Origin of the sequence: Shewanella cyperi (genome assembly GCF_017354985.1) — a bacterium.
Taxonomy (GTDB): domain Bacteria; phylum Pseudomonadota; class Gammaproteobacteria; order Enterobacterales; family Shewanellaceae; genus Shewanella; species Shewanella cyperi.
On sequence record NZ_CP071501.1, the window covers coordinates 2,340,014 to 2,397,684 of the forward strand.

Consider the following 57,671-nt stretch of genomic DNA (forward strand, 5'->3'; position numbering starts at 1 on the left):
ACCGTATTGGAGCCGGTTTTATTCGGCCTTGGCAAAGGTTTCCAGCAACCAGTTTGCTATATCTGTCAACTGGTTGGGCAGTACGCTGTGCGGCATGGTGTAGGTCTGCCACTGCAACGGATAACCGGCTTTTTTCAGGGCCGATGCCGCCATTTCACCGGCAAACAAGGGCACCACATCGTCCTCGGTTCCATGTTGTTGCAATATTCGGGTGCCCGCATTGGCCGCACTCAATTGCTCCGGCAAAGCATCACCCTGGGGCAAATAGCAGGACAGCGCCATAATACCCGCCAGACGCTCTGGAAAGCGCAATCCGGTAAACAGGCTCATGACCCCACCCTGGCTGAATCCCGCCAGAACAATGCGCCCGGCCGGAATGCCCTTGGCGATTTCGGCCTCAAGCAGCGCCTTTACCAGGGATTCGGAGGCCAACACCCCTTCCATGTCCGCCCTGTCGTGCAAATCCATGCTCTTGATGTCATACCAGGAGCGCATGACATAGCCACCGTTGATGGTGACCGGCTGCTCCGGCGCGTGGGGAAAGATGAAACGAATGGCGTGATCTGCAGGTAACCCCAGTGCAGGAACCACAGGGGCAAAACCGGCACCTGAGTCGCCCAGGCCATGGAGCCAGATCACCGAGTAACGGGCTTCGACCTTGGGTTCGATAACGATGGCATTATTCAGCAGGGAATAGCTGTTGGCTGACATAGAAAACTTCCATTATTGAGATTCTTTGCGGCGGCCATGATAGCAGCCATGGTGACAAGTTGCAGGCCAATTCACCGAACCGTTACAGGCCCTGCCCTTAAGCGACAGCTCCTAAGCGACTGCCTCTAAGCGACAGCCCCTAAGCCACAGCCCTTTCAGGACGGCAAGGTGCCTGACGCTCATTCGGTCTCGGGCAAGCCGAGAAATTCGCGGATCTCCTGAAGCTGCTCCGCACTCAACTTCAGTTGCCAGCGCACGGCGCCGGCATCGGCGATGATCAAACCGGCCTTGTCCAGCAAGCGCACATCTTCCACCAGGGCCGACAGGGCAACGGCACCCTCTGCCAGGCGGGCCTGCACTTCATGGGGCGTTATGATTAGCTTTCCACCCGGGACTGGGATTACCATAGCTCACTACTTCACTCTAATTTCGAAAACGCTATTGTATCAGCTATCTGCAACGCTTGGCGCCTGGGTTGAAGCCCAAATCGGTGCCCCGATAACCGAAACCCGGATCAATGACAGCGGTTGGAGCAATCTGGTCATCGAGATTAACCGCGCCTGGGTGCTGCGCCTGCCCAAGGCCCTATCGGACAGGCACTCGGAAACACCCTGGCTGGCGGAAAGCGCTCTTGAACTGGGAATACTCCAGGCACTGGGACCAAGGTTGGCGGGTGTTGCGCTGCCACAGCCGCTGGCCAATTCTCTGGCCATGCCCGTGGCCCCGGATAAAGCATCTGCGCCGTCACCCCAGCCCGGACTCCTGTACCCGCGCCTGCCCGGCATGGGAATGAGCCCGGCTCAGCTGACCGATGACAACCTTGAGCTTGCCCGGGATCTGGGCCGGGTACTTGCCGCCATTCACGGCACCCGGCCCCAATTTCAGGGACTTGAGGCCTATCCCTACGGCGATGGGGATTTTTGGACCAGCCTCTGGCCCATGGCAATCCGGCAGCTATCACAGGAGGCGCTCAAGCTTGCCGAGCACTATTTCCGCGATGCCCATGAGCGCGGGCTCGACGGCCGTCAGCTCAAGCCGGTGCTCTGTCATGGCGACTTCGGTCCGGCCAACTTGCTGCTGAAAGAGGCCTGTTCGCAAAGCCCCCCACGGCTTGGGGCTGTGCTGGATTTCAGTGATTGCTGTCTGCAGGATCCGGCGCTGGATTTTGCGCCCCTGCTGCGCCGTGCCGGCAAGGTCTTTGGTCAGCAGCTGTTGGCCAGTTACCGGCAACATCTCGGCGAGACAGCTTGGCAGGCTTTGGAGCCCGCCAGCCTGTTTGATCGCTGCGAGTTCCAAGCACGGCGCAAGGCGCTGTTCGTGCTCTGGTATGGCGACAAATATGGCTTTCACAGTCAGGGTAGCCAGGACTTTTTCAGGAGCAGCTTTAGCAGAGGCTGAACAAAATTCAGCATCGCCCTGTGTCTGAGTTCTGCCCCGCACCGGCCCCAGAGGGTATAATGCCGCGCCATAGACGATTGCAGGTTTGCCGGTCCGGGGCCGCGTGCAATCCTGGGCTAAGTTCAGCAAATAGCGTCCATTTAAAAAGTGATTTCACGACCAAAAGAATAATATGAATAATTTCAAAACCATCACCGGCTGCCTGGCAGCACTGCTGGCCCTGTCCCTGCCCTTATCGGTCAGTGCCACTCCCGCCCTGCCCTCGGCTACGCCGACAGCCTCTGAATCCCAGGCCTCAGCGCCTGCCTCAACCTCAATATCAGCCAATGACAGGCTCACCTTTGCCAACTACCACGAGGTGAGTGTCAGCCATATCGACATGGATCTCAGCCTCGATTTTGAACAGCAGCGCATCGAAGGCCAGGTGGAACTGAGCCTTGATTGGCACAGCGACAGTCGGCATCTGCTGCTCGACAGCCGTGGCCTAGACATCCACTCGGTGCAGGCACTGAACAGCGATGGCCAATGGCATCAGGCTCAATTCAGTCTCGGCGCCCACCATGGGGTCATGGGCGAGCCAGTGGAAATCCGGCTCAACGCCCGGGAGACCAAGGTACGGATCAACTACCGCTCCGCCGAGGTGGCCTCGGGGCTGCAGTGGCTGAGCGCAGCCCAGACCCAGGGTAAAAGCCAACCCTTTATGTTCAGCCAGAATCAGGCCATCCATGCGCGTAGCTGGCTGCCACTGCAGGACACCCCAGCGGTGCGCAGCACCTTCAGCGCCCGTATCAGCGCCCCCGAAGGCATTACCGTGGTCATGGGCGCCGAGCGCACCGAGGCTGTGGATGGCGTAACTGTGTTTAACATGCCCCAGGCCATTCCCTCTTACCTTATTGCCCTGGCCGCCGGCGATCTGCACTATGCGGCATTTGATGAGCGCAGTGGTGTTTGGGCCGAGCCCGCCATGCTGGCCAAAGCCAAGGCGGAATTTGAGCAGACCCCGGAGATGATTACTATCGCTTCCAAGCGCTATGGCGACTACCGCTGGGGTCGATACGACTTGTTAATCCTGCCCCCCAGCTTCCCCTTTGGCGGCATGGAAAACCCCAGGCTGTCTTTTATCACCCCGACGGTTATCGCCGGCGACAAAAGCCTGGTGAGCCTGATTGCCCATGAGCTGGCCCACTCCTGGTCAGGCAATCTGGTCACCAACGCCAGTTGGGATGACCTCTGGCTCAACGAGGGCTTCACCAGTTATGTGGAAAACCGCATCATGGAAGATCTCTACGGCAGGGAGCGGGCGCTGATGGAGCAAAGCATCGCCGTGGGTGAATTGCGCGACGAGGTCAGCAGCCTAGATGGCGCCGATACCCGGCTGGAGATAGATCTGGGGCAGCGGGATCCGGACGATGCCTTCAGCAGCGTGCCCTACACCAAGGGGCAACAGTTCCTGGTATTTCTGGAGCAGACCTTTGGCCGCGAGCCATTCGATACTTTTCTCAAAGGCTATTTCGAGCACCATGCCTTTGCAAGCATCGACAGGCGGGAATTCCGCCGCTATCTGAACGCTGAACTGTTGTCACGCTTTCCGGGCCGGGTAACAGCATCCGAAATCGAAACCTGGCTCCAGGGCGAAGGCCCGGGACCCGTCTTGCCCAACCCCGGCAGCCATGCCTTCGATAGGGTCGATAGGGATGCCAAGCTATGGCAAAACGGCAAGCTCAAGGCCAGTGACATAGATACCGCGGGCTGGACAGTGCACCACTGGCTGCACCTGCTGAATAACCTGCCGCGGGATCTCAGCCATCCGCAGCTGGCGGAGCTGGACACTCACTTCGGGCTCAGCCAACAGGGCAACAGTGAAATCGCCTTTTCCTGGTTCAAGCTGGCACTTGCCTGCGGCTATTATGAGGTCAAACCCGAGCTGGGTGCCTATCTGGAGCACATAGGACGGCGCCGCCTGGTGGTGCCACTGTACGAAGCGCTGGCGGCGTCCAGCGAAAAGGCCTGGGCCCGGGACATCTTCGCCAAAGCCAAGCCCGGTTATCACCCGGTGACAGTGGCAAGCATAGAGAAGCTGCTGCGTTAATCACAACAGCTCGAATACAAAACACAAAAAGCCCGGCAATGCCGGGCTTTTTTACTGAAATGACACCAAAGATCAGTGGTGATGACCACCCACGCCATGGGCGTGACCATGGGCGATTTCCTCGGCAGTGGCGTCGCGGGCATCGCTGATGTGCAGATCAAAGGTCAACTCGCGACCGGCCAGTGGGTGGTTGATGTCCACTGTGGCCATGAACTTGCCGACCTTGAGTACTGTTACCTGGCGCTGGCCCTGATCCGTGTGCACCACGGCGCGCATGCCCGGTTTCCAGTTGTTGGCACCCAGCAGGTGTTTCACGGAAACGCGTTGCTCGGCGCCTTCAATGCGCTCACCGTAGGTTTCGCTGGCAGGCAGGGTCACGCTGAACTTGTCACCCACGGCCTTGCCTTCAATGGCCTTTTCCACGCCGGGCATCATGTTGTGATGGCCGTGCAGGTAAGCCACGGGCTCATGGCCCTCGTTGCTTTCCAGTACCTCACCTTTTTCGTCGCGCAGGGTATAGAAAAACTGCACTACCATATCGTCTTTAATGCTCATGGGATTCTTCCTGTTGGAGCCTGAAAGGGCGGCAGCTTAGCAAATCTGCGGCCGCGCCTCCAGCGCTATCGGGGCTCAGGCTTTTACCTGGGCGCCCGGCACTATGGTCAGATGTTCAATATCGGTCAAGACTTCCGGGTTGGCCAGCGCCAGTTGGCAGACACCGGAGCGGATCTGCTGTTTCGGACTGCAATCCACACTCCACTGGCGCAGCAAGTAACCCGCCAGGGCCGCCCGGCAGGGGATCTCAAGTTTGCCCTTCACCATGTTGAAATCCAGGGCTATGGCCTCCGGGTGTGCCAGCGATGGATGCGGCACCAGCACCAGGGTCACCAGTCGCTGCCAATAATCATCGGCCGCGGCGAGCTCATGCTGCTCGGGTTCCGGCCCCTGGCCGCTGATCCCCTTGATGCGGGTCACCACGAAATCACTGAACTTGCCGCCCAAGCGGTCATAACCGCGCACATGCCAGCGCTGGCCATTGTTGACCAGGGCATGGGGCACGATTTCCCGCTGGCGCTCGCCGGACGAGGTGGACACATAGTGGAGTTTCAGCGAAGCGCCAGCCTGAATGGCACGCATCAGGGCGGCAATGATTTCCGGTGAGGGATGAATAAGGGACACGGCATCAAGGCACACGGCGCTCGGACGCACAGGGTGTGACAGGCCATCACCGAAGCCCCTTGCCAGGCCGTGCAATATGCTTTCGGGATCGTGTGGAAACAGGGCCTTGAAGCCGGGTAAACGATGGTAACTTTTGGTCTGGTGTACCAGCTGCATATTGGCCGGTGCCAGCTCGCGATAGCAGGCCAGATCCCGGGTGGCCGCCGCCAGGCCGGTGGCAAACTTGGCGATAAGATCCTGGCGACTCACTTCGCCGAAGTATTGCAAACTGAAATCGATAAAGGCCAGACGTTGTTTCTGGCCGTGATTGAGTTCATCCAGTGACATGGGGCACATCCGTTCACGCTTGGGTTAATAACGCATGGCCCGAAGTTACAAGCTCTTTTGGCAACAGGCAATCAATTTGAGTGCATCCGTTAAAAATCGAGCAAGTTACGGAAAAACTTCACTATTCGAAAAGCACCTCTTCGGTATGCACCTATTCTGTATGCACCTATTCGGTATGCAAGAGCCCCAAGGCTTCAAAGGTCGCATCATCGGCAAAACCGTCGGCGATAAGCCCCTTGCTTTGCTGGAAGGCGCGGATCGCGGCCAAGGACTTGGCCCCCAAGACCCCGTCTGCCTTGCCGGCATCAAAACCCAGGGTATTGAGCTTATCCTGCAGGGCTTTGAGGCTGGCGCGGCTGCGTACCGGCTGCACCGGCGGTGCCACCGTCAGTGCCACTGCGCCATTGATCCTGTCAGCCAAATGACCCACGGCAATGGCATAAAATTCTGAACGGTTCCAGCGCATGATCACATCAAAATTGCTGTAACCGATAAAGGCCGGCCCCTTGTGTCCTGCCGGTAGATAGAGCGCCGCCTTCATGTCCGCCACGGGTAATGGCTTACCCGAGGGCAGGGTCACGCCCTTGGCCGCCCAGTCGGCGAGAGGCAGTTTATGGTCCCGCCCCACCTGGCTGAAATCGAATTTTTTCGGCAGGGCCACTTCCCTGCCCCAGCGTTCGTTGCGCTGCCAACCCAGGTGCATCAGAAAGTTGGCCGCCGAGGTCAGGGCGTCGGGCACGCTGCCAATAAGATCGGCCCGGCCGTCACCATCTCCGTCCTTGGCATACTTGCTGTAAGCCGAGGGCATAAACTGGGTGTGTCCCATGGCGCCGGCCCAGGAGCCAATCAAGGCATCGGGTTGCAACTTGTTGCGCTCCGCCAGCGCCAGGGCCGTCAGCAATTCACTGGTAAAGTACTCACTGCGGCGGGCATCACAGGCCAGGGTCGCCAGTGAATCCAGCACCGGCATCTTGCCCTTATAGGCGCCGAAGTTGGTTTCCAGGCCCCAGAACGCCAACAGATACTGGGGCGGAATGCCGTATTCCCTCTGCAATTTTTTCAGCAGCGGGCCCTGTTCCTTGAACATTTTACGGCCCTGCTGCACCCGCCAGTCGTTGATGCGTTTGCTGAAATAGCCTTCGAAGGTCTGGGTGAATTCCGGCTGGTTGCGGTCCAGCTCAATCACCCTGGGGACGTAGCTGAGTTTGTCGATGGCGGCCAGACTCTGGTCACCAAGTCCCTGCTGCTGCGCCTTGGTGTGCAAGGCCTGCAAACAGGCGGCAAAAGCCTGTGGATCATGGGGTGGGATATCACCGGCCTGGGTGTTGGCCAGTGTCTGGGCGCTCGTCGCCACTAAAAAGAGCGCGGAAAAAATACGGCTGAATTTCACTCGGGACTCCTTGCTTGCTCCTGCCAGGCTGCGAACGGGAAAATGAAGGTTCGCTACGCCAAAAGGCGGTGAGACTTGTGTTTGAGCCCCATCCTGCAATAGCGGGGCTGCAAAGGCAATGCTTGGCAGGCAAATTAAGGCGGTAAAATTCCTTGGTGTTGCTTGTTTTTGCCGTATAATCAACAGCAATTTTCGGAATGAGAGAGTCCAAGATGAGCGAAATGAACACCGAGCTGGGCCAGTTTGTCAGCAATGTACAAGAAAGCCAGTTGCTTTGGGGACTGCAGGATGCGGGCGGTGAAGGCTGGGTTGTGTGTGATTCAAGCGAATACGAAGACACCGACGTCATGCCACTGTGGTCCAGCGAAGCGCTGGCCAAGAGCCACTGCACCGAGGAGTGGGCCAATTACCTGGTGGCCTCCATCAGCCTGGTAGAATTCCTCGAATACTGGGTGGAAGATCTGAACAATGACGGCGTGCTGATCGGTGTTGACTGGAAAGCCAACGAAGATTGTCTGGAGCTGGATCCGGTTGATGTCGCCAAGGCGCTGGCCGAGGTTGAAGCCGAATAAGCCCATGGCGAGTCCCGCGGTCGATATCCCTTTTGACAAGCGGTACAAGTGCTGGTTTTGTGAAGAGCCCTGTCGTGGGCTCTTCGACTATCCGGCCCCGCCGTTTTGCCCCCATCCCTCCCTTGCCGTGCCCGCCTGTGACGAGTGCCTGAAGTTGGCCCGTCAGCAACCTTTAACCTCGATTTACGAGTGCCGCCTGGCGGTCAAGGATGCACTGATGGCCCGCTATGCAAAACATCTGGCCATCGGCAGCAACTGGACCAGGGAAGAGCTGGAGCAGTCGGAATTTGAGTGCAAGATCTTTGGCGGCTTTAAAAAAAGCGCCTGGTTCATGTTTGAGGTGGCCAGGGACAGGGTCAACGCCCGCGGTTGGCCGCTGGCGCTCAATGGCATCCCCCTGGATGAGTCGGGAGCCGACACCCGCTTCTGTTTTGATGGGCTGGAATTTGCTTCGGTACTGGCAGCGGTGCGCCATTACGTGGGGATTTGGAGCCTGGATAAGCAGTTACTGGAAACCTTGCTCGGCCTGGTGGGGCATGAACGCTTCGGCTATGCCCTGCGGCTGTGCCGCTTGCATCTGGGGTCGACTCCGGCCATGAAGCAGATGCTTATCCGCGATGTGCGCGCCGAGTTGGGGCAGGCATAATTCCCACCCCATAAGCCCTGAGAGACCTCAGCCGAGTAAGTCCCTCAACCTGTCCTGCACCACTTCCACCAGCCTGTCGGGCTGGAACTTGGAAATAAACTTATCGCAACCTACTTTTTCCACCATGGCATTGTTGAAGCTGCCACTGAGTGAGGTGTTAAGGGTAATGTAGAGATCGCGCATTCTGGGATCGCTGCGCACCTCGTGGGTCAATTTATAGCCGTCCATTTCCGGCATTTCGGCATCTGTGATCATCATCAGCAGCGCATCGGCCACATTGATGCCTTCATCACACCAGGATTGGAGCAACTGCAAGGCCTGCAAACCATCGTTGACTTCGATAATTTCCAACCCCAGTTGCGCCAGGGTATCACGCACCTGACGCCTGGCCGTGGCCGAGTCGTCCACTATCAGCACCTGCCTGCCGGGCATGGCCTGCAGCAGGGATTGATCCAATACCCCGTCACTTATACGCACGTTGTAATGAATGATCTCCGCCAGCACCTTCTCCACATCTATGATGGACACCAGCTGCGACATGCCCTGGTAATCCAGACGGGTAATGGCCGTCAGGTAGTTGTTGCGCCCCGCTGACTTGGGTGGCGGCAATATGTCACCCCAAGTCATGTTGACAATATGCTCCACCTTGCCCACCAGAAAGCCCTGCACGCTGCGGTTGTATTCGGTGATGATAAGGTTGGCGTCGCCCCCTGCCGGTGACGGGCTGAAACCTATGGCCCGCCGCAAATCGATGACAGGAATCGAGGTACCGCGGATATTGGCAACGCCTTTCACATGGGGGTGACTGCCGGGCATGGCGCTGAGCGCCGGCAGCTTGACCACTTCCTTGACCTTGAACACATTGATTGCGAACAGTTGGGTACTGCTGAGCCGAAACAGCAGCAGTTCAAGTCGGTTCTCACCTACCAGCTGAGTGCGTGAGTCCACTGAATCAAGAATTTTCGCCATAACCCTGTCTCTTTTCCCGGTACATAAGCCCGGGCTAAAAAATTGAACTGCAATGGATTATAGCGGCAAAGCCCGGGGCATTATATGGCCGTTACCCGGGTTTGGGCGCTGTCAGTGTGGTGCAGATCCCATTTTCAAATACTGTCTGCCCCTGCCAACGGCAAGCCTGGATATCCCCCATTCCAGAGCATCGCTGGACCTTACGGGCGAACCTGAGTCACAACCTTTTGCAGCAGCATTTGTCCCGCGAGGTTACAGAAATTACGCTGCCCCACCGGCTCAAAGCCACAGCGTCTGGCCTCGGCCAAAAATTGCTTGTGGTCGAAACGGTTTTGCTGCGGATGGTCAAACAGCCGCCTGGCGATGGGATTGCAGATGGCACTGCGATAGAGATCCGTCAGCAGAAAATAGCCACCGGGTGTCAGTACCCTATATACCTCGGCCACGGCACCCTGCCAGTTGGGAATGTGATGAAAAACGGCAAAGTTGCATACCAGATCAAATGAGCCATCGGCAAAGGGCAAGTCGGTGGCATCCGCAGTCATGGCATTAAACCAGGGCTCATGGGCATACCGGTCGCGGGTGCTTTGCACCATGGCCTGGTCCAAATCCACCGCTGTGACCCGCTCGGCCCCGAGCCGGCGGCGGATAAAGTCGACCCCGTTGCCAAAACCGCAGCCTATTTCCAGCGCCGCTGCGCAGGGCCCCGGGCCCTTGTCATACAGTGACAACAACAAGGGGGCCTCGACCCTGTCCTGCAAAATACGCCTGGCGCGGGAACGCACCACGGAACGTTCAAAATCATTTAATTTCATTCCGCTTGTACCACCCTGGGATTGGGCCATTCACGACCGGAACCCTTTTCATCTGCACCCATAACCATGGCCGCCGGCACAAGGGAGGAGCCATGGTGCTCTATGATGGTCATGATGCCCAAATGCAGCTCGTGGGCCAGTTGATGATAGGTGGCAACACTGGTGGTGGCGAGATACGCAAGCACCTTGAGCTCCAGACCAAATTGGCCAAAGCCTCCCAGGGTGACCTCAAGCGGTTGCTTTTCCACCATGGGGTGTCTCGCCAACAGGGCTTTGATGTCTGTGACTATGGCCTGGATTTGTTCACCGCCGGTGGAGTAATCGAGCCTGATGGCCGGATTGAAGCGGATCTTCTCCCGCTCCGACAGGTTTTCAATTTCCATTTCCGCCAGCTTGGCATTGGGTATATGCAGCACACTGCGGTCGAGGGTGCGAATACGGGTCAAACGCAGACCGATTTCCTCCACCCGCCCTTCCAACTCGCCCATTCTGCAGCGCTGTCCCACCTTCACCGGCGCCGAGGCATACAGGGTGACGGCTCCAATGAAATTTTCGATGGACTGTTTGGAGGCCAGGGCCACAGCAATACCGCCAATACCCATACCGGCCAATATCGCTCCGGCATTGAAGCCCATATGCTGCAACCACATCAGGGTCGCCAGTGCCAGCACAGTGGTACGGACAAGGTTACTCAGAGGCCGCAACAGGGCTGCAGCCTGTTTATTGCCGCGGGCCATCAAACGCTCACGCCAGTGGCTTTGAACCAGGCCGGTCAGGCTCCACAGCATCCACACCGAAGTCAGGGCGAGCAATAATCCGTTATCGGCAATGTCCCGGGTTGGCGCCGGCAAGGTGGTATTGCCAAGCGCCAGCTTGTACAGCAGCACAGCCAGCAAAAAACGCAGCGCACCACTGCTGAGACGGGCCAGCTCATAACGCAATGGCCAGCGGCTTCGCAGCAGCCATGCCCGCAGCAGCCAGGTCAGGGGAAGTACCACCACAAATGCACCGCCAAGCAGGCTGAGGATCAGCGCCCACTCCCACAGGTCGAGCATCAGCAGGCGCCCGGCGGGCGCATGCCTGATATACCACTCCACCAGCGGACTGTAGCCCAGGGTGCGATACAGTTCGGGCAATTGGGCGACCGTGGCACTGGAAACCTTCCACACCCATGATGACTTACTGCCGGGTACACGTTGCAGCAGCAGCTCAACCTCCCGGCCTGCCACGGTCAGGGACGCAAAACTGTCACGTTCCGCCGTCTGACCATCGTTGACCGCCCCTTCGGGACTGTCGCTGATCCGGGCCAGATCGACCCACAAATTCCTGTCGATAATGGCCAGCAGCATCATGGCGTATTCCGGTGCCTGCTGGATATTCATGCCGCGGGGCAGATAACGTAAGTCCAGGTATCTGGCCGCCCGGTTAAAATCTTCAGCGTCGGCCGCATGAAAAAAGCCCTGCAAGGCGCCCCTGGGTGTATCCCGATGCAAGGGATCGCGGTAATCGAAGTGGGCGTCGGCCCCCATGTCCCCGGCAATTTCCTGGTCGATTTGCTCTTCCTTTGCCACGGCTGTTATCAGGTCCGATTGGGCGGCATTGGCAGTGGCATTCGATGGCGATTCGGCCGCTGTTGCCGTCCCCATGGCCAGCAGCCACAGCAGCATCACTGCCCCAAGCGACTTTTGCATCTTGTGTCCTTATGTGTTTGCGCTTTTGGCCCAGTCTAGCACCGAAATGGCACCAATACAGCCAACACTGGTCCGGCAACTGACTGGAAATTAAAGAGGAATCCCCTTTCATTAATCTGTCATCTGTCTGTGGGACTCTGGTGCACAACCCCGACAAGGATGCCGGGCCAATGGCCTGAGCCCTGCGGAAAGTGCGATGCCAACCATCGCCAAGGCAACCCAATGTAAAAGGAGAGTGGCCATGTCATACAAGGCTGACGGTCATGATATTAAGGTGGCATTTCCGGTTGATGCGATTTCAGTAAACAAAAACTCCATCGCTTACACGGACGGCAAGGGCAAAAATCGTCAGACCTTTGCCCGGCGCAGTGAGGCGCAAAATTTTGTGAAGTGGCTGCTCAGCAGTAATCGCTGAATGGCCAAAGGCTTAGCGTTCAAGCGAAAGACCGGCGGCGTGCGCCAGTTCGGGGAATTTTCGCACATACCTGGGCAGCATGGATTCGTTGCCAAGCAATCCCCCCTGATGCAGGTATAGTACCCGGGCATCTGGGTGGGCATCCATGTAGTCAAGCAGCAGGATCCAGGCCAGCGGATCGTACAGCAGCTCAAACTGCGTGCCGGTCTTTTCCAATGCCGACCAGATCTCAAAAAACTCCCGATAACATTTGCCGAAATGGTATTTGCGTCCGGGAGAGAGAATGGTCGGAAAGTGCCTTTCCTGGGCACCGAGCCCGGCGAACTGCGCCTTTAGGTAGTTGTCATCCCCCACCAGGGCACAGGTCAGCACCTGGATATCCAGGCCCTGCTCCACAAAATACTTGCTCAGGAACAGCGCAGTGGTGCCGGTCCCGGAAGGCAGCATCAATTTAAGTTCGGCAATTCCATTGGTCGCGGCATACTCGGCAATTTCCCGTGCCAGGGCAGCAACCCCATACTCGGCGTAGCCACAGCGCCCCCCCTCGGGGACAAACAGGCAGTCTTGCTCCAGGGTTGAGACCAGGTGCTGCTGCAAATAGCTCTCAAGATTCATCCCTTCCCTGCGGGCCTGAGCCCCCACTTCAATCAGTTCGGCCCCCAGTGCCAGGGCCGCCTTGAAGTTACCGCAGGGATTGAGACGCAAATGCTCGCTGATATGGTCAACATAAAACTGCAAGTGCCAGCCCTTGAGCCTGGCCAGTGCCGCCATTGAGTAAAGGGAGTTGGCCTGGGCCGAACCGTGGCCGATAAGCCGTTTGACCCCGGGAAAGTCATGCTCCAGGAACCAGGCAAATTTGCGCGCCTTGTTGCCACTGAATTGGGGATGCAACAAGTCATCCCGTTTGACCAGCAGCCTGTGTCCGGCAAAGTTGAACTCCTCGACCGGTGACGGTGACAGTGGAAAAAGGCTCGACACATAGGGCTCCTGTACTGAATTGCCGGGCCATTGTACGTCAGTGGAGCCTTGGTGAAAATCACCGGCTTATGGTGAAACAGACCAACAGGCTTCCCCCCTTTGGCGGCAAAAATGCGTATAATACATTGTTATTAAATGACATTAGTAATTTGGCACAGTATTGGCTAGGACATTGGCAAATCACGCGGGACAGAAGTCCCGCCGTCAGCGAAATCAAGGAGAGCTATATGTCACTGCTGCGACTGCTGTTTAACATTGCCTGGTTTGTCCTCGGGGGATTTGTCATGGGGCTGGCATGGTGGCTGGCAGGATTACTGTGTTTTATCAGCATCATAGGCATCCCCTTTGGCCGAGCCTGTTTTGTCATAGGCGAACTGGCCTTTTGGCCCTTCGGTCAGGAACATGTTAACCGCCGGGTGCTCCACGGTCATGAAGATCTGGGCACAGGTCCACTGGGATTTGTCGGCAATCTGGTATGGTTCTTTCTGTTCGGGATCTGGCTCGCCATAGGCCATCTGGCCCATGCCCTGGGCTGCTTTATCACCATCATAGGTATCCCCTTCGGCATCCAGCACCTGAAGCTGGCACTGCTGAGCCTGACCCCCATAGGCCGTACCGTGGTGCCTGTGCGGGATTAACCACAGCACCAGAGCTAAGCTACAGAGCCTAAGCGCCGGGAAGGCCGGCGCTTTAGCGGCTATGCTTAGCATGTTCCGGCCAACAGGCCGGCCATGCAGGAGTCCCCGATGATACGCTGGCTGATGGGCCTGTTGTGTTTACAGCCCTTCCTCTTCGCTGCGGCCCAGGATGCCGCTACGCTGCGCATAGGCACCAATGAGGAGGTGATGTCCAAATTGCCCGGGGTGCAACAAAAAGTGCTGGAGGCATACGCCAATCTGGGTCTGGCAACGCAATTGGTGGATATGCCCGCAGCCCGCCTGCCCCTGGTGCTGCAACAGGGCCACCTCGACGGCATCATGGTGATGGAGCCGGAAGTGGTTTCCCAATGGCAACATATGCATCTGGTCAAACCGGCCATATTCAAAACCGAGTTGCGGTTATACGGCCACCGTTCGCTCAAGGTGGACTCCTTCGAAGATCTGCAACCCCTGACGCTTATCAGCGTACACGCCATCCGGGTGCTCGAATATCAGGCCAAGGCCCTGAAAATCAGCAATATCACCTACGCCAAATCCCTTCCCGGTGCGGTCGACATGCTGCGCAAGGGGCGCGGCGATATTATGTTGATGCTGCCCTCAGTAGTGGAAGAATTCGCTCGTCAGCAGGGCGTTGATGGCAAGGCTGTGGATGACAAGGCTATGGATGACAAGGCTATGGAAGACATAGTGCCGCTGCCGTTGCCGCCTCTGGTCAATTACTATTTCCATATGCTGGCAGACAGCCAAACCGAGCTGACTACTCAGCTGAGTCGGGAGCTTGAGCGTTTGAGGAGAGAATGCCCCGAGCCCAGCGACACTGTGGTGTGCCAGACCATACGTTGATCAGTCGGCTACCACGTCAGTCAGCAGCGCCAGCAACTGTGGCTGCACATCCAGGGCCAGATCATGGCCACCATTGGGCAAGTAATTCACCGATGCTCCGTAACGCCCCGCCAGCGACTCACTGCAACAGGGATGCACCAGGCGGTCGTTCCTGCCATGGATAAAGTAACTTGGGCAGTTTACCGGCGACGCCTCAAAGCGCCAGGCAGCCCAAAGCTGGCGCAGCATATTGCCAAGGCTGGTGCAGGCCACTTGATGCAGGCGGCTCCAGCGGGCTATCAGTTCCCAATCCTCACCTCTTTGATGGCTGACAAGTTTCACTATCGCAGTTTCAACCAGGCCAATTTCAGGTCGTGGGTCAGGAAGCACCCGCTGCCTGAGCACGGATGCGGCGGCAGATAGGCCAGCAAACACCACCGCCGGCAGCGAAAAGCGCCGGAACCAGGGCGAGTGCCGGTCGCTTGAGCCCAAAACCCACACGGCGCGCACCCGCTTGTCGCGGGCTGCCAGACTCAGCGCCACCATGCCGCCAAACGAAATCCCCAGCACAACACAGGCACCAACACCGAGAGTGTCGAGTCTGTGACTCAGCTCGTCGGCGTAGTCTTCCACCCGCAGGGGGCTTTTACGCTCCGCCAGGCTACCATTACCGGGCAAGTCCAGGCACAGTACCTTAGCGCCCAGTGCCCTCAGCTTATCGTCAAAGCCTTCCCAGTGGCGCCTGTCACGGCCAAGGCCCCGCAGCATGACAAGGGTTGTCATGGCAGCAACTCCGGGTACCAGAGTTTGACACCCTGCTCCCTGAAGCCCGTCAACTCGGCCGGCGACAGTTGCTCCAGCAGCCTGGAATGGGCCAGCTCCAGCATAAACTGCATCAAGATGGTATGGCGGCGCAAAATCCTATGGTGCCTGTGCTGTTTTTGCGGGTTGAACAGGCCGGCAAAGTTGAACAGTTGGCGGGGATTTTTTCTGACCCAGGCCCAGGAGCCCATTTCCAGGGTAAAGGGCAACAGGGGTACCGGACTGTCATCCTGACTGAGCCAATCCCAGATATCCCCATGGGTGCGGTACACGGCGCTCTGGGGGCCGCAGTGGTAATGGCAATGATGGGAATAGCTGTCCTCAAACAGCTGCCAGAAGCGAAAGATGCGGGCTATCTCCCTGCCGGGTCGGTGATGGCAGGCATAGGGAAACCAGAGGTGATCCTCAAGGCCAAAGCCGGAATGGGCATCGAGCACCAGCAGCAAACTCGATTTATTTCGCAGCTCACGGCAATAGTCGGTCAGCGCGCGGGTCTCAATTTCCAACTGGCCATGGCCACGAAACCAGGGCAGTCTGGCAGACAGGCGCTGGCCACCCACCCAGGGCGTCACCCTGTCACCTTCCAGCGGTGCATTGCGCATCAGATCTACCCCGTTGGCATTGGCGCGCCGTCCCATGGCCATCCCCTGCGGATTGACCAGGGGCACGAAGGCCAACCTGAGTCCGGATAGCATGGCCTGCAGGTGCGGATCCCAGCCAAGACGCTGCATCAGGGATCCCAAAAAGGTCAGTAAGATCTGGGTGCCGATGCGCTCAAGGCCGTGCACACCACCGACAAACAGCACAGTGGGCAGGCCCGGTTTATCCGTACCAAGCTCTATGGCGTGCAGCGGCAAAGGGCTTGCCGGACCCGGCAACTGCGCCAGGATCTGCGCGCGCAGGCGTTGGCCCTGGATCTGGATTAAGCGCTCCAGCTGCGCCAATTCATAACCGGCAGCAAACACCTTTCCTCTCCCCAACACAACCGTCAGCCATGACCCAGCAAACTAGCGCCAAGATGCGACAGGTTCATGACAGCCAATTCTTCCCGGGTAACGATAAGGCTCAGTATAGCAAGGAGATTTGACGGTCCTGTTTAACCTGCCTTTTTGGCCTGCTTGACGTGTTTGGTTACAAAGGGACACACCTGTGTCACCCGGTCGGCACTAGACTGGGGACACAGCTTATTGGCGTGGAGAAACCGATGAACAAAGGCATGCACAAGCCGGTGCGCAAAACATTGCTGACCCTGATAGGCGGTCTGCTGACCCTGACGGGCCTTATCCTGCTGCTGATGCCTGGTCCGGCCTGGCTGTTACTGCCACTGGGACTGACGCTGCTGGCCATGGAGTATCCCTGGGCCAGGCCTTACCTGGCACGCAGTCAAAAGGCCATGACCGCAGGCCTTAATTGGCTCGATAAACTCTGGCGCCGCATCAGTTTCTGATCCCGGCACTGGTTTTATCCGCTCTCGGCACTGGTTTTATGCGCTCACGGCATTGATGTCCCGCTGCAGCTCCTCATACATCAGCTCACGCATGCGAAACTTCTGGATCTTGCCCGTGACTGTCATGGGATAGTGCTCAACAAACTTGATGTATCTGGGCACCTTGAAATAGGCCACCTTCTCGGTCAGAAAGTGCCGCACCTCATCCTCGGTCAAGCCGCTGCCGGGACGCACCTTGATCCAGGCACAAACTTCCTCGCCGTACTTCTGGCTCTGCACCCCGAACACCGCCGCATCCTGAATTTCCGAGTGGGTATAGAGCTTCTCTTCTATCTCGCGGGGATAGATGTTCTCGCCGCCGCGGATGATCATGTCCTTGATCCGTCCCACTATCTGCACATAGCCGTCACTGTCCATCACCCCGAGATCGCCGGAATGCAGCCAGCCTTCGCTGTCTATGGTTGCCGCCGTTTTAGCCGGGTCGTTCCAGTAGCCCTGCATCACGCAATAGCCGCGGCTGCACACCTCGCCCGGTTGGCCTATGGCCTGTATTTCCCCGAATTCATTGATGATTTTCACTTCGGTGTGGGCCAGGGCCCGGCCAACCGTGGTGACCCGTTTTTCCAGGCTGGAACCGATTTCCGTCATATTGTTGATGGGACTGCACTCTGTCTGGCCGTAGCCAATCAGCACCTCTTCCATGTGCATCAGCTGCTGTACCCGCTTCATCACAGGCTCGGGACAGGTAGCGCCGGCCATCACCCCGGTGCGCAGACTGGAGAGGTCATAGTCGGCAAAATTGGCCAGCTCCAGCTCGGCGATAAACATGGTTGGCACCCCGTGCAGTGCGGTGCAACGCTCATCCTGCACCAGTTGCAACGTGGTGGCGGGATCGAAGGCATCCCCCGGAAACACAGCCGTGGCGCCCTTGGCCAGACACACCAGATTGCCGAGCACCATGCCAAAACAGTGATACAGGGGCACGGGGATGCACAGCTTGTCCCTGTGGCTGAAAGCCATGGCCTCGGCCACCAGCAAGCCATTGTTGAGAATATTGTGGTGAGTCAGGGTCGCGCCCTTGGGTTGGCCCGTGGTGCCGGAAGTGAACTGGATATTGATGGGGTCGTGGCATGACAGCCCGGTCCCGATTGTCTTGAGCTCACTATAGTGTTCATCGGCGCCAAGCGCACACACCTCGGGAAAATTGAACATCCCGGGGGTGGTTGCCGTGCCGGTACGGATCACCCATCGCAGCGCCGGCAAACGCTCGGCCTTGAGTTGCCCCGGCGGGCAGTGCGCCAGTTCGGGAGCCAGTTCGGCGAGCATGTCCAGGTATTGACTGTGTTTAAAGCTGTCGGCTGTGATAAGGGCCTTACAGCCGACGTTATTGAGGGCGTATTCCAGCTCCTCGGGACGATAGGCCGGGTTGATGCACACCATGATGGCGCCGATACGGGCGGTGGCAAACTGGGTCAGGCACCATTCGATGTTGTTGGGTGACCAGATCCCCACCCGGTCGCCGGGCCTGACGCCCAGCGCCAGCAAACCTGTGGCCAAACGGTCAATTTCAGCAAGGTAGCGGCGATAGTCCCAGCGGATCTGCTGATGATGCACGACCACCGCCGGATTGTCGCCAAAACGGTCACAGATATGCTCCAGGTATTGGCCTATGGTGAGCTCGGTGAGTTCAGTGTCGGTGCGGCCCTGGTACCGGCTCTGGCTCAAGGGAAAATATTGAATGGCAGACATAGCGCCTCCTTGCGAAAAATGCGATGGGGAATTCACCTGGGGCAAAGTATGCAGGAAAATGTGGCAGCCCCGGGTGAGTCAGAACTCGACTCTAGCCAAAGCGGCATTGGGGCCACAAGGGCAAAATCGCAAATCTAGACTAAAGGCTAATGACTAGAGGCTGACGGGATCGGGCGCTTCCACCGCCGGCGCAAGCTGGGGCATGGCCTCCAGTTGCCACAGGCGTTCCAACAGCGCCAGCAGCACACCGCGGCGACGCATGTGCGCCAACACACCGTGACTGAAACGCTCCAGCCTTGCCAGGGCACTGAGCAACTGGCGGCACTGCTGGGCATTGGCATCGGCAATGCGCTCCGGGCAATCCAACAGGTGCTGGTTGCGATACCAATCCTGCCAATCAAACTCCTCAATCAGGATCCCGGTGCGCTCAAGGAGTTCAACGACTTGCCGCAGCAGGCCGGGTTCACAGCCGTGCTCGCCTGCGGCCAACGCGTCCCGAATATGATTCTGACAGGATACTGATGCTTGCATACATACCTCCCGGGTGGTCACAGACCGTCCCCTGATGCATAATCGCCGCCACAGACCGACAATCTATTGACCGGCGCGGGCGCCACATTCTCACGAGGCATTTTTTATGCCAGCGCCTGGCTTTATATCTGCGTCTGAAACAGAGTCTGACGCCCGCAGGATGAACACAGGCTTAACGCGTTTCCGATAATAAAAACCGCGCGGCAATAGGTCCCTTAAGGAGAACCGGATGAATTATTGGCTGATGAAGTCTGAACCCGATGAGTTCAGCATCGACGATTTGGCGGCCAGACCCAACCAAACAGAGGGTTGGAACGGCATTCGTAATTACCAGGCCCGCAACTTTATGCGCGATGCCATGCAAATAGGTGATCGGGTGTTTTTTTATCACTCCAGCTGCAAGGTGCCCGCCGTGGTCGGGGTTGCCGAAGTGGTCAGTGGCATCTACCCCGATGAGTGTGCCTGGGATCCCGAATCCCCCTATTTCGATCCCAAGTCGACACCCGAAGCACCACGCTGGCTCAAGCTGGACATTCATTTTCTGAAAAAATTTGCCAGTGCCGTACCCCTTTGCGATATTAAGTCCCATCCCGGACTCGCTGACATGATGCTGGTGCAAAAAGGCTCGCGCCTGAGCATACAGCCGGTCACAGAAATCCAATGGCAACTGATCCATCAAATGGCGGGAGAAACCCCATGAAACACACAGGAATAATCCTTGTTCTCGGCGCTTGTCTGGCTCTGCCTGTCATGGCCAAACATGACAAGGACAACAAGGAACACCAGTCCCATAAGGCCAAGGCAGAGAAAAGCCACGGCGAAAAAGAACACAATGACAAGGCAGAGAAAAGCCATGGCGAGAATGAGCACCATGAAAAGGTGCAGCCTGCGGTAGTCGATGGCGGTTTGCCACCCGGACTGCAGAAAAAAGTCGCCCGTGGCGAGCCCCTGCCTCCCGGCTGGCAAAAGAAATACCACAGGGGCGATATCCTGGAGCAGGAAATCTACCAGCGGGGTGAAGTGGTGGTGCCCATTGGCCGCGATGGAGAAGTCACCATACGCGTAGATGACACCCTGTTCCGGGTCCACGAAAAAACCCGCCAGATCCTCGATATCCTGACCCATTGACGGTCGGTGCCGGATTAAAAAAGGAGCCATTAGGCTCCTTTTTCACATTTACGATCAGGCCTATCTGTCGCCGTCCAGCATACGGCCCAAGCCACCGAGCACCGAGCCTTCTCCGCGATCGCTGCCACCGGCCGAGGGGGCGTGCGCCAGGATCCTGTCCGCCATCCTCGAGAACGGCAGGCTTTGCAGCCAAACGGTACCGTGACCGGACAGGGTCGCCAGGAACAGACCTTCACCACCGAACACCATGGACTTGAGCGAACCGGCGCGCTGAATGTCGTAATCAATACCCGAGGTAAAGCCCACCAGACAACCTGTGTCTACTCTCAGGGTCTCGCCGCGCAGCTCTTTCTTTATCAGGGTGCCGCCCGCGTGGATAAAGGCCATGCCATCACCCTTGAGGCATTGCAGAATAAAGCCTTCGCCGCCGAAAAAACCGGCGCCGAGACGGCGGTTGAATTTCATGCTGACCTGGGTGCCGAGCGCCGCAGCGAGGAAACTGTCCTTTTGCAGGATAAGTTCGCCGCCCACCTCGTCCAAATCTATGGCCAGCAGGGTGCCGGGGTAAGGCGCCGAAAAGGCCACCCGGCGCTTGCCGTGGCCCTGGTTGCTGAAATGGGTCATAAACAGGCTTTCACCGGTCAACATGCGCTTGCCGGCACCCATCAGCTTGCCGAAAAAGCCCGACTCGGGTTCGGAGCCATCCCCCATGCGGGCCTCAAAGCTGATGCCCTCTTCCATATAGGTCATGGCACCGGCCTCGGCGATGACGGTTTCGCCCGGATCCAGCTCCACCTCCACCAGCTGCATGCTGCTGCCTTTAATCTCGTAGTCCACCTCGTGGCAACGTCTGGTCATGGTCTCCCTCCGTTATCTGACCTTAAATTGAATCGCTTCTTGATACTGGGTGTAATGTTTGCGTAACAGCTGTGGCTCAGCTTATGACATAAAATGTCATTGCGTCATGAACCCAAATGTAACTGTTTGTGTTGGCACATGATACCTGTGTCAGCCCAAACCGCCGGTGACGCCTTCGTTTCTGGCAAATTCTTCCAGAATGAGTTCGGTAAACAGCCTGCCGGCCCTCCCCAGGGGGCGCTCCAGGGTCGACACCAGTTGCGGAGTAAAGGTATAGCGGCTGCCGCCAACAAAGTCGATTTCCTTGAGGCTGCCGTCCTGGAGTTCCTGATGAATAAGGAAGTCCGGCATCCAGCCAAAGCCCAGCCCCTTGAGCAGGGCGTTCTTCTTCATGATAAAGCCCGACAGGTAAAACACCTTGTCGCCGCCAAATTGCAATTCGTCGCGGTAGGTTTTCACCGGGGATGAATCCTCAATGGTCAGCTCCACGTGCTGCTGCAGTTCGGTCAGGCTCAGTTTTTTGCCACCCGCCAGCGGATGATGGGCTGCGGTTACCAGCACGCTGGTGATGGCAGGCAGCGCCTGAGCCGAGTAATAGGGGCCGGTGCGATAGTCTTTCACCAGCATCAGATCGGCATTGTCGCGCTCGAACCTGTGCTGCACCCCGCCAAGGAACTCCATATTGAGCTGGATTTTGGTGGGGATCTGGTGCTCGGCCATGCGTTTCAGCGCGGTCATGATCGGCTCCATCGGCAGGGCGCCGTCGATCACCAGCTCCAGCTTGGGCTCCCAGCCCTCACTGAAACGGCTGGCCAGATGTTCAATGTTGGCCAGGTGCGCCAGCAGTCGCTGGCCTTCGGCCAGGATCACCCGTCCCTCGGGGGTCAATTCGGCGCGGTATTGATCACGGCTGAACAGGCTCACTCCCAGGTGTTGCTCCAGTTTTTTAACCTGGTAGCTCACCGCCGACTGGGCCTTGTGCAGCCGCTCTGCCGCCTTGGCAAAGCTGCCCTCTTCCACCAACACCTGCAACACCTTGAAGGCATCCACATCGATGCGCATCGCACCACTCCTGCCACCTTGGGCGGTCAATATTGTAAAGGGAAGATTACCATCTAATTTTTAGATGATGATGACGGATTTATTATTCTTTTTTTTGTTCATCCGCACAACTAAATTGATAGCCAGATCACATAGTTCACATACAGTTCACAGGCATTTAGCCCCGAGAGGATAGAAACCCATGCCCTTCTACGTGAAACAAGGCCAGGTACCCAACAAGCGCCATATCGCTTTTGCCAAGGAAAACGGCGAACTCTACCGTGAAGAGCTGTTCTCCACCCATGGCTTTTCCAACATTTATTCCAACAAGTACCACCACAATATGCCCACCAAGACCCTGGAAGTGTCGCCCATGACACTGAGCCACGGCGGCAACTGGGAAGATTCGCTGGTACAGAACTACAAGTTGGATACGCGCTTGGCGGACAACGAGGGCAACTTCTTCTCGGCCCGCAACAAGATGTTCTACAACAATGACCTGGCCCTGTACACCGCCAAGGTAACCCGTGACACGGACGAGTTCTACCGCAACGCCTATGCCGACGAAGTGATCTTCGTACACGAAGGTGAAGGCGTGTTGCTGTCCGAGTACGGCGAATTGGAAGTGCGCAAGTGGGATTACCTGGTGATCCCCCGCGGCACCACCTACCAGCTCAAGTTCAACAGCTTTGACAACGTGCGCCTGTTCGTTATCGAATCCTTCTCCATGGTGGAAGTGCCCAAGCATTTCCGTAACGAATACGGCCAGTTGCTGGAATCTGCCCCTTACTGCGAACGCGATATCCGCGTGCCCGAGCTGAAAGACGCCGTGGTTGAGCGCGGTAACTTCCCCATGGTGACCAAGTTCGGTGACAAGTATCAGCTGAATCAGCTGGAATGGCACCCCTTCGACCTGGTGGGTTGGGACGGCTGCGTCTATCCCTGGGCCTTCAACATCACAGAATACGCGCCCAAGGTTGGCAAAATTCACCTGCCACCCTCGGATCACCTGCTGTTTGTGGCCCACAACTTCGTGATCTGCAACTTCGTGCCGCGCCCCTACGATTTCCATCCGCAGGCAATCCCGGCCCCTTACTACCACAACAACATCGACAGCGACGAAGTGCTGTACTACGTCGATGGCGACTTTATGAGCCGCACCGGCATTGAAGCAGGTTACATCACACTGCACCAGAAAGGCGTGGCCCACGGCCCGCAACCCGGCCGCACCGAGGCCTCCATAGGCAAGAAAGACACCTATGAATATGCCGTGATGGTCGACACCTTTGCCCCGCTCAAGCTCACCGAACACGTGAAGCACTGCATGGCAGCCGATTACAACCGTTCCTGGCTGGAAGACTGACAACAATAAGCGCCAGACGGACAATACTTTGAAAGAGGAAATGACAATGGCAAGCGAAACCAATCCACTGGGCCTGCTCGGCATCGAATTCACCGAATTTGCCACGCCCGACAATGACTTTATGCACCAGGTATTCCTGGACTTCGGCTTCTCCATGCTGAAAAAGCACAAGGTCAAGGACATCTATTACTACAAGCAAAATGACATCAACTTCCTGATGAACCGTGGTCGCGAAGGCTTCAGCGCCGGCTTCGCCAAGTCACACGGTCCTGCCATCACCTCCATGGGCTGGCGCGTGGAAGATGCCGACTTTGCCTTCAAGACCGCCGTCGAGCGTGGTGCCAAGGCCGCTCCGGATGAAGTGAAAGATCTGCCCTATCCCGCAATCTATGGCATTGGTGACAGCCTGATCTACTTCATCGACCGTTTCGGCGAAGACAATATCTACGCCAGCGATTTTGACGATCTGGCCGAGCCCGTGCTGGTACAGGAAAAAGGTTTCATGGAAGTGGATCACCTGACCAACAACGTCTACAAGGGCACCATGGAGCAATGGTCCAACTTCTATAAGAACGTGTTCGGCTTCACCGAAGTGCGTTACTTCGACATCAAGGGCTCACAGACTGCGCTGATCTCCTATGCCTTGCGTTCACCCGATGGCAGCTTCTGCATCCCCATCAACGAAGGCAAAGGCGACGACAAGAACCAGATCGACGAATACCTGCGCGAATACAACGGCCCTGGCGTACAACACCTGGCGTTCCGCAGCCGTGACATAGTGGCGTCCCTGGATGCCATGGAAGGAACCTCCATCCAGACCCTGGACATTATCCCAGAGTACTATGACACCATCTTCGACAAGCTGCCCCAGGTCACCGAAGATCGCGAGCGCATCAAGCACCACCAAATCCTGGTGGACGGCGACGAGTCAGGCTACCTGCTGCAGATCTTCACCAAGAATCTGTTCGGCCCCATCTTCATCGAAATCATCCAGCGCAAGAATAACCTGGGCTTCGGCGAAGGTAACTTCAAGGCCCTGTTCGAGTCCATCGAGCGCGATCAAATGCGCCGCGGCGTGCTGTAAGCCGCTAACGTGCGAATTTGACATAGTAAAACGCCGCTTAATGCGGCGTTTTTTATTGGGATTACGAGCTTGATTGAAATTTGACGGCGCATAGTGACACTGCCCGCTCTGCAGGCCGCTACAAACGATCTTTAGCCCCCGTACAGCAGATCAAATTGTCCCATTACAGGCAAAAAAGTCCCTAGAAAATGGGACTGATTGGCAAGGTATAAAAATTATCCGCCTTTTTTTCCAAAAAGATCTGATCCCCCTGTCTTTCGTTATTTCATAAACGGATCAGATTTAATTTTATTTAAGATTCTTTCACAAGCGAAGCTTTCCGAGTCAAATGCTTCAACTTCAAACTTCTGGCCTCTTTCAAAATAATAAACATACCAAGTTTCATTAATCTTCTCTATACAATGCCCCTCAAACAAATTTGATGGCTTAATATTCAATCTGTACCCATGAGCCTTGAAACGTCTCCGAATAAACTCTCTTCTAAGTTCCTCTACATTCATAATTAACCGGTAACCTCTTTAAATAAAGTGAATCAGTGTATCTTATTAATTTCGGTCCCGGATTGCTTCCGCCACCGAACTGGAAGCCCCTCTTTCACGCATCGCAGATTTGCTTCGATACTTCGCATGCTCTGGCATTCCACCTGGCGGCACAGGGCAATTAAAACGGCCATCCCCTTCTATATAAGGATTATTTCTGGATAATTTTTAACTTTCCGTTACTCAAAAAATAATTTTCCACCACTACAATCTGCTGATTAGAAGGGGCAACTTCTGCATTCGAGACTTTGATGAAAACTGGGCTGTTACTGTTCTCAACTATTTCGATAGAAGCCATATTTGAAGAGAGTTTTGTTGTATCCAACTTTGATAAATTGAAGTCTGATAACCTGTAGATATTCATCAAGGTCTGATTTCCACCAGATTTAAAGGCGAGCACCACTTCCTCTATGCCGTCAGAATCTAAATCAACAGTTTGCAATTTTGGACCATGACCAGTTTCTCTGTCAATGATAGCTGGATAACCATTTGTATTGTATTGAATAACATAAAAATCTTCCGTTGGCATTCGAATGCACTCATTGGAAGTAAACCAAAACTCTGACACTTGTAATTTATTAATAGGCCCCAAATTTAAATTAAGTTCAGCGATGGGATCTTTTTGTGCAAGCCATTTATTTTCAGAACATTCATCGGCCAACACTGAATTCACCAGCGTAGTCAAAAGCAAAACGTAAAATCTCATAAACTTTCCCTTTAAGGTCTTGTGCCAACTGTCCATCTATCAGTTTCAAATTTGATAAAGGCCAAGGAGTCAGAGCCGCTTATTACACTTTGGGACTCGGACTATCTACGCTGACGCAACGGGAAGCCCCTCTTTCCCGCATCGAAGACTTGCCTCGATACTTTGCCTGCTAAGTCTCAAACAAAATTGGCCATTTAAATCATTGCATTACTGTATGCCACCAAGCTTAAGATGACAAAGAAAAAACGCCGCAGTATGCGGCGTTTTTTTATGGCTTAAAGCAGAATGACCCGTGCTGAAATCCTGCAGAAAAACAGCGAGAGGCGACTAATTACTGAAGGTGCCGGGCAGGACATTTTCGGTAATAAATACCATGGCAACGAAGGCCGCCGCTTGCGCGAGCACCAATGCGGGTATCATCAGCAAGATGTTATTGCGCCAATATCTTTTCAGTGTTTTTTCGGTGCCGAATTTGCGTTTCAGATACAGCGCATCTTCTTCCGGAGGCAGTTTAACCCGACTGTAATCACTGACACCGATAAAGCCGGCCAAAATCAACCCCAGGACTATGACCAAGGGAACGGCTCCTCTGGTCGCAACCGCGCCCAGAGCTATGGCCGACATAACCAACAACAGATAACCCAGATAGCTGATGATTTTGAAGGAACTGCTCAATCCCCGGCCATGGATACGAATTATCAGTGAACACCAAAAACCAGCCACGGGAATGATTACCAGCGAGGCATTTGGGATCATTGCATGAAACACAAACCAGGCGGCGAGAAATGGCAAGCTCCAGAAGCCCAGCATCAGGCTCGCCAGAATGCCATTTTGTTTACGTAATTTGTTATCCAAGCTGATTTCCACTGTCTCTTGCATCTTAATTTCCTTATCACTGGTCATGAACTTATTTGCGGCCATATGATATTTATTTTCCTGAGAAACACCAGAGACTTACTGATTTATCGCCCCTGGTGCAGTCACTTACCCCAGTGGTGACACCATGACAAAGTGGATTATCCTGACTGGGCAATGCTGCCCCCGTTGCAACTGTTGAAGACGGGCTATGATCTGATAAACCCTTTTTTCTTTTGGGGATAGCAGCCAAGATGAGGCATACCACACCGCTTTCCGCCCACTTTCGTGACAAGCACATCTGGCTGGATATGGGCTTGTTGGCGCTCTTGTGTGTGGTGGCAGCCTTCATTCCCATTTTGAAAATCGTGCCCTTGGTGGCGGGACTGGAGCTGTTCAGCTTCTTTTGTTTTCATCTGGCTCCGGAGCGCAGCCGCTTTCAGCTGCAGGGCTTTTTGGGGGGCTTTATCTCCAGCACGGCTGTATATTTACAGGTGCTGAATGACAAGAAATTTGCTGCCAGCCGGGAGCGGGATTTACGCCTGACCCTGCTGTTTGCGCTCTGTGCCATGTTGCTTGAATGCCTGATGATTGTCTGGTTTCTGTCGGGCTCACTGGCCTGGACATACTACCTGCCCTTTTTGATTCAGCTGCTGCTGATTGTCTGCGTGATTGTTTTCCTCAATGCCCGGAAGGGGCACTATCCCGAGGCGCTGGAACATGACAACGCCGGCATGGCGGAGATTGAGCTGCTGAACGACCATCCGATACTGTGGAAAAACGTCATCAAGCTGTCGGCGCTGATCTTTATCCTGGTCTATGGCATGCATTTCATTGGCAGCGAACTGGAGCTGTCCCGCAATATCAGCACCCTGTTGATTTCCCTGTTCGAAGCCCATGCCGTCTTGGCGTCAGTGATGACGGAGCAGTCGCTATATACGCAGCAGACGGGGCTGCTGACGCAGTTTATTCTCATTCTCTGTGGCAATGCCCTGAGCAAATCCTTTTTGGTGTACAAGGGCAGCAACCTCAAGCAGAAAGCCTGGCTGATTGGCCTGTTGCTGAGCAGTTTCCTGTTCAGTCTCGGCCTCAGTTTCACCATCAGCGCTGCCGTGGGCAACTGATAGCACCCGCCCGATAACGCTACAGGCTCAGGCGCTTCAATCCGACCGGATCCCGGCATAGGTATACAGATCTGTATACCTGACAGGCACGGGTTAACAGGGCAAAAAAAAGAACCTTCCGAAGAAGGTTCTTTTGCTGTCGAATTGCTGCTGCAGCAATTTATCCTGATGGATTATGCCACTTTACGGCGACGCAACCAGGCCAGAGGCGCAGTCAACAGGAGCAGCATGCCGGCGGCACCACCACTGCTGTCTTTTGCAGGTTCCACAGCTACCGGAGCAGCGCTGACCTTAACAGTCGTAGTCACTGAGTTGCTCATAGTGCCGTCGCTGACTGTCAGGGTAAATTGATGTTCACCCACAGCCAGACCCGAGACTGTTGCTACCGCGGCATTGGCGTTGCTGATGCTGCCGTCACTGCCTGACCAGCTATAGGTCATTGAATCGCCATCGGGATCCATAGAGGCAGAGCCATCCAGAGTCGCAGTTTGGCCTTCGGTGATGTCAACCATGTTGGCTGCCTTGGCAATGGGAGCATCGGCTACCGGTGTGACCGTCAGTTCGAAGCTGGTGCTGGCGGCATCACTTGGATTCTTACTGTCAGCAACAGTAATAGTCACAGTGGTTTTACCGGTGAAGTTAGCTTCAGGAACCACGGTCACGGTCGCGCCCGGCTCATTACCGCTGGCGAAACCAGTCACATGCTCACCCGACACACTGATGGTATTGGCAACAGTGTTGTCATCGGAGTAAGCCACCACAATACCTTCAAGCTTGGTATCTTCGGCGATTGTCTGGCTACCGATGGCACCGACCTTGATGTTGCTTGGTACGTTCAGGTAATGCGCCACCATTTCGGAAGGCAGACCACTGCGCTCAATGCTGACTTCGATAGGTGCCTGATTACCGGCGGCATCATTCTTCACCTTGACCTGGAACTCGATGTCGAATTGGCTGCTCTCTGGACCCACATAGTCATAACAGACCACCAGATCGTTCTTCAGTTTGCCCTTCAGATCGTTGAAGCCAAACTCAGTGCCGAGCCAGCCCTTTTCAGGACCGAAGACACCGCGGAAGCCATCGAAACCATGGATACCAATGGCGCCCAAACCTTCTTCATTGGCAAAGTCGATGTTGTCGTAGGCCATGATGACCTCATAGCCACCATCACTGAAGTCATAATTCAGGTTCAGCATCATCTCGAAGTCATAGGAGTCACCTGCATCACTGTAGGAAGTCTGACCGGTCAACCAGTCATAATCCTGATAGGTGGTGCGGGCATTGTCCCACTCGGTGAAGATGCGACCATCGCCGGTAAAGCCCATGGTAATACCCGAGTTGTTCTTGGGCGACCACAGATCCACGTTATAGGGCGTGCGGAAATAGCGCCAATCCAAATCACCCTGACTGTTGAACGTGATACCGCGCCACAGCGGAGCTATCAAGGCGTCCGGGAAGCCCTGGAAGTTCATCGGATATTGATCAGGCCAGAACAGTGGCATGTCATCCAGCTGCATCAGACCTATGGGGCTCACGGTCAAAGTGGTGAATTGACCATCAGGATCCTGGTTGTTGTACAAATTGGCATAGGCACCGTTACCGTAGTACCAAGACAAAGGCAACTGCAGGGTTTCATTCCAATTACCACCCCAGATAGGGTTCAGGCCGAGTTCCCACAGATCCATATAGCCATTGGGCTTGGATTGGCCGTAGTTAGGCATATGACACATAGCGTCATTGTCACTGGTGGTGACCTTATACTCCTTGGCCCAATCTTCGCTGTGAGGTTGCATTGACGTCAGGCTGAAACCGTTATCGGTCACGGTCAGACCCTCAGCGTTAATCGCTTTGGACACCTTAACCGAACCCGGTACCAGAGCCAGGTTGTCGGGCAGCATGCTGCTGATACCTATCTCATGATCGTAACCATCGAGGTTTTCCATCACATGCAAACGCATATTGACCACATCGCCGGCACGGGCTTGGGTTTGCGAGCCCATGAGGGAGACCTCATTGTCACCCCGCACCATGCGCAGTGGAATTTGCGCTATGTTATCGGGCTGGGTGGCGTCGGTACCCACCTGCAGCATGGAGTAATAAACATCGCCCTTGACCGCACCCTCAAGATCCCAACGCAGTGATATATCGGCCGCGTTCAGACCATCCAGTTGTGCAGGTCCGGTGGCTGTGAGCTGATTGGAGCCGTCTTTACCTACTATGGCCGTTGCCACCTTGTAAGTATCGAAAGTCGCCTTCGGGTCTTCATAACTGTGCTGGAAGTTGTTCACAACCACCCAGTATTGGCCTGGCTGTGGATTGTTGATATTACAGTAATCCACAATGGCTTCTGAGCTGGAGGCACAGATGGCTTCTTCGTCCCACTGGGGCTGGCCATCACCGTTGGCGTCAAACCCGATGAACACATCGGCATCACCGGCATAATACAACTTATCCTGGGGGGCTGTGGTCGCGCTGCGGGCCAACACTTCCACCATCAGGCGTGATGTTCCCTCGGGCACAGTGACCAGGCTGACATCCGAGGTGGCATCCACTTCATGGCTGCAATAATAACCACAGACATACCATGGGTCGCCTTCGGGATCTTTCTGTGGCAGTGTGACGTCACGTACTTCGGCCTTAACCGGCGCTGCTGCAGCGTAAACAGGCGTGGAGACTTCCGGCAGCATCAGGTTACTGATTTGATGCTCGCCCTGGTCACGATTCACCACAAAACCAACCGCATCGGGCATATTACGATTGTCATACTTGACCGCGACCGGCAAATACACAGATGGAATATCCATCTGACGCGGCACCAGGCGTACGGAACCCCAGACTTCAGCCTCAGAATTGGACACTCGGCTTTGGCTGTTGAGGATCTTGGCGGTAAAGACCACAGACTGGGTTTGACCGGCCTTCAGACTGAAATTAGCCGGCTTGGCCTCAATACTCAGGCTGACCTCATCACCCTGGGCTTCCACACTCCAATCACCGTCGCGGACGGCCTTGAAGGTACGCACCCAGGTACAGGTCTCACCGCAGTGCATGTTCACCAGCTCAGGCATGTTCAATTGACGCACCATGCCGCCGTTGGCAGGATCGGCATTGCGGAAATTGTCTATGGTTTCATCGAGCAACAGACCGCTGTTGATGGCGGCCAAAACATCTACCCGACCTGAACCCGCACGATAGGTACCGGCATCTTCCAATTCAGCCCAGGAATAGGGACGGAAACGGACATCCTGTACTGCGGTCATCTGCATGGCATTTTGCAATTCAGATGCGGTCCAATCAGGATGCGCCTGACGTACCAGCGCCATGGCACCGGCCACATGAGGGCTCGCCATGGAGGTACCACTCATCATGGTCCAGTCACTGGCTGTGGGTGATACGTTGAACGGTTGGTCATCACTGTTCGCGGCGAAGATGTTGACGCCGGGAGCCGTGATCATGGGGATCAGATGCTCCTCGACATAGTTGCTCGGACCACGGGACGAGAAGTCCGCCAGAATGTCGGCCTGGCTCTCATCTATGGTACGTTCAATATGGGATGCGGTGATCTCAGCTGTGTGGAAAGTACCCGTGCCCACCCACTGTTTCAGGTAATAGGCATCGTTGTAGCCTATGTGAATGCCCGGAACTGAATAGATGTCATTGAAGGTCATGCCTTCGGGCACAGAGGTATCCCAGTTGGTATTGGCCAGAATGAACCCGCCGGCACCACCGGCCTTGACGTTGTCAGCCTTGGCGACCCGGGCAATATCACCGCGATCACAAATGACTATGTCGTCGGCCTGGAAGGTTCCCGCCGGGAACGGCACGTTACAACTGGCAGCACTGTAGGCGTCGCTGGTGTCCGGATCGGGGTAATTGGCGGCATATACCACGTTACCCACAATGCCACCGCTCAGGCTCTTGCCCTGTATTGTGGAAGGCATCCAGCTGGTGCTGTCACTGTTGAAGTTGGTCAGGCTCTTGCCAACGACTTCAATGGTACGGCCTGAAGTTGCCGCTGCCACGTTAAGCAGCCAGGGGGAACTGTGGTCGATATAGCTGAAAATTTCATTATGGCCATTAGAGCCATTGTTGCCGGCAGCCACGGCAACCAATACGCCCGCTTCATGGGCGTTCAGGAATGCCTGCTCCAGTGGACTTTCCCAGGGAGAATTCTCCTGACCACCAATGGAAAAGTTAATGACATCTACACCTGCTGTGATGGCGTCTTCAATGCCCTGCACCAGCACATCGCCTGGACAACCGACATAGACATCTCCAGCGCCACCGGGGTAACAAACCTGGAAGGCGACTATGTTGGCATGGGGCGCCACACCGGATACGCGGTCAAAGGTAAAGCCGGTGTCGATACCATGGCTCATGGCACCACCGGATTGCTGGTAAGGCGCGTTTAATACCACGTTACCCGCGGCAGTGCTGGCGGTATGTGAACCGTGGCCCGCATAATCCTCACCAAAACGCGGGCGGATTTCTTCCAATGGGTCCCAGGGCAAATGATCCGGAGCCTGGAACTCTTCAGCTGAGTACACATCGGTGATCTTCTCGTAGCTGAAGACGCCGATCAGCTTGTCGTTACAGCGGTCGGCAAACTCGCTCTTGGCACAATCACCCAGATAGTTACCAGCGCCCAGAGGGTTGCTGACGGTGTAACCGTCATCGCCGGTGGCCTTGAAGCTGCGATGGTCGGTGTTGATACCTGTATCAACGATACCGACTACAATGCCCTCACCCTGGTAAGGCGTATTGTTGACGTTCTCACCGCTCCAAACCTTGTCGGCACCAATGTGGGTCGGACCGTAGTCCGTTTGCAGATGGTACATCTGGCTCTTGGTGATTTTTTTGACTTGAGGCAGTGTCGACAGTTTTACCGCTTCGGCCTGGCTCATTTTCACACTGAAGCCATTCAATACCTTGCTGTAACGCATCTTGGGTGTGAGTTGACGACCCACCACACTGCTGGCACTGGACAGGAGTTTGTCCTGAGCCTGCATCAGCTTGTATTCCTGGCTGGATGCGGTCGGAGACTTGAATGCCGCTGCACCCAGGCGTTTTGTGCCTGTTGCCTTGGTATTGGCAGTGGCACCGGTACGCACGTTTTGGCTGCTTGCCAGAGCGCGTTGTTGCTCGATGACAGTGTCGCCGTACAATTCAACAATGTAATCAAATTCGCCTTGGGCATCCTCGGCTTTCGCCATGAATTTTTGGTCGGGAGAATTACGTTTCAGCTGAACGTTAACGCCATTATTACGTTTAACGGCATTGCCGTTTTTATTAATTCGTTGGCGTTGCTGCTCCATAAATTCAGCGCTGGGCAGCTTAATAGGATTTAGCTTGGCTTCAGTTGTAGTACCAGGGGTAGCCAGTACTGCGGTCGCCATCCCCGCGCCGTAAATGGCGGACAGCGTAGCGAGGGTGAGAGTCTTTAATTTCACGTTGCCTCCCGTGTCGGTTCACCTGCATAAATGAGATAAACACGATCGGTGTGATTAGTTTTGTTATTCCTTCATATTTGCCAATGCACAAAATAACTGTAACCACATCGCATCCTTCTGCCCGTTAATATTCTTTCCAATAAAATATGTAAGCGGACAATAAACTCTGCGGTCGATAAATCAAGCTTCAGTCACAGTGCATCAGTGGCGAAACTCTGGCAAATACCAGGTAACGAGTCAACACACCAAAATCCTTGATAATACACACAAAAAACCACCATTAACCTTTACTTTCAAACGCTTACAGCCATGTGTCATCAATGTATTACCCATGTGACAATTTGTTACCGAAGTGTTTTATTGAGGTGCCAACTTGTACAACAATCTCTTTGGCATAAAAAAGGAAAAAACTATAACGCAAATACACATAAATTGAGATATCACCGCCGCATCCACCGGGCAACAGGACTCTATTCCAGACAACATTTTGAGTCAGAAATAAATAACTGCAAGCGCAATTCAAACAAATAACCCTATTATCAATCACCTATGCAAATATATAAGATTGAATCATATGGCACATTCACAAATACATTGAGAACACTGTGACCTACAGGAACGCCAACAGTTAAAACAGTAATAGATTTGCACAAGATTAAATATAGCAGCAAACTTATCAAAATTAATACCAAGGCATATTCCAAGCTCAATAATCCAAGATACATTTGTCAAAATAATGTTTTATTTTAGGGCGCGTTTTCTGAGTTGTACGCGAAATATTGGGTTGGCGGTGATAAATACGGCACAATAAAAAAGGCCACCCTGAGGTGGCCTTTCCAATTGCTTAATATCAGCCCTGCTTGTTCATCTTGCTGCTCATGGGGCGGCTCATGGGGCGGCTCATATTGCGGCTCATGTTTCGATAAGCCAGCATCAACAGGCCCAGCAGCAGTGCGGGCACTGAGGTGGTACCGCCTGAGGTGTCCTTTGCCGGCTCTGAAGCGGGTGGTGCCGGATAGGTACAGGAACCGTCATCGGTATTGGCATTGCCATCGAAGTTGGTTGCCGAGCTGTCGGTACAACCATACTCGATACCGTCTGATGTCACGGTCAGCATAAAGCTGGTGGACATGGCATCGTTCGGGAAGGCATTGTCAGCCACTGTCACTGTTACCCTGGTCTCACCATACCAGTTGGCCTCAGGGATCAGGTCGAAGCCGGCACCGGAACCATGACCATGCACCACCGCAGTAATATGCTCACCGCTGACGCTGATGGTATTGGAGACGGCATCCTTGTCGTGGTAAACCACTTCGATGCCTTCGATGGCGGTATTTTCCATTGTGGTCAGATCAGCCATGGCTGCCAGGGTGATATTACCCGGTACAGACAGCTTGTAGGTGGCCGTCATGGTTTCGATACCTTCGATTTCACTGTTCACTTCAACGGCCAGATTGCGAGCCAGGCTGTCAAAGCCAACCTTGGCCTGGAATTCGATATCGAATGCGGTGGCCTCAGGACCATCGTAGTCGTAACAGATCACCAGACCGTTTTTCAGCTTCTCGTTGATGCTGCCATGGGTGAAGGAATCGGCCAATACACCATCAATCGGCGCGTAAGTACCACGCTGACCATGATAACCGTACATACCTACAGAGCCGTTATAAGCCCGAGATTCATCGCCAGGATAAAGCGGATATTCCGGATGACCATCTGCGTCAAATACCAGATTATCGTAGGCCATGATCACTTCAGGATGGTTAGCCTCATGGTTGTAATCCATGTAGATATAGGTTTGGAAGTCATAGTTGTCCCCCCAGGATTGCCACTCCAATTCCCAGGTATCCCAGTTAAGAACAGGTACCTCGGTTTCAGCACCGCGCCAATCAACCAGCAGCATTTTGGGGCTTTCGTCATACAAGACTGTCATACCCGTATGGCTATCCCAGGTATCGACCAGTGGCGTGCCCAATGAACCATAAAACTCCGTGGTGCGGTACAGAGGTGCAATCATGGAATCTGGGATCGCGCCGTACATTGAATTAAGGAAGTGCTTATCAAATGGCAGATCAAACTCAGCAATCAACCATGGGTCGCCGCCCAACTTCACATAACCCATTGGCGATACGGTGAACTGCGGGTAAGACACATTGTCCTGGTTATTATACAGGGCAAAGTTGGTGTCTTCGTAATCCCAAAGATCCTTATAACGCAGGCTGAAGGCTTGATAATCCTCGCCGGGATCATCTTGAGCCCCCCAGTAACCGCCCATTTGTGGCTTAATGCCCAGACTCTCATAGATAGGCATATATTTGCCATCTGAGGTGTAGGGCACGCGACACATGGCGTCGGTTTCGTTGGTGGTGATCTTATAACTGCGGGCACGATCGCTTGCATCCGCCTGCATACCTGTCAGGGTAAAGCTATTCCCATCCACGTTCAGCTCAGCGCTGACGCGCGGGTTGCCGATATGGGGCTCACCCACCAGGGTCATGCCCTGTGGCAGGTTGGCTTTGATGTCAAAATGACGGTCGTAACCCAACATGTTGGGCAACACAGACACCTTGAAATCCACCACATCGCCGGGACGGGCCTGATCCTGAGAGGCCTTGATGCTGATGTCGTTGGCACCGCGTTTGATCACAAAGGGTACTGTGCCCAAATTGCCGGCATCGGCTGCGGACGTTCCCAGATCGATGGCACCGTATTTCAGCTCACCGGGTTCGAAGCTGTCGAAGTTCCAGTTCAGCGCCAGGTCCACCATAGTTGTGGCAGCGTTCAGCTCTGTGCTGGTGCTCACCGACACTTCACTGGTTTCTTCACCGGAAACCACACCTATGGCATAGCGATAAACATCTGACAGACCTTCATTACGGAAATCATTGCGGTAGTTGTAGAACACAACCCAATAATCACCCGCATCAGGATTATTGATAGAACAGTAATCCTGCACCACACGTTCGGAAGATGACCAACAGATGGTCTCTTCGTCAAAGTCAACTTGGTGGTTGCCGTTCAGATCGCGACCAACCAGTACGTCAAGGTCGCCCGCCCACCAGATGCTTTCCGCTGTGGTCGATATGGTCTCCAGCGCTTCGGCAAACAGACGTTTGCTGCCGGCCGGCACATTCACCCAGTGGGTCTTGGTCGGGGTGAAATCGTGGTCGAAATACACGCCGGTAAAGTCCAGATCCTCAGGGAACTCCCCGGTAAAGTACTGGGTATCCGCCAGGAAGGCACGGCCGTGCAGCTCGGTAGCCTTGCTGACAGGCACATTGTTGACCATCAACTTATCGGCATTGCGGTGTGCAGTGGCGCTCAACATCTTGGGCATGTTGTTGCGGCTCACCTTCATTTTCACCGGCCAGTGTGCCTCGGGCAGAGAGGTTTCTACCGGGGTAAATTTCACATCGCCCCAAAGGTAGGTATTTTCCAGTCTGTCCTGCACTGTGGTGGCTTCCAACACGCGCGCCTTGACTATGATGGTCTTGGTTTCACCGGCTTTGAGGGTAAATTCAGACGGATAGACATCAAACTGGATGCTGACCGCATCATGGTTTGGTGCCGCGCTGACCTTCCAGCTGCCATCACGGGTCGCCTTGATGGTGCGAACCCAGCTGCAGTTGATTGCACAGCTGGTATCCACCAGGTTGGGTACGTTCAGATCGGCCGGATCGCCACCGTTGTGCGGATTGGCAAGACGCATGTTTTCCGCGGTCTCATCCATCACGAAACCGGCATCGATCGCCGCTTCAACATTTACCAATCCAGAACCACCGTGGAAGTAAATGTCTTTTTCGACAATCTTGTCACCCGAGTTGGGCTGAACTTGAGTGTAGAGCTGGTTACCCGCGGTGAGCTGGATAGCCGACTGCACCTCGGCCACGGACCATTCGGGATGGGCCTGACGTACCAGCGCCAGGGCACCGGCCACGTGTGGTGTAGCCATGGAGGTACCACTGATCACGTTCCAGTCCATTGCAGATGGATATCTGGTAAAGGGCTGGTCATCTGAGTAAGCCGCCAGAATGTCCACACCGGGCGCCGAAATGTTGGGCGACAGGGTACCGTCAAAGTCGTTGTTAATGGCGGTGGAGTTGAACTCGGCCAACTTGTCGTTACGACTCTCATCCATATCAACCAACGCGCTGCCGGCAGTGATGGTCGCCCTATGACCCGTGCCACTGAGCAGCCATTTTCTCAGGTTATATCCTTCGATGTTGTTAATGTGAATCGACGGCAAGGGGTACATGTCATCCACTTCGGTACCGGCAGCGCCAAAGGAGCTGGTGTTGTACAGCACAAAGCCACCTGCACCTGCTGCCAGCAGATTTTCCGCCTTGGTCATACGGGCGTTGTTGGAGCGGGCACACACCACTATCTGATCTGAGGTGAAGGTATTGGCCGGGAAGGCATTGTCACAGAACTTGTTGCCATAGCTTTCTGCCAGCACGATTGGGCCGGTAATACCGCCGGAAAGGCTGGCGCCATCCATATCGGCCGGAGGTGTGGTACTGCCGCCGCTCATATCCTGCAGATACTTGGTTTCAAAGCCGAACATACGGGCATGTTCGGTAGCCGCCACGTTCATCAACCAGGGGGACGGATGGTTGGTGGGTGCTTGCGGGCCACCGTTGCCGGCAGCGGCCGCCACGGAAATGCCGGCGGCAAAGGCCGAATAGAAGGCCTGTTCAATCACGCCGTCCCAGGGGAAATTGGAGCCACTGATGGAGTAGTTGATGACGTCTACACCATCCAATACCGCCTGTTCAATGGACATCAAAGTCGCTTCGGTCGGACAACCGATGAAAGGGGTATCCTGATCACCGTTGAAGCAGCCCTGGTACATGATCACGTTGGCGTGTGGCGCAACACCCGACACCTTGCGGGTGATGCCGGTATCACGGCCATCGCCATAGGCGCCCATGCCCGGATCACCGGCAAAACGCTCATAGCTGGCAAATTGGAACGGCGCATTATTGATAACGTTGCCGGCCGCGGTACTGGAGGTGTGTGAACCGTGTCCGCCGTAATCCTCACCAAAGTAGGGACGGTGCTCGGTATAAATTCCCGAACTGTATTGTTTGGCTATCACATCCCAGGTGTACACACCAATAAGCTTGTCGTTACAACGATCGGCAAACTCGGCTTCCTGGCACTGACCCAGATAATTGCCTGAGCCCAGCGGGTTGGTGTGTGCATAACCATCATCACCCACAGCGGCAAAGGACACGTGGTCGGTGTTGATACCTGTGTCTATCACACCGATGATCTGGCCTTCACCTTTCAAACCATGGGGGTAAGAAGGGTTGATGGTGGTGTTGTTCCAGGCCGAGTCAGCCTTGATGACCTGCGGACCGACATCGGTCTCCAGCTTGTGGATCACCGAGCGCTGGATACTTTCCACCTCGCCCAGACGGGCAAGCTTCATGGCTTGCTCCTGGGTCAGCCTCGCGGTCACGGCGTTCAGCGTCACGGTAAAACGACTCTGCACCTCAAGGTTGACGCCCATGGCCGCTGCGCTTTGTACCAGTTTGTCCTGTTTCTGGCTCAGAAACTGCTGATAAGAATCTATGTTCCTGTTGGAAGACACTGAGTTCAAAAACAGTTTTTGGCTGTTGGCCGGCGCAGCCGTCAGGCTTTGCGCGCCTTTGACCGATGGGCTGCCACTGGCTTGAACTTGAGCCTGCGGTTGCAGCACAGTGCTGTTGAGTCCTTGCACGCCACCGGCATAGGTGGCCACCGGGCTGTCCTTGAGCTGGATGATATAGACGTGCTCACCGCTCAGACCCGCTTCGGGTTTGAACTTGCCTTCCGGCTTCTTGTGCTCTATCTGACGATTAAGCGCGCTGCCACGGCTTCTGGCACTGAGGGGATCGCGCTGTAACCGCGGCTGCTGTTGCTTGCGTATGTCGGTCATCGATAAAGGTACGGGTTTGAGCGAGGTTTCCCTTGCTGCAACCCCGGTTGCCGCAGCGCTGATCCCGGCGGCATACAAGGCGCTGAGAACGGCGATGCTTAAGGAGTTAATTTTCAAAAGAATCTCTCCTGGTTAATATTTTTGTTGTAATGATTTGGATACGTGACGCAAACAGGCTCACGTAGGGTATTCGGCAACACAGGGTAAAGGATGCGGCAAGGTCAAGTGGTTACACTTTGTAACCGCCAGGTAAAATCACTGCTTATAAATTGTGACTCTTTAGATCTGCTGCTTGAGCCAAAGGACGGACAAAATGCTGCAAAGTAAGGCAGATAGAAAAGTAAGACAGATAAAAATTTGATGCCGGGTGTGGTTCAACCTTGGGTGCAAATCATTAAAAAAGTGACCATGAGAAAGGCTCCACCGATGGTGTTTTGGCTTGCTGGCTTGGCGGGGCCACAAGTGAAAGCTTCGCCCGACTCGCGGCCTGAAAGGCAAGGCGATTCCCGCCCCCTGATAATCGGCAGTATCATCAGAGGACGGGCATGCTCTTCAACTAAGAGGTCGCTTGCTATGCCGCTGCCTATGTCACTTCCTATACCACTACCACGGCCTATACCAGTTACAGATACTGCAGCCACTCAGCAAAGCATGGGTTAACACTTGAAAAAGGCCAACAATTGCTTTTGTTGCTCGGCTTCCCGCAATAGGTCACGACTGGATTGGCTGCTGTTGGTGACACCGTGGACATTCTGATTCACCATTTCCACAGTGGCGGTAATGTTCCTGGAAATTTCCTCTGTCACACTGGATTGTTCAGTGGCCGCCGTGGCCACCATGGAATTAATCTCTGCGATGGCTTTGACCGAATTGGATATGCCCACAAAGGCACTGCGAACATTTTCCGCAACACGTTGCGACTCTATGGTCAATTCCGCGTTGGACTTCATATAACGATCAGCCTTTTGAGCCTGTGCCTGCAAATTGGAAATAATGCTTTGGATGTCTATGGTTGATTGTTGAGTTTTGGCGGCCAGCGCCCTGACTTCGTCGGCTACCACGGCAAATCCCCTGCCCGCCTCACCGGCTCTGGCCGCTTCAATTGCCGCATTTAACGCCAACAGATTGGTTTGTTCAGAGATGGTATTAATGACGTCAATGACAGAACCAATCTCGGTTGAGTAATCTTTTAATTGGTTAACAATCTGCGCAGATTCATCAATCGCCTTGCCGATTTTCACTGCAATCTCATCTGATTCTGAAAGTGACTGATTGCCTGTTGCCACATTTGACATGGCCGCATCGGTACTGGCATCGGCCTGAACGGCATTCTGGCTCATTTCCTGCGCTGTGCTGGCCATTTCATTCAAGGCCGTCGCCACCTGCTCCACCTGCTCCAACATCAATCTGGAGTTGGATTCAACCTGACTCATGGTGGCGGAGAGATCATTTGCCGATGAGGCGGTATTATCGGCAACATTGGTCAGTTGCACCGTAATATCGGCAATCTTGGCGGCCGACTGATTATAGCTCTGTGCCAGCTCCCCCATTTCGCTACGGCCCAATCCCAGGATACGACCGGACAGATCACCGTCGGCCATTCTGGCCATGGCATCCTGCACTGTTTTCAGGGTCGATATAATGTGTTTGGATATCATTATCGAGACCACAACCACAATCACGGAAATCACCACGACCAGGATCCACATAAGCCTCACGGCGTCATCGTAGACTTTATCGCCGTAACGGCTGGCCTCATCGGCACCGCGTTTATTTAACTCAGACAGTTTCAACAGCACATCTGAGTATTCTTCATAGGCCTTAAACGACTCACCAAGCAGCATTGCTTTCGCAGCAGCCTTGTCATTTTTTCTTGAAAGCGCCAACAATTTACTTTGGATATCCAGGTACTCATCATATTGCTGGCGAAATGCGCTAAATAAGGATTTCTCTTGTTCGCTAGCGATCAAGAGTTGGTATTCACGGATGGTATATTCGATATCCATCTTCATTTTATGTATATTATCTTCCACCTCACTTATTTCACTTTCATCGGTGAACATAATATGTCTGAATTCCTTAATACGTAAATCAGCGGTCTTTGTATTAATATTCTCCACCAGCCTGACAGAGGGTAACCAGTTTTCAGAAATCACGGTGGACTGCTGATTAATAATTGCCATATTATTAACTGAAACCAAGACCAGGATAACAATAGCTATAACAGGAAAGAAAAAAGCTGCGAATAACAACTGACTAATTTTAAGGTTTTTCATTTTATCAACACCAATAACAAGTTTATATTAATTATTTTTTGCTTAAACCTGTTTCCCTACAGATACAGTGCGATGAAAAACATCAAGCAGCACCTATTACATAAAAGCAAACTTTAAATGCAGACTACTTACAATAGCCATGAATATTTTAATTCAGTGCCAGCCAGCAAGTTGTTAATTTTTGTATCAGCTGTTGAAATTGCTTCTATTACGTGATTTAACCTGGGATCTGACACTGTTATTGACTCAGTTATGAACCAACAACTTTCCTTTGCGCCGGGTTGTTGAGTGGATCACATGGGGTTCAGGACTTGACAGGTGCGGCGCATGAACGGCCAATGAGAATTGCCTCCATCAGGGTAAGGCCGACAGAAAACGCTGTTTTTCCGGGTCCAGGTCGCCGCAGGGAGGTCCAAAAGACCTATGCGGTAGAATTCTCTGGGGTGTGTTAAAAACAACAGGGCAAGCAGTGCATTGACCGTTGATATTGGACCTTTCCCGAGGTTAAGTCTAATCTTCAGCAACCGGCTTGAAGCCCCTGATATCACAGGTGTATAACAGGTGCCAGCGAAGTTAACATTGGAAAATGTGTCTATAGCCATGACGACAGTTATTATTCATCAAACCCATAGAGAGTCACTGTTTAAAGTCGCCGCCATGGTAATGGCATTGGTCATACTGCAAATAATTGTCGGCAGCATTTCGATACCTGACCAACTGAATCATGTAAAACACTACCTGCTGGTGCACTCTTTTATGGAGATGGCATCTGTCGTCATTTGTATGATGGTGTTTATTATTGGTTGGAATGCCCAGACACATCAGTTGCCGACCGGATTTGCCGTGCTGTCGATCATTTTTCTTTGTGTAGGATTATTCGACTCTTTTCACATCTTCGCCTACGTTGGCATGCCCGATTTTTTCACTCAGAATGACGTTCAAAAACACTTGAATTTTTGGATGTCTGCACGTTTCCTTGCGGCATTTGGTTTGCTCTGGGTAGTATTATCTCTCTCCAGCAGAAAAAGCAGTAAGATTAACAAATACGCCTTACTCTTGCCCTTTTTGATCTTTACCTTCAGCATTTTATGGGTAACGGTAAATCACCAGGACTGGATGCCAAACTGGTTTATTCCCGGACAGGGACTCACTTCGTTAAAAAAGAATCTTGAATACATCTTCATATTAACTCACTTTATCACAGCCGCAGTGCTGTTCCTGCAGTTAAAAAAACCACAAACCTGGAGTTCTCCCATGCTCATGGGGGCAGTCATTGTGATGGCCTTGAGTGAATTGTATTTCACCTGGTACACGACCATGACAGGCACCTACAATGTCCTGGGGCATTTTTATAAAGTTATAGCTTACTTTATGATTTATAGGGCGATTGTGGTTGAGTCACTCGAAAACCCCTATCGAAAACTCGAACAATCACAGCAGACTCTCGATTTGGCGATAACCGCATCAAACACCGGCCTGTGGCGTTGGGAAATTAATGGTGGTTATTCCTATATGTCGCCTGTACTTAAAGCGCAATTGGGCTATCAGGATCAAGAACTTCCAAGTACATACCCGGCGCTTTCTGCCTTAATGCATCCCGAAGATTCAGAGCGATTTCTCCGGCACTTGAAACACCACATCCTGAACAACAGCGACGATGTTTATGAAGACGAGTTCCGATTGAAACATAAAAAGGGTAATTACAGATGGATATATTCACGTGGGAAAATAGTATTCAACAAGAAGGGTGAAGCCATTGAGTTAATCGGAACACACACAGATATTACCGAGCGCAAATTTAAAGAAGAAAAATTCAAGTCTGCGCTACAGGCAGCGCCCAATGCCATGTTGATGATTGATATTCACGGCAATATTGTATTGACCAATTCAAGGGCCAATGAGCTGTTTGGTTATCCGGAAAATGCCCTTATCGGCACGCCAATTACCAAGTTGATGCCGGAGTCGAGCGCCAAACATCACCAGGCGCACGTTGAGGCCTATATGAGCGCTCCGGAGGAACGCCAGATGGGGGAAGGCCGCTTCCTGTTTGCCAAACGGAAAAATGGTCAGGAATTTCGTATTGAAGTCGGTCTGACACCAATTGAAACCGAGGATGGTAAATACGTTTTGGCGTCTTTGGTTGATATCACCGAACGCATTGAGTCCCAAAGAAAGATTGAACAACTCACCAACTACGATGCCCTGACCGAACTGCCCAATCGGGAACTGCTGAAGGTTAAAGGTGAGTTCATCATTAACCAAGCCGGTCAAATGCGCCATAAAGTGGGTATGATTTACATCGGTCTGGACAGGTTTAAATATCTAAATGACTCTTTTGGCCATCTGGCAGGCGACGCAGTGTTGATTGAGCTGGTTGCCCGGATTAAACCCCTCATCAAACCAACGGACATTTTTGCCCGGATCGTCGGCGATGAATTTGCCATTATCATGACCAATGTCTCAGAAGAAGACATGGCCAGGTTGTCCGTACGCATAATGGATGCGGTCGCCAAACCATGCAATATTCAGTCGGATTCAGTCACTATTACCGCCTCTATCGGTATTGCCGTCTATCCCGAAGACAGCAAAGACTATATCAGCTTGCTGCAGCATGCGGATACGGCGATGGAAAAAGTGAAGGAAATCGGCCGCAACAGCTATTTGTTCTTTTCAAAAGACATGCAGATCAGAACCAGCAGGGCCTTGAAAATAGACTCGGCCCTCAGAGAAGCGCTGCAAAAACAACAGCTGTACTTACATTACCAGCCGCAGGTGAACATAGAACATCAAAAACTCATAGGTGTCGAAGCCCTGTTACGTTGGGAACATCCTGAGTTGGGCATGATTTCGCCTGCGGAATTTATTCCTCAGGCGGAGGCCAATGGTTTGATTATTCCCATTGGCGAATGGGTATTGAAAACGGCCCTCAATCAATTAAGACAATGGATAGACGATGGCTATGAACCCATAGTCATGGCAATCAATTTATCAACCGCTCAATTCCGCCACGAAAACCTGAACAATATGGTGTCTCAGGTGCTGCACGAAGTGCAGTTGCCGCCGGAATATTTGGAACTGGAATTAACCGAAAGCATGGCCATGACAGATCCTGAAAAAGTGATTGGGGTTCTGGACAAACTGCATGCACAGGGAGTGCGCATCGCCATAGATGACTTCGGCACCGGTTATTCCTCTCTCAGTTACCTGAAGAAATTCAATATCGACAAACTGAAAATTGACCAGTCCTTTGTCCGGGACATAGCCACGGATGCCGGTGACAGGGCAATTGTCACCACTATCATTCAAATGGCCACCATACTCGGGTTCAATACCATTGCCGAGGGTGTTGAGACCAGCTCGCAGTTGGACTTTTTGCGTGAAAATGGCTGTCACGAGTATCAGGGATATAAGTTCAGTAAACCTATCCCACCTGATACCCTGGCCGAAAAATATTTACAGAAAAACAGCGGCTAATTCTGTCCTTCCATTCAATGCTGAAAGGTACAGCTTGGCAGCCGCATATTGTCACTCAAGACAAGCGCTAAGGTTTGGCATCTGCCCCCCGGCACAATTCATTGCCATGGGCAGGGTTGCCTGAATCACATGCAAGATACGCCTCGCCCTGCTCGCTTATCATCTGCGCCGCCCAGGCGTCACCCTCCCCGGTTTGGATGACCAGGAAACCAAACTTGCCCTCGGCGCTGCCTTTGGCCTGCTGGCCATCCACCTCGGCACTGAAGTCCTGCAGCGGCGCCTTGTTGCTTAGGCTGACACCGCTGTTGCCAATCACCAGCTGTGGTGGCCGGGTGCTATCCGCTCCAAAGTCGAGCGATTGGTAGCTGTGCATGTGGCCCGAGAGCAGCAATTTCACCTGGGCCGGCAGTTGCCCCGCTGTGGTTTGTGCCAGCGCCGTTTGCATCATCTTGTTGAGGGTCTGGGTCCCGCCTTCATCCAAGACACCCCACAGTGGTCTGTGGCCCAGCATCCATATGGGCTTTTCGCCCTCTCTGCCGGTGCGCTGCTGCAATTGCTCAAACTGGGCCTGATATTGTGCCGTCAGGGTATTGGTGTCCCTGTCGTCACAGGCATTGGCCGAATCCATTACCCACAATCTCAGCCTGTGAAGATCCAACATATAGGGTGGCAGCAGCTTGATGTGAGCGCTGGCGGTGGCCGGCGGCGCATTGAAATCCCCCTGGGCCGGGCAGGACTCCTGGGCTATACCACCGGCAAGCCCGGAACCCGGGCCAAAGAAATAAAACCAACCAACACCGGCGCGGCTGCACAGCTCGTGGTTGCCGCGGGCAAACACCCAGGGGGCCGAAGACAAGAGTTCGCCCGCCGGCAGAAAGAAGTCTTCATACCAGGTTTGCCAATTATCGGGCTTGGGACTGTGCTCGGCATTCTGACTGTAATAGGTTTCCTCGAGGCCGCAGGAGGGACCGCCGTAGTCATCATCACCGGCATCATAGGCATAAATGCCCTTTGCCAGGCTGCCGCCGGTGCCCCGGTAGTTGTAATCCCCCATGTGCAGGATCAACTGCCCCTTTCTGCTGGTTCCTTGCTGTGCCAGGGTGGCGAAGGGCTCCGCCGCCGAGCCTGCCGGACAATCATGGGTCTTGCAGCCGGTATCGCCAAAGACCAGCACTGTCTGCGGGTCGAGGGTAACGGGAGCCAGTTTCAGCTCGGTCATAGCCACCCTGTAGCCTGTGCCGGGGCGAATTTTGGCCTCGCACACAGTGACAGGAAAATTCGCCGCGGCCGGCGCCCTGTCGCGCACCCGGGTCAACACCAGGGCACCATCATCGGCTTCCAGTACCGGGCATTGGCTCTGCTCCTGATGGGCACCGGCCAAGATCACCCGCCCATACACCAGAGTACTGCCATCGGCGGCCGGAGCCAGCATGCTGTATGCAGCATAGACCCCGGGCTGCTGTGGTTCCTGTGGTTGCTCTGATTGCTGTGATTGCTGTGATTGCTGTGGCTGTTGTGATTGCTGTGGCTGTTGTGATTGCTGTGGCTGTTGTGATTGCTGTGGCTGTTGTGATTGCTGTGGCTGTTGTGATTGCTGTGGCTGTTGTGATTGCTGTGGCTGTTGCTGCACACAGGCCCCAAGAGACGCAAGCAGAGGCAAGGAACAAATGCCGGTTAGCAGAGGACGCATGCTGAATTCCTTTTCGATTAAACGCAGGGAAGTGATGGCTAGTATTGCTGATAAATTCATTATGTTCAAAGAGTTATTCTCATAGCCCGCCAAAACATCGCGACATCAAGTTATCTCCGTCAATCATCCCCCTCGGCCAGATGTTCAAAGAAACCATCTGAAAAAACCCGCGCAGCCGTTGCCCATAACAACACTGGGCGATGGAGCCGCGCACACCCAGAGTACAACTTTTGACCTATAACCTGATAAAAATTGTGTGATCTAACTCGACTCCGCTTCAGGTCTTCCTTGCCTTGTAACTTAAGGGGCCTATGCTGCCGATAACAATGGCAACATTGTTGATACATTTTTTTAGCACCTTCTAATAAATAAATCGAAATCAGTGAGTTAACAGGAATGCAATTGAGGAACAAACTATGGAATCATCCCGAACATTGCGGCGCTTTATGTCGCTGTTGCTGCCGCTTGCCGCAGCACTGAGCCTGACGGTTGCTACTCCCAGCCAGGCCGAACCCAAAGCCCTGATGCTCAAGCCGTTCAAGAGCATGAGCGAAGAAAGCGCCAAGTGCGCCGGCTGCCACAAGGAAAAGAATCCCTCTCTCTATGCCCAGTGGGGCCGCTCCAAGCATTATGGCGCCAACGTCGGCTGCTACGAGTGCCATAAGGCCGAGCCAGGTGACAAGGACGCCATCAAGCACGAAGGTTTCAGCATTTCGGTCATAGTTTCACCCAAAGATTGTTCCCAATGTCATAACCAGGAAGTGGAAGAATTCGGCAAGAGTCACCATGCCAATGCCGGCAAGATCCTGGGTTCACTGGATAACTTCCTCGCCGAAGTGGTGGAAGGTGCCGGAACCTTCAACGGCCAGTCTCCAGCCGCCATTAACGGTTGCTGGCAGTGCCACGGCTCGGAGGTCAAGGTGCTGGCAAACGGCGATCTCGACCCCACCACCTGGCCCAACACCGGCATTGGCCGGATTAACCCCGATGGCTCCATCGGTGCCTGTACCGCCTGTCACCAACGCCATGAGTTCTCCATGGTTCAGGCCCGCCGCCCCGAAGCTTGCGGCAAGTGCCATTTGGGCCCCGACCATCCTCAGAAAGAGATTTACGAGGAGTCCAAGCACGGCATTAACTTCTACGCCAACGTCGACAGGATGAACCTGGACTCTGCCAAGTGGATTGTCGGCGAAGACTATGACGCGGCCCCCACCTGTGCCACCTGTCACATGTCCGCCACCCGCGAACAGGCAGTGACCCACGATGTGGGCAGCCGTATCAGCTGGACCCTGCGCCCCGCAGTGTCCGAGAAGATAGATGCCAAAGACAAGGCCAGCGGTAAGCAGGTCAAGTCCTGGGAAGACAGGCGTAAAGACATGCAGGATGTGTGTCAGGCCTGCCACACCAAGTCCATGACCGACAGCTTCTATCAGCAGTTCGACTCCCTGGTGAACCTGTACAACGACAAGTTCGCCACTCCGGGCAAAACCTTGATGGCCACCCTGAAGAAGGAAGGCATGCTGACCGACGTGGGATTCGATGAGGAAATCGAGTGGACCTGGTTCTACCTCTGGCACCATGAGGGTCGTCGCGCCCGTCACGGCGCCGCCATGATGGCACCGGATTACGCCCAGTGGCACGGTATGTTCGAAGTGGCCGAGCGCTTCTACGTACAGATGGTGCCCCAGTACCTGGAAAAAGTAGACGAAGCCGAGCACAAGGGTAACAAGGAAGGCGCCGACCGCGCCCGCAAGGTGTTGGACGAGATATTGGCCAAACCCGAACACGCCTGGTTTACCGGCAATGAGCCAGAGGAAATCAAGAAAGCCCGACTCGAAGCCCAAAAGGCGTTCAAGGCCCGCTATCTCGGCGAAAGTCATTAACGCAGGATGCAGGCGGCTTGCCGCCTGCTTAGGGAGGACTTTCCAGTGAGTAACAGTGATAAACCCGGCCGCGGGCAGCGGTTGTGGCGCTGGCTCAAACGGCCCCTGGCACTGGGGATCCCCATAGGGATCTTCGTGCTGGTGGCCATGGGGGCATCGTTTCAGGGGGTGATGGTGTTGTCAAACCAGAATGCCTTCTGCTTCAGTTGTCACCTGAGCATAGACACCATAGTCCAGGAGTATCAGGCGTCGTCCCACCATGGCGACGGTACCAAGATAGCGGCCACCTGCGCCGACTGTCATGTGCCGCACACCTTTGTGGACAAGATGAAGGTCAAGATCATGGCCACCAAGGACATCTACCATATGCTGGCCGGCACCATTACCAAGGAAAACTTTGAGGAGCACAGGCCCGCCATGGCCCAGAGCGTCTGGGATACCTTCAAGGCCAATGACTCCCAAAGTTGTCGCCACTGCCATCAGGGGGCCAACTTTGACCTGGCAGCCCAGCCCCAAAGGGCCAGGCTCAACCACGAGCGCATTGCCGAACGTGGCGAAACCTGCGTTGACTGCCATCAGGGCCTGACTCACAAGCGTATTGTGATCCAGTAACCCCTATTGGATAGCCTGCAAAGACCGCCGTAAGGCGGTCTTTTTTATCCCCTTTCCGCGCTCGCAGATTTTGGCTACACTGCCGTCTCCTTAATTCAGAACGCCATTCCCTATGCCAGATTTCGCCCTGCTTGCCGTGTTTATTCCCACCTTCTTTTTTGTCTCCATCACCCCCGGCATGTGCATGACCCTGGCGATGACCTTGGGCATGAGTGTCGGGGTGCGCCGCACCCTGTGGATGATGTGGGGCGAGATGGCCGGGGTCGCCCTGGTGGCCGTTGCTGCCGTGGTTGGCGTGGCAGGCTTGATGCTCAACTACCCCACCCTGTTCAGCGGTTTGAAGTACCTGGGCGGCGCCTACCTGGCCTATCTTGGGATCAACATGTGGCGCGCCCGCGGTGCCATGGCTTTTGACCCTCTGGGTCAGGTCAAAAGTGAACGCCTGCACCTTATCACCCAGGGCTTTGTCACCGCCATCGCCAACCCCAAGGGCTGGGCCTTTATGGTGTCGCTGCTGCCGCCCTTTATCAATGTCGAGCGGCCGCTGACGCCCCAGCTCGCCTCTCTGGTGGGCATCATCATGGTGAGTGAGTTTGTGTCCATGCTGGCCTATGCCAGCGGCGGCAAGAGCCTGAGACTGTTTCTGAGCCGCGGCAACAATGTCCGCTGGCTCAACCGCATCGCCGGCAGCCTGATGCTGGCGGTGGGCCTGTGGCTGGCCCTAGAGTGAATCTGGTGGAATAAGGAGTTGATCCTGGTGGAATAAGGAGTTGATCCTGGTGGATTAAAGGAGTTGATCCTGCCGGCGAAAAACTACCAGTCCCGGCGGCTGAACGGCAGTTTGGCCTTCAGCTCCGCAAGCCAATCCTCGACAAAGGGCTTTTCGGCGGCGCAGGCCCGGGCTATGGCCGCCTGAAAACCACCATGGGCCAGGCGGTGACAGGAGAAGGTCTCTACAGGTTCAAAGCCACGCGGCACCTTGTGCTCCCCCTGGGCGCCGGCATGAAAGCGTTTGAGTCCGTGGGTAATGGCATAGTCGATACCGCGGTAATAACAGACCTCGAAATGCAGCCCGTCAATGTGCCGCAGGGCGCCCCAATAGCGACCGTAAAGACTGCTGCTGTCCCGAAGAAACAGCGCCGAAGCCACCAAGTTTCCCTCCTTGTCACGGACCCTGAGCAGCTGCACCGCATCCCCGAGGGCGTTGCCGAGCAAGACGAAAAACGCCTGGTTCAAATAGCCGCCATGGCCCGAGCGTTTGGCGTAGGTACGCCGATAACAGAGATAAAACTCGGTCCAATCCGCCTCTTGCAGGCCACTGCCGCCCTGCCAGTCAAACTCAAGCTCACCGAACCGCGCCCGCTCCTTGCGGATACTCTTGCGCTTTTGGCTGCGCAATTGCGCGAGAAAATCCTCGAAACTGCCGTAATCGCGGTTGAACCAGTGAAACTGACCATCGACCCGGCCAATGGCACCACGACTTTGCCAGGCCAAGGCGCTGCCCTGGTCGATAAACAGCCGGTGCCAGGAATGGAACAGGCCCTGCTCCAGACAGGCATCCAGAAAGGCCTGTATGGCCTCTTCCAGGCCGGTTTGCTGCTCGGCTGACAAACCCGGCGTAAACGCCAGCCGGGGGCCGGTAACAGGGGTGAAGGGAATGGCATTGATCCACTTGGGATAATAGTCGAGCCCCTGGCGCCCATAGGCCTCGGCCCAACGCCAGTCGAACACGTATTCACCGAAGGAATGCAGCTTGAGATAGCCCGGCATCAGTGCCAGCAACCGGCCCTGAGCCATGACCTTGAGGTGTAACGGCTGCCAGCCGCTGCCACCGCCGACGGCACCACTGTCCTCCAACGCCGCCAGAAAGTCCGAGCGGCTGAAGGGATGATCGACACCGAATAAACCGTCCCAGTCAGCCTTGGCTATCTCTCTGACAGAACTGACAAATACAAACTCAAGTTCCACCGACGCTTCCCCTTTTGGGCCTTGCAATGGAGCTTAAATCGCGGCACATTGCAAGGCAATGCCAATTTATCTTCGGGAGTCACCTGTGCCTTTTTCCCCATCCCATACCCCGCTGCGCCGGGCCTTTATGCTGGCCCTTGGCCTTGCCATGGGCGCTGCCCTGCCCCTGTCACAGCTGTACAGTCCCGAGGTGCGCGCCGACGAGAGCTCCATTTTCAGCCAGATGGCCACGGCCCAGCCCATCTACGCTACCAAGGGTATGGTGGCCAGCCAGGAATCCCTGGCAACCCAGGCCGGGGTGGAAATGCTCAAACAGGGCGGCAATGCGGTCGATGCGGCAGTGGCCGTGGGCTTTGCCCTGGCGGTCACCCTGCCCCGGGCCGGTAATCTCGGCGGTGGCGGCTTTATGCTGGTGCACCTGAACGAAGGCAAGCAGACCATAGCCATTGATTACCGTGAGACAGCGCCTGCCAAGGCCCATAAGGACATGTTCCTTGATGAACAGGGCAACGCAGTGGATAAACTCAGCCGCGAACACGGTCTGGCGGTGGGCGTTCCCGGCACAGTCATGGGGTTGGAACTGGCCCTGGCCAAGTATGGCACCCTGCCGCTGGACAAGGTGATGGCGCCGGCCATCCGCCTGGCCGAAGAGGGGTTTGCAATCAGCGCCGATCTCTCCGGCTCCCTTGCAGGACTCAAGCAGCGTATTGCCCAGTGGCCCAGTTCCGCCGCGATTTTTTATCACCAGGACGGCAGCAACTTTCTGCCCGGGGAAATACTCAAGCAACCTGAGCTGGCCCACAGCCTGAAACTGATTGCCGCCAAGGGCAGCAAGGGCTTCTACGAAGGTGAAACGGCAGAGAAACTGGTGGCCGCCATCCGCGAGGCCGGTGGCGTGATGAGCCTTGACGATCTCAAGGGCTACAAGGTGGTGGAGCGGCAGCCGGTGCGCGGTCATTACCGCGGCTATGAGGTGATCTCCATGCCGCCACCAAGCTCAGGTGGGGTGCACATTATCGAAATGCTTAACGTGCTGGAGCGTTATCCCATCGCCAAGCTTGGTCATAACAGCGCCCAAACCCTGCACCTGATGACCGAAACCATGAAGCGGGCCTATGCCGATCGCAGCGAATACCTGGGGGATCCGGACTTCGTCAAGGTGCCGGTTAAGGCCCTGATCAGCAAGGCCTATGCCGATGAGCTGGCCAAGAGCATTGCCGCCAACAAGGCCACCCCTTCGGCCGAAATCAAACCCGGCAAGCTGGCGCCCTACGAGAGCGAGCAAACCACCCACTATTCCGTGGTCGACAAGTGGGGCAACGCCGTCTCCAACACCTATACCCTCAACTTCAGCTATGGCTCGGGTCTGGTGGCCGCCGGCACAGGTATTTTGCTCAACAATGAGATGGATGATTTCTCCGCCAAGCCCGGCAGCCCCAACGGCTATGGTCTGGTGGGCGGTGACGCCAACGCGGTTGAGGCCCACAAGCGGCCACTGAGCTCCATGAGCCCGACCCTGGTGATGAAGGACAACAAACCCTTCCTGGTCACCGGCAGCCCCGGCGGCTCAAGGATCATCAACACCACGCTGCAGATCATCATGAACGTGATAGATCACGATCTGAACATTGCCGAGGCCAGCGCCGCGGCCCGTATCCATCACCAATGGCAGCCGGACGTGTTGCGGGTGGAGCGCAGCCTCAACATAGACACCCGCCAACTGCTGGAATCCATGGGCCACAAGGTCAGCGTCCAGAGTGCCATGGGCTCAACCCAGTCGATTATGATCACCGACGAAGGCATGTTCGGTGCCTCGGACCCCAGACAGACGGGCTCAGAAACCCTGGGGTTCTGAGCGGGGTTGTTTTCTGGGGGCAACCCCTGGCTCACTGATGGACTCCACCTGTCTTTCTGGTGGAGTTCCCAAGCTCAATAGGCATCTCTTGTTCTTGTTTTTCGTCAACCACTTGATGCTATCAATACCCACGTGGCGGCCAGAGGCCTTCGGGGAACGCTTGCGAGATGAAACTGTTCATCTCGCAGTCTGACGACACGCTTATCCCCCTGCGGTGGTTGCCGTGCACGCATGTACCAATGTCGCAGTCGCATGGATACGAAGGAGTGACGCTTTAGCACGACGGAATCATTGGATTTGTTTAACAGCACCCCGGAAGTCGGAATATTGCACTCTCCCCGTTCCGACGCTGCCGAGGATGTTGCTGAAAATGGCGTGGCGAGGCATGGATGCCAAAGCAGCGCCAGTCGAATCAAGGATGAGCGTCTGGCGCGCCAGCCAATTTTCAGCATAAGGCCGAGGAGCTGTCAGCGTCGGTGGGGTGTCCTTGGGGTTGCAAGGGGCATTGGACAAGCAATGCCCCTTGCCCGGAGGCGGGCTGGAAGGCCGCGATTTTCTGCCGCTGGTACAGCGGCTATCTTGTGCTTTGTCCTGACATCAAGCATCGGGTGCAATTAATCACTTGCAGTGGGCTTTTGCACTGCCACTCCCGTGACACGGCGTGAATATGTCCCTATAGCCTCCCCTCGCCATCCATGGCTCGGATGGTCACTGGTGCGGCAGTGCCAATCTATTGGTGTTCCCCTCTCGCAATCGAGTTGCCTTTAGCAAAAGGCTCAATGCACATCAAATTATCGCTTGCAGAACAACTACACCCTCTGCCAAGATGCTGACTCAAGGAGATAAAAGCGAGATTCAGGGACGAAGCAAAGCACTTCAGCCCGTGCGGTAGCCATGCCGTTTCAAGGCGCATAGCAGGGCCTAGGACCTGTAACTATGTCATGCAATAGAGAGTGCAACCGTCGGATTTTCCAAACTCTGAATGACTGAGTGTGTACAGTGCTTTTGTACAGTCGTATTTAATTTTTGGGAAAAAGGCACCGAAAAAGCGCATAAACCTTGCGCGTTAAATTTGAAACACTTCAGAAAAACCCACGCAAATTAATTACTTAATATTTCAGAGATAGAATTAGTAGGTTTAGAAACCGCGCATGCGCGTTTTGCTGCCAGGTATATTTGAACCAATTTCTATTTCAGTCTTTAATACAAGAATTTAGCGTTGCGCGTTTACACTCCTCCGAGGACTAAAACGCGCATGCGCACTATACAGCTGTTATACGCCAATTGAGTTTTCGATATGTTTTTTAGAAAGAAGAATAAAGTCACAGCAATAAAACTGTACTCTATCGGGGATGATCAAGTTGGCATTGCGAGACCAGAACTTATTGATAGTGTTTTTAAAGCTTTTGAAGAGCAATTCAGTGAAATACCTGAGAGTTACGTTATTCATGGACCATATGGGATAAGGAAAGGTGCTTCTGTTGGTATCAAAGCATTTAAAAGCAAATTGAATGCTAAAGGCCACGAGAAATACTACGCACTTACAGGTAAAACTGAAGGTAAGCTAGGTTTTAATCTCTTATTAGACGCGATATTGGAAAATCAAACTTACAGTGAATTAATTCTATGGTGGTACGCAGATTGTTACGCTCCATCGTTTGAAGATGTAGTGAAGGCTGTCTCGCCGTTTTACCCTATAAGTAGTGGCTTTGAATTGCAGTCCGATGATTCATATGACACTTTTTCTGAATCCAAAATCAAGAAAGGCTTTTTTGGAGGCGCTTCTACTCACATTACATATGACCGCCTAAAATGGATCGTAAACTATGAATCTGGTGATTTAAGAACTGTATTTGGAAAGAACATACTTAGTGAAGCTCAACTAAAACAGGCTCGAATTCTTGATGGTAATATCCTGAGTGAGCAGGTTGGCGAGAAATACTTTGTGTATTCTGGCGTATAACAAAGCCATCATGGCATGGACGCAAAACGCTTGGCTTGCGCTCCTTCGTCGCGAATTTTAGCCAAGCATTTATGCACCCCATATGGCGGCGTTGTACGGTGACAGAGTAATGACCGAGAGTGAAGTTATAAATGAGTTTGCGAAAAGAGAGCGAAAGTTAACTGTAATTCTTGCACTATCCTTTGCTGTTTTTGGCTTTACACTTTTATTCAATGCACTCGCTGACGCATATATAAACCCAACATTTCCGTTTTTAGTTGGCTTTGTGCTGATGTTTTATGGCCTATACAAAGTTTATCGTTGCCCTGAATGCAATTCAGCACCAAGAGCGTTAGGAAAGGCTGGCGTTCAGATTTCACCCAAGAATTGTACTAATTGCGGGGTCAAACTAAGGTGACAGCGCATAAAAAATGCCTCCAAAACGCCGCTTCGCGGCTCGAAACGAAACACATTGCTCGCATTTGTGGCGGGCGGTACCAACTATTATGAAAACAGTAACCTCACTACCGGATGATGTGATATACGAAGGAACAATTTTCGTAGGAACATACAAGCGAAAAATGTTAGGTCTTGCTTCGCCAGCTTTTGCGTACTTTTTGACGCCGGTTGAGCTAAATATTGAAGCAGTCATTTTCGTTTGTCTTTTTTATCTCTACGTATTGCTTTTATCCAAAGTTTCTAAAATCCTATGGAGGTTTGACCGTTTAACGTGGACAAAATTGTTTGGTTCTCTGATTTTTGGTTTGTTGGCTGTCACATTCTTAAGATTCTTTGACATCAACCATTGGCTAATACATGAGGTCGGTTACATACCTGATGGAGAGGTGAAGCAATATTTTGCGGCTATTTCCTTTGTGCCGCTGGTTGCTGCGTATTTTGATTCTTTTAAAAATGTTGAGTTAGCCTTTTATCGGTCTAAAGGGTATGACTATCGAGGTTGGTTAGGTGACTATTTTGGTGGCTTGTAACAAACACATTAAACCGCACGCAAGTTCACATGGACAGTAACCCGTAGGCTCTGTCGCTTCGCACCTAAATTTATCCTACGTGTTACTTCCCTTTGTTATGGCGTTACGCATGTAAGGAAATCGTCGCATGAATAAAGTCAGTGTAATAAATACTATTACTGTCCCAGAGGGCATGGAACGTGACGCGGAAGAAATTCGCGAAATATATGTTGAGTATTTTTCAAAACAAGAAGGTTTTGTCGAGTCTGTATTATATAAGTCTATTGAAAGAGAAGATAACGGCAGCATTAAATACGTAAACATTGTTGTTTGGGAGTCCATTGAGGCATTTAATCGTGTAGTAAATGCTGGATTTTACAACGAAGATGGTCAAAACTCTGATGGATATAAAGTTCTCGGCAAGGGTTTTCCTGAACCAATTACAGTTTCACCCGGAAGGTATGTAAGCATTAAGGAAAACCATGCATAACTAGGCACTGGTTAGGATCACCCAAGCTAAGTTCGTGGGACTGGTGTGTGGCATCCCCTTTGCGTTACGTTAAGTGACAAGGTAATTCATGGAAAACTTATTAATTGTCGCTTTATTGTTTTTCTCGCTTTCCGCTACGGCTTTGGACATTTCTTGCTCTAAAGATGAATTCGAATTATCAAAAAAAGATCATCAAATAGTCGAAGTAAGATTGAATGAGAATATTAAAGATCAAATAGGCTATAGCGTTACGTTTCCTAGAAAGTTTAAGGATAAAGAGGTAAGCAGTGGTTTGCTATTGATAGGTGATAAAAATGGCTCTAAATTACTGGCATCGTTAGAGATTACACCTGATTTCGCAAATGATGAGAATGACTTTATATTCGTATCTACTTCATCACTATTTAATGAACGCAAGTTTATACAAATAACTTACGGTTCATGTTTGTCTCAAACAATTGAGATAAAGTAACATGATTAAGCCAGCATAGATCCCGTTGGTCGCAGGACATCATTTCACTCGGCCGCTGCTGGCGGATTTAATATCCACTCAAGGAGATAGCCTATCAAATACGCTGATGAATATTCAAATCCTGAAAAAATCAGAGTAACGGCATTACTAGTTTTAGCCAGCGCTTTGGTTGTGATTGTTGGCATCAAATGGCTTTTTCCATTTATAGGATGGTATGTGGACACAGTTCATTGTCACACTCCTTTTGGTTATTCTGGAATTTCTGTTCTGTGGTACTCGATGTTTGTAGGTATGCCTTTATTCGGTGCTGTTTTCATCGGCTTATTTACTTTACCAATAGGTATTAAAGGTTTTGTGCATGGACAGTTCCCCCCCAGGGGAGTAAAAGTACTGCGTCCTACAAAGATCCTCACAGGATGGCGTGCCAATCTTAAGTCAGGCGCGCATGTATCGATTCCTATATTCTTGATATTATTTTCCATTTGGGGCTATTTCCAAGTTGATAAAATGCCTCAAGAAATAAAAAATCCCGATTATAGTGTATGCGAAAGCAAACAAGCCCATTAAAGGGGCGTAATTTATCCATGGAGGGAACATGAAATTTGATGACGCAAGTTGGCATTATGGCGGTGATTACCCAGAGGGGCAGCCAGAAGAGCACGGGGGCACACATATAGCACTTTTTCTTAAGTGGTGCTTCATCAAAGGTTGGGCTGGCGAACTCCATATGCAAAACGAGCCAGAGGCAGTACAAGCTGTAATTGAT

47 protein-coding genes (1 of these 47 cut by a window edge) are annotated in these 57,671 nt (G+C 53.8%); 25 read left to right on the forward strand and 22 right to left on the reverse strand.

Going from position 1 to position 57,671, the window contains the following annotated elements; genetic code table 11:
• Nucleotides 1–18: 18 nt before the first annotated feature.
• Nucleotides 19–711: an alpha/beta hydrolase gene (locus JYB84_RS10155; RefSeq protein WP_207319984.1), complete on the reverse strand. Its 693-nt coding sequence runs from the start codon at nucleotides 709–711 to the stop codon at nucleotides 19–21.
• A 179-nt stretch (nucleotides 712–890) separates the two neighbouring features.
• A complete protein-coding gene (locus JYB84_RS10160; protein ID WP_207319985.1) occupies nucleotides 891–1,118 on the reverse strand; it encodes a DUF3389 family protein in 228 nt (75 codons plus the stop codon).
• Nucleotides 1,119–1,152: 34 nt separating this feature from the next.
• Here JYB84_RS10160 and JYB84_RS10165 point away from each other — a divergent pair, with 34 nt between their 5' ends.
• Nucleotides 1,153–2,109 carry an aminoglycoside phosphotransferase family protein gene (locus JYB84_RS10165; protein ID WP_207319986.1) on the forward strand — a complete coding sequence of 319 codons (957 nt, stop codon included), beginning with the start codon at nucleotides 1,153–1,155 and terminating at the stop codon, nucleotides 2,107–2,109.
• Between the two features lie 172 nt (nucleotides 2,110–2,281).
• Nucleotides 2,282–4,198 (forward strand): M1 family metallopeptidase, encoded by a 1,917-nt coding sequence (locus tag JYB84_RS10170; RefSeq protein WP_207319987.1) that lies wholly within the window; start codon nucleotides 2,282–2,284, stop codon nucleotides 4,196–4,198.
• A 72-nt stretch (nucleotides 4,199–4,270) separates the two neighbouring features.
• Here the strand turns inward: JYB84_RS10170 and JYB84_RS10175 are convergent, their stop codons facing one another.
• The 3 genes from JYB84_RS10175 to JYB84_RS10185 form a co-directional block, all read right to left on the reverse strand.
• Nucleotides 4,271–4,753 (reverse strand): FKBP-type peptidyl-prolyl cis-trans isomerase, encoded by a 483-nt coding sequence (locus tag JYB84_RS10175; protein ID WP_207319988.1) that lies wholly within the window; start codon nucleotides 4,751–4,753, stop codon nucleotides 4,271–4,273.
• 75 nt (nucleotides 4,754–4,828) lie between these two features.
• Nucleotides 4,829–5,704 (reverse strand): helix-turn-helix transcriptional regulator, encoded by an 876-nt coding sequence (locus tag JYB84_RS10180; protein ID WP_207319989.1) that lies wholly within the window; start codon nucleotides 5,702–5,704, stop codon nucleotides 4,829–4,831.
• Nucleotides 5,705–5,870: 166 nt separating this feature from the next.
• Entirely contained in the window at nucleotides 5,871–7,037 is a 1,167-nt protein-coding gene (locus JYB84_RS10185; RefSeq protein ID WP_407696031.1) for a lytic murein transglycosylase, read from the reverse strand.
• Nucleotides 7,038–7,306: 269 nt separating this feature from the next.
• Between JYB84_RS10185 and JYB84_RS10190 the strand changes: the two genes are divergently transcribed.
• A complete protein-coding gene (locus tag JYB84_RS10190) occupies nucleotides 7,307–7,666 on the forward strand; it encodes a DUF2750 domain-containing protein (RefSeq protein WP_207319990.1) in 360 nt (119 codons plus the stop codon).
• A gap of 4 nt (nucleotides 7,667–7,670) precedes the next feature.
• Nucleotides 7,671–8,312 (forward strand): hypothetical protein, encoded by a 642-nt coding sequence (locus JYB84_RS10195; RefSeq protein WP_207319991.1) that lies wholly within the window; start codon nucleotides 7,671–7,673, stop codon nucleotides 8,310–8,312.
• A 27-nt stretch (nucleotides 8,313–8,339) separates the two neighbouring features.
• Here the strand turns inward: JYB84_RS10195 and JYB84_RS10200 are convergent, their stop codons facing one another.
• From JYB84_RS10200 to JYB84_RS10210, 3 genes are all read right to left on the reverse strand, one after another.
• The gene (locus JYB84_RS10200) at nucleotides 8,340–9,281 is read right to left on the reverse strand and encodes a chemotaxis protein CheV (RefSeq protein WP_207319992.1); all 942 of its coding nucleotides are present in this window, start codon (nucleotides 9,279–9,281) and stop codon (nucleotides 8,340–8,342) included.
• A gap of 200 nt (nucleotides 9,282–9,481) precedes the next feature.
• Entirely contained in the window at nucleotides 9,482–10,096 is a 615-nt protein-coding gene (locus tag JYB84_RS10205; RefSeq protein ID WP_207319993.1) for a class I SAM-dependent methyltransferase, read from the reverse strand.
• Nucleotides 10,093–11,787, reverse strand: a complete 1,695-nt coding sequence (locus JYB84_RS10210; RefSeq protein WP_207319994.1) for a mechanosensitive ion channel family protein — start codon at nucleotides 11,785–11,787, stop codon at nucleotides 10,093–10,095. Before JYB84_RS10210 ends, JYB84_RS10205 begins: the two co-directional genes overlap by 4 nt.
• Before the next feature lie 241 nt (nucleotides 11,788–12,028).
• Here JYB84_RS10210 and JYB84_RS10215 point away from each other — a divergent pair, with 241 nt between their 5' ends.
• Nucleotides 12,029–12,202, forward strand: a complete 174-nt coding sequence (locus tag JYB84_RS10215; protein ID WP_207319995.1) for a hypothetical protein — start codon at nucleotides 12,029–12,031, stop codon at nucleotides 12,200–12,202.
• Between the two features lie 12 nt (nucleotides 12,203–12,214).
• Here the strand turns inward: JYB84_RS10215 and JYB84_RS10220 are convergent, their stop codons facing one another.
• Complete coding sequence (locus JYB84_RS10220) at nucleotides 12,215–13,180, reverse strand: 1-aminocyclopropane-1-carboxylate deaminase/D-cysteine desulfhydrase (protein WP_228290755.1); 966 nt, start codon at nucleotides 13,178–13,180, stop codon at nucleotides 12,215–12,217.
• A gap of 227 nt (nucleotides 13,181–13,407) precedes the next feature.
• Between JYB84_RS10220 and JYB84_RS10225 the strand changes: the two genes are divergently transcribed.
• Together JYB84_RS10225 and JYB84_RS10230 are read left to right on the forward strand one after the other, a co-directional pair.
• On the forward strand, nucleotides 13,408–13,818 hold the full coding sequence (locus tag JYB84_RS10225) for a YccF domain-containing protein (RefSeq protein WP_207319996.1): 411 nt from the start codon (nucleotides 13,408–13,410) through the stop codon (nucleotides 13,816–13,818).
• Nucleotides 13,819–13,926: 108 nt separating this feature from the next.
• Entirely contained in the window at nucleotides 13,927–14,682 is a 756-nt protein-coding gene (locus JYB84_RS10230; RefSeq protein ID WP_207319997.1) for a type 2 periplasmic-binding domain-containing protein, read from the forward strand.
• Here JYB84_RS10230 and JYB84_RS10235 read toward each other — a convergent pair whose 3' ends face one another.
• Both JYB84_RS10235 and JYB84_RS10240 read right to left on the reverse strand, forming a co-directional pair.
• Nucleotides 14,683–15,444 (reverse strand): alpha/beta fold hydrolase, encoded by a 762-nt coding sequence (locus JYB84_RS10235; RefSeq protein WP_207319998.1) that lies wholly within the window; start codon nucleotides 15,442–15,444, stop codon nucleotides 14,683–14,685.
• Nucleotides 15,441–16,448, reverse strand: coding sequence for a DUF2817 domain-containing protein (locus JYB84_RS10240; RefSeq protein ID WP_207319999.1), 1,008 nt, complete (start codon nucleotides 16,446–16,448; stop codon nucleotides 15,441–15,443). The genes JYB84_RS10235 and JYB84_RS10240 overlap by 4 nt, the downstream gene beginning before the upstream one ends.
• A 239-nt stretch (nucleotides 16,449–16,687) precedes the next feature.
• Between JYB84_RS10240 and JYB84_RS10245 the strand changes: the two genes are divergently transcribed.
• Entirely contained in the window at nucleotides 16,688–16,930 is a 243-nt protein-coding gene (locus JYB84_RS10245) for a PGPGW domain-containing protein (RefSeq protein ID WP_228289589.1), read from the forward strand.
• A gap of 36 nt (nucleotides 16,931–16,966) precedes the next feature.
• Here JYB84_RS10245 and JYB84_RS10250 read toward each other — a convergent pair whose 3' ends face one another.
• Complete coding sequence (locus tag JYB84_RS10250; RefSeq protein ID WP_207320000.1) at nucleotides 16,967–18,679, reverse strand: AMP-binding protein; 1,713 nt, start codon at nucleotides 18,677–18,679, stop codon at nucleotides 16,967–16,969.
• A gap of 153 nt (nucleotides 18,680–18,832) precedes the next feature.
• Nucleotides 18,833–19,210, reverse strand: coding sequence for a DUF6508 domain-containing protein (locus tag JYB84_RS10255; protein WP_207320001.1), 378 nt, complete (start codon nucleotides 19,208–19,210; stop codon nucleotides 18,833–18,835).
• A gap of 229 nt (nucleotides 19,211–19,439) precedes the next feature.
• Here JYB84_RS10255 and JYB84_RS10260 point away from each other — a divergent pair, with 229 nt between their 5' ends.
• A complete protein-coding gene (locus tag JYB84_RS10260) occupies nucleotides 19,440–19,910 on the forward strand; it encodes an EVE domain-containing protein (protein ID WP_207320002.1) in 471 nt (156 codons plus the stop codon).
• The gene (locus JYB84_RS10265) at nucleotides 19,907–20,338 is read left to right on the forward strand and encodes a hypothetical protein (protein ID WP_207320003.1); all 432 of its coding nucleotides are present in this window, start codon (nucleotides 19,907–19,909) and stop codon (nucleotides 20,336–20,338) included. The genes JYB84_RS10260 and JYB84_RS10265 overlap by 4 nt, the downstream gene beginning before the upstream one ends.
• A gap of 60 nt (nucleotides 20,339–20,398) precedes the next feature.
• Here JYB84_RS10265 and JYB84_RS10270 read toward each other — a convergent pair whose 3' ends face one another.
• Both JYB84_RS10270 and JYB84_RS10275 read right to left on the reverse strand, forming a co-directional pair.
• Nucleotides 20,399–21,196, reverse strand: coding sequence for a TIGR00266 family protein (locus tag JYB84_RS10270; RefSeq protein WP_207320004.1), 798 nt, complete (start codon nucleotides 21,194–21,196; stop codon nucleotides 20,399–20,401).
• A 150-nt stretch (nucleotides 21,197–21,346) separates the two neighbouring features.
• Complete coding sequence (locus tag JYB84_RS10275; RefSeq protein ID WP_207320005.1) at nucleotides 21,347–22,258, reverse strand: LysR family transcriptional regulator; 912 nt, start codon at nucleotides 22,256–22,258, stop codon at nucleotides 21,347–21,349.
• A gap of 181 nt (nucleotides 22,259–22,439) precedes the next feature.
• On the opposite strand from JYB84_RS10275, the gene JYB84_RS10280 reads away from it, so the two are divergent.
• Nucleotides 22,440–23,600 (forward strand): homogentisate 1,2-dioxygenase, encoded by a 1,161-nt coding sequence (locus JYB84_RS10280; RefSeq protein WP_207320006.1) that lies wholly within the window; start codon nucleotides 22,440–22,442, stop codon nucleotides 23,598–23,600.
• Between the two features lie 46 nt (nucleotides 23,601–23,646).
• Nucleotides 23,647–24,684, forward strand: coding sequence for a 4-hydroxyphenylpyruvate dioxygenase (gene hppD / locus JYB84_RS10285; RefSeq protein ID WP_207320007.1), 1,038 nt, complete (start codon nucleotides 23,647–23,649; stop codon nucleotides 24,682–24,684).
• 690 nt (nucleotides 24,685–25,374) lie between these two features.
• On the opposite strand, the gene JYB84_RS10290 is transcribed toward hppD, so the two are convergent.
• Both JYB84_RS10290 and JYB84_RS10295 read right to left on the reverse strand, forming a co-directional pair.
• Nucleotides 25,375–25,929 (reverse strand): hypothetical protein, encoded by a 555-nt coding sequence (locus JYB84_RS10290; RefSeq protein WP_207320008.1) that lies wholly within the window; start codon nucleotides 25,927–25,929, stop codon nucleotides 25,375–25,377.
• A 327-nt stretch (nucleotides 25,930–26,256) separates the two neighbouring features.
• Complete coding sequence (locus JYB84_RS10295; protein WP_207320009.1) at nucleotides 26,257–26,808, reverse strand: hypothetical protein; 552 nt, start codon at nucleotides 26,806–26,808, stop codon at nucleotides 26,257–26,259.
• 230 nt (nucleotides 26,809–27,038) lie between these two features.
• Between JYB84_RS10295 and JYB84_RS10300 the strand changes: the two genes are divergently transcribed.
• Nucleotides 27,039–27,908 carry a DUF4010 domain-containing protein gene (locus JYB84_RS10300; protein WP_207320010.1) on the forward strand — a complete coding sequence of 290 codons (870 nt, stop codon included), beginning with the start codon at nucleotides 27,039–27,041 and terminating at the stop codon, nucleotides 27,906–27,908.
• A 173-nt stretch (nucleotides 27,909–28,081) separates the two neighbouring features.
• Here the strand turns inward: JYB84_RS10300 and JYB84_RS10305 are convergent, their stop codons facing one another.
• The 3 genes from JYB84_RS10305 to JYB84_RS10315 form a co-directional block, all read right to left on the reverse strand.
• The gene (locus tag JYB84_RS10305; RefSeq protein WP_207320011.1) at nucleotides 28,082–33,355 is read right to left on the reverse strand and encodes a S8 family peptidase; all 5,274 of its coding nucleotides are present in this window, start codon (nucleotides 33,353–33,355) and stop codon (nucleotides 28,082–28,084) included.
• 850 nt (nucleotides 33,356–34,205) lie between these two features.
• Nucleotides 34,206–39,392 carry a S8 family serine peptidase gene (locus JYB84_RS10310; protein ID WP_207320012.1) on the reverse strand — a complete coding sequence of 1,729 codons (5,187 nt, stop codon included), beginning with the start codon at nucleotides 39,390–39,392 and terminating at the stop codon, nucleotides 34,206–34,208.
• Between the two features lie 539 nt (nucleotides 39,393–39,931).
• Nucleotides 39,932–41,551 (reverse strand): methyl-accepting chemotaxis protein, encoded by a 1,620-nt coding sequence (locus tag JYB84_RS10315; RefSeq protein ID WP_207320013.1) that lies wholly within the window; start codon nucleotides 41,549–41,551, stop codon nucleotides 39,932–39,934.
• Nucleotides 41,552–42,112: 561 nt separating this feature from the next.
• Here JYB84_RS10315 and JYB84_RS10320 point away from each other — a divergent pair.
• Nucleotides 42,113–45,025, forward strand: coding sequence for a bifunctional diguanylate cyclase/phosphodiesterase (locus JYB84_RS10320; protein WP_207320014.1), 2,913 nt, complete (start codon nucleotides 42,113–42,115; stop codon nucleotides 45,023–45,025).
• A 67-nt stretch (nucleotides 45,026–45,092) separates the two neighbouring features.
• Here the strand turns inward: JYB84_RS10320 and JYB84_RS10325 are convergent, their stop codons facing one another.
• Entirely contained in the window at nucleotides 45,093–46,715 is a 1,623-nt protein-coding gene (locus JYB84_RS10325) for a metallophosphoesterase (protein WP_207320015.1), read from the reverse strand.
• A 416-nt stretch (nucleotides 46,716–47,131) separates the two neighbouring features.
• Here JYB84_RS10325 and JYB84_RS10330 point away from each other — a divergent pair, with 416 nt between their 5' ends.
• The 3 genes from JYB84_RS10330 to JYB84_RS10340 all read left to right on the forward strand — a co-directional run bounded on the left by JYB84_RS10330 (nucleotide 47,132) and on the right by JYB84_RS10340 (nucleotide 49,940).
• The gene (locus tag JYB84_RS10330) at nucleotides 47,132–48,598 is read left to right on the forward strand and encodes a multiheme c-type cytochrome (RefSeq protein WP_207320016.1); all 1,467 of its coding nucleotides are present in this window, start codon (nucleotides 47,132–47,134) and stop codon (nucleotides 48,596–48,598) included.
• A 45-nt stretch (nucleotides 48,599–48,643) separates the two neighbouring features.
• On the forward strand, nucleotides 48,644–49,210 hold the full coding sequence (locus JYB84_RS10335; RefSeq protein WP_207320017.1) for a NapC/NirT family cytochrome c: 567 nt from the start codon (nucleotides 48,644–48,646) through the stop codon (nucleotides 49,208–49,210).
• A gap of 112 nt (nucleotides 49,211–49,322) precedes the next feature.
• Nucleotides 49,323–49,940: a LysE family translocator gene (locus JYB84_RS10340; protein ID WP_207320018.1), complete on the forward strand. Its 618-nt coding sequence runs from the start codon at nucleotides 49,323–49,325 to the stop codon at nucleotides 49,938–49,940.
• 83 nt (nucleotides 49,941–50,023) lie between these two features.
• Here the strand turns inward: JYB84_RS10340 and JYB84_RS10345 are convergent, their stop codons facing one another.
• Nucleotides 50,024–51,178 (reverse strand): GNAT family N-acetyltransferase, encoded by a 1,155-nt coding sequence (locus JYB84_RS10345; RefSeq protein ID WP_207320019.1) that lies wholly within the window; start codon nucleotides 51,176–51,178, stop codon nucleotides 50,024–50,026.
• Between the two features lie 127 nt (nucleotides 51,179–51,305).
• Here JYB84_RS10345 and ggt point away from each other — a divergent pair, with 127 nt between their 5' ends.
• The 8 genes from ggt to JYB84_RS10385 form a co-directional block, all read left to right on the forward strand.
• Nucleotides 51,306–53,033: a gamma-glutamyltransferase gene (ggt, locus tag JYB84_RS10350; RefSeq protein WP_207323183.1), complete on the forward strand. Its 1,728-nt coding sequence runs from the start codon at nucleotides 51,306–51,308 to the stop codon at nucleotides 53,031–53,033.
• A 1,297-nt stretch (nucleotides 53,034–54,330) separates the two neighbouring features.
• Nucleotides 54,331–54,996, forward strand: a complete 666-nt coding sequence (locus tag JYB84_RS10355; protein ID WP_207320020.1) for a hypothetical protein — start codon at nucleotides 54,331–54,333, stop codon at nucleotides 54,994–54,996.
• Nucleotides 54,997–55,105: 109 nt separating this feature from the next.
• Nucleotides 55,106–55,393, forward strand: a complete 288-nt coding sequence (locus JYB84_RS10360) for a hypothetical protein (RefSeq protein WP_207320021.1) — start codon at nucleotides 55,106–55,108, stop codon at nucleotides 55,391–55,393.
• 88 nt (nucleotides 55,394–55,481) lie between these two features.
• A complete protein-coding gene (locus JYB84_RS10365; RefSeq protein ID WP_207320022.1) occupies nucleotides 55,482–55,964 on the forward strand; it encodes a hypothetical protein in 483 nt (160 codons plus the stop codon).
• 127 nt (nucleotides 55,965–56,091) lie between these two features.
• The gene (locus JYB84_RS10370; RefSeq protein ID WP_207320023.1) at nucleotides 56,092–56,433 is read left to right on the forward strand and encodes an antibiotic biosynthesis monooxygenase family protein; all 342 of its coding nucleotides are present in this window, start codon (nucleotides 56,092–56,094) and stop codon (nucleotides 56,431–56,433) included.
• A gap of 88 nt (nucleotides 56,434–56,521) precedes the next feature.
• Entirely contained in the window at nucleotides 56,522–56,905 is a 384-nt protein-coding gene (locus tag JYB84_RS10375) for a hypothetical protein (protein WP_207320024.1), read from the forward strand.
• 216 nt (nucleotides 56,906–57,121) lie between these two features.
• A complete protein-coding gene (locus tag JYB84_RS10380) occupies nucleotides 57,122–57,472 on the forward strand; it encodes a hypothetical protein (RefSeq protein ID WP_207320025.1) in 351 nt (116 codons plus the stop codon).
• A gap of 28 nt (nucleotides 57,473–57,500) precedes the next feature.
• Nucleotides 57,501–57,671: the start of a DUF7832 domain-containing protein gene (locus JYB84_RS10385; protein ID WP_207320026.1), read on the forward strand. Its footprint extends 279 nt past the window's final position; only the first 171 of its 450 coding nucleotides appear in the window; its start codon is at nucleotides 57,501–57,503; the stop codon falls past the right edge of the window.

Excerpts from the sequence above, each read along its gene's own strand:
- JYB84_RS10315 (WP_207320013.1), bottom strand. The coding sequence starts at position 41,551 with ATGAAAAACCTTAAAATTAGTCAGTTGTTATTCGCAGCTTTTTTCTTT.
- JYB84_RS10235 (WP_207319998.1), bottom strand. The coding sequence starts at position 15,444 with ATGACAACCCTTGTCATGCTGCGGGGCCTTGGCCGTGACAGGCGCCAC.
- JYB84_RS10200 (WP_207319992.1), bottom strand. The coding sequence starts at position 9,281 with ATGGCGAAAATTCTTGATTCAGTGGACTCACGCACTCAGCTGGTAGGT.
- JYB84_RS10355 (WP_207320020.1), top strand. The coding sequence starts at position 54,331 with ATGTTTTTTAGAAAGAAGAATAAAGTCACAGCAATAAAACTGTACTCT.
- ggt (WP_207323183.1), top strand. The coding sequence starts at position 51,306 with ATGCTGGCCCTTGGCCTTGCCATGGGCGCTGCCCTGCCCCTGTCACAG.
- JYB84_RS10365 (WP_207320022.1), top strand. The coding sequence starts at position 55,482 with ATGAAAACAGTAACCTCACTACCGGATGATGTGATATACGAAGGAACA.
- JYB84_RS10170 (WP_207319987.1), top strand. The coding sequence starts at position 2,282 with ATGAATAATTTCAAAACCATCACCGGCTGCCTGGCAGCACTGCTGGCC.
- JYB84_RS10205 (WP_207319993.1), bottom strand. The coding sequence starts at position 10,096 with ATGAAATTAAATGATTTTGAACGTTCCGTGGTGCGTTCCCGCGCCAGG.
- JYB84_RS10280 (WP_207320006.1), top strand. The coding sequence starts at position 22,440 with ATGCCCTTCTACGTGAAACAAGGCCAGGTACCCAACAAGCGCCATATC.
- JYB84_RS10245 (WP_228289589.1), top strand. The coding sequence starts at position 16,688 with ATGAACAAAGGCATGCACAAGCCGGTGCGCAAAACATTGCTGACCCTG.
- JYB84_RS10370 (WP_207320023.1), top strand. The coding sequence starts at position 56,092 with ATGAATAAAGTCAGTGTAATAAATACTATTACTGTCCCAGAGGGCATG.
- JYB84_RS10210 (WP_207319994.1), bottom strand. The coding sequence starts at position 11,787 with ATGCAAAAGTCGCTTGGGGCAGTGATGCTGCTGTGGCTGCTGGCCATG.
- JYB84_RS10300 (WP_207320010.1), top strand. The coding sequence starts at position 27,039 with ATGAGGCATACCACACCGCTTTCCGCCCACTTTCGTGACAAGCACATC.
- JYB84_RS10215 (WP_207319995.1), top strand. The coding sequence starts at position 12,029 with ATGTCATACAAGGCTGACGGTCATGATATTAAGGTGGCATTTCCGGTT.
- JYB84_RS10155 (WP_207319984.1), bottom strand. The coding sequence starts at position 711 with ATGTCAGCCAACAGCTATTCCCTGCTGAATAATGCCATCGTTATCGAA.
- JYB84_RS10290 (WP_207320008.1), bottom strand. The coding sequence starts at position 25,929 with ATGAGATTTTACGTTTTGCTTTTGACTACGCTGGTGAATTCAGTGTTG.
- JYB84_RS10270 (WP_207320004.1), bottom strand. The coding sequence starts at position 21,196 with ATGACCAGACGTTGCCACGAGGTGGACTACGAGATTAAAGGCAGCAGC.
- JYB84_RS10295 (WP_207320009.1), bottom strand. The coding sequence starts at position 26,808 with ATGCAAGAGACAGTGGAAATCAGCTTGGATAACAAATTACGTAAACAA.
- JYB84_RS10250 (WP_207320000.1), bottom strand. The coding sequence starts at position 18,679 with ATGTCTGCCATTCAATATTTTCCCTTGAGCCAGAGCCGGTACCAGGGC.
- JYB84_RS10255 (WP_207320001.1), bottom strand. The coding sequence starts at position 19,210 with ATGCAAGCATCAGTATCCTGTCAGAATCATATTCGGGACGCGTTGGCC.
- JYB84_RS10275 (WP_207320005.1), bottom strand. The coding sequence starts at position 22,258 with ATGCGCATCGATGTGGATGCCTTCAAGGTGTTGCAGGTGTTGGTGGAA.
- JYB84_RS10225 (WP_207319996.1), top strand. The coding sequence starts at position 13,408 with ATGTCACTGCTGCGACTGCTGTTTAACATTGCCTGGTTTGTCCTCGGG.
- JYB84_RS10375 (WP_207320024.1), top strand. The coding sequence starts at position 56,522 with ATGGAAAACTTATTAATTGTCGCTTTATTGTTTTTCTCGCTTTCCGCT.
- JYB84_RS10260 (WP_207320002.1), top strand. The coding sequence starts at position 19,440 with ATGAATTATTGGCTGATGAAGTCTGAACCCGATGAGTTCAGCATCGAC.
- JYB84_RS10195 (WP_207319991.1), top strand. The coding sequence starts at position 7,671 with ATGGCGAGTCCCGCGGTCGATATCCCTTTTGACAAGCGGTACAAGTGC.
- JYB84_RS10325 (WP_207320015.1), bottom strand. The coding sequence starts at position 46,715 with ATGCGTCCTCTGCTAACCGGCATTTGTTCCTTGCCTCTGCTTGCGTCT.
- JYB84_RS10360 (WP_207320021.1), top strand. The coding sequence starts at position 55,106 with ATGACCGAGAGTGAAGTTATAAATGAGTTTGCGAAAAGAGAGCGAAAG.
- JYB84_RS10160 (WP_207319985.1), bottom strand. The coding sequence starts at position 1,118 with ATGGTAATCCCAGTCCCGGGTGGAAAGCTAATCATAACGCCCCATGAA.
- JYB84_RS10330 (WP_207320016.1), top strand. The coding sequence starts at position 47,132 with ATGGAATCATCCCGAACATTGCGGCGCTTTATGTCGCTGTTGCTGCCG.
- hppD (WP_207320007.1), top strand. The coding sequence starts at position 23,647 with ATGGCAAGCGAAACCAATCCACTGGGCCTGCTCGGCATCGAATTCACC.
- JYB84_RS10265 (WP_207320003.1), top strand. The coding sequence starts at position 19,907 with ATGAAACACACAGGAATAATCCTTGTTCTCGGCGCTTGTCTGGCTCTG.
- JYB84_RS10180 (WP_207319989.1), bottom strand. The coding sequence starts at position 5,704 with ATGTCACTGGATGAACTCAATCACGGCCAGAAACAACGTCTGGCCTTT.
- JYB84_RS10175 (WP_207319988.1), bottom strand. The coding sequence starts at position 4,753 with ATGAGCATTAAAGACGATATGGTAGTGCAGTTTTTCTATACCCTGCGC.
- JYB84_RS10230 (WP_207319997.1), top strand. The coding sequence starts at position 13,927 with ATGATACGCTGGCTGATGGGCCTGTTGTGTTTACAGCCCTTCCTCTTC.
- JYB84_RS10190 (WP_207319990.1), top strand. The coding sequence starts at position 7,307 with ATGAGCGAAATGAACACCGAGCTGGGCCAGTTTGTCAGCAATGTACAA.
- JYB84_RS10340 (WP_207320018.1), top strand. The coding sequence starts at position 49,323 with ATGCCAGATTTCGCCCTGCTTGCCGTGTTTATTCCCACCTTCTTTTTT.